56 protein-coding genes, 7 tRNA genes and 1 riboswitch (2 of these 64 cut by a window edge) are annotated in these 55,742 nt (G+C 65.1%); of the genes, 40 read left to right on the top strand and 23 right to left on the bottom strand.

All coding sequences use genetic code 11. The features are described from left to right. Positions 1-119, bottom strand: the beginning of a protein-coding gene (locus ABIB35_RS13060; RefSeq protein WP_354182016.1) for a LysR family transcriptional regulator. It extends 880 nt beyond the left edge of the window; 119 of the gene's 999 nt are visible here — the first part of the coding sequence; the start codon lies at positions 117-119; the stop codon falls past the left edge of the window. A gap of 184 nt (positions 120-303) precedes the next feature. On the opposite strand from ABIB35_RS13060, the gene ABIB35_RS13055 reads away from it, so the two are divergent. The 8 genes from ABIB35_RS13055 (at position 304) to ABIB35_RS13020 (ending at position 9,459) form a co-directional block, all read left to right on the top strand. Further along, the gene (locus tag ABIB35_RS13055) at positions 304-1,200 is read left to right on the top strand and encodes an FAD binding domain-containing protein (protein ID WP_354182014.1); all 897 of its coding nucleotides are present in this window, start codon (positions 304-306) and stop codon (positions 1,198-1,200) included. Positions 1,201-1,205: 5 nt separating this feature from the next. Then, the gene (locus tag ABIB35_RS13050; protein ID WP_354182012.1) at positions 1,206-1,808 is read left to right on the top strand and encodes a (2Fe-2S)-binding protein; all 603 of its coding nucleotides are present in this window, start codon (positions 1,206-1,208) and stop codon (positions 1,806-1,808) included. Next, positions 1,805-4,198: an aerobic carbon-monoxide dehydrogenase large subunit gene (locus tag ABIB35_RS13045; protein ID WP_354182010.1), complete on the top strand. Its 2,394-nt coding sequence runs from the start codon at positions 1,805-1,807 to the stop codon at positions 4,196-4,198. The genes ABIB35_RS13050 and ABIB35_RS13045 overlap by 4 nt, the downstream gene beginning before the upstream one ends. A gap of 104 nt (positions 4,199-4,302) precedes the next feature. Continuing rightward, the gene (locus ABIB35_RS13040; RefSeq protein WP_354182009.1) at positions 4,303-5,241 is read left to right on the top strand and encodes an XdhC family protein; all 939 of its coding nucleotides are present in this window, start codon (positions 4,303-4,305) and stop codon (positions 5,239-5,241) included. Beyond that, the gene (locus tag ABIB35_RS13035; RefSeq protein ID WP_354182007.1) at positions 5,225-6,142 is read left to right on the top strand and encodes an AAA family ATPase; all 918 of its coding nucleotides are present in this window, start codon (positions 5,225-5,227) and stop codon (positions 6,140-6,142) included. Before ABIB35_RS13040 ends, ABIB35_RS13035 begins: the two co-directional genes overlap by 17 nt. 8 nt (positions 6,143-6,150) lie before the next feature. Beyond that, positions 6,151-7,416, top strand: coding sequence for a vWA domain-containing protein (locus ABIB35_RS13030; RefSeq protein WP_354182005.1), 1,266 nt, complete (start codon positions 6,151-6,153; stop codon positions 7,414-7,416). Continuing rightward, positions 7,406-8,281 (top strand): SRPBCC family protein, encoded by an 876-nt coding sequence (locus ABIB35_RS13025; protein WP_354182003.1) that lies wholly within the window; start codon positions 7,406-7,408, stop codon positions 8,279-8,281. The genes ABIB35_RS13030 and ABIB35_RS13025 overlap by 11 nt, the downstream gene beginning before the upstream one ends. Positions 8,282-8,301: 20 nt before the next feature. After that, positions 8,302-9,459 (top strand): XdhC family protein, encoded by a 1,158-nt coding sequence (locus ABIB35_RS13020; protein ID WP_354182001.1) that lies wholly within the window; start codon positions 8,302-8,304, stop codon positions 9,457-9,459. Positions 9,460-9,531: 72 nt separating this feature from the next. Here the strand turns inward: ABIB35_RS13020 and ABIB35_RS13015 are convergent, their stop codons facing one another. The 12 genes from ABIB35_RS13015 to ABIB35_RS12960 all read right to left on the bottom strand — a co-directional run bounded on the left by ABIB35_RS13015 (position 9,532) and on the right by ABIB35_RS12960 (position 20,317). Further along, complete coding sequence (locus tag ABIB35_RS13015; RefSeq protein ID WP_354181999.1) at positions 9,532-10,377, bottom strand: class II glutamine amidotransferase; 846 nt, start codon at positions 10,375-10,377, stop codon at positions 9,532-9,534. A 247-nt stretch (positions 10,378-10,624) separates the two neighbouring features. Further along, on the bottom strand, positions 10,625-11,107 hold the full coding sequence (ribH, locus tag ABIB35_RS13010) for a 6,7-dimethyl-8-ribityllumazine synthase (protein WP_354181998.1): 483 nt from the start codon (positions 11,105-11,107) through the stop codon (positions 10,625-10,627). Positions 11,108-11,193: 86 nt separating this feature from the next. Then, positions 11,194-11,871, bottom strand: coding sequence for a GTP cyclohydrolase II (locus tag ABIB35_RS13005; protein ID WP_354181996.1), 678 nt, complete (start codon positions 11,869-11,871; stop codon positions 11,194-11,196). Then, entirely contained in the window at positions 11,868-12,566 is a 699-nt protein-coding gene (ribB, locus tag ABIB35_RS13000; RefSeq protein WP_354181994.1) for a 3,4-dihydroxy-2-butanone-4-phosphate synthase, read from the bottom strand. The genes ABIB35_RS13005 and ribB overlap by 4 nt, the downstream gene beginning before the upstream one ends. Next, entirely contained in the window at positions 12,563-13,216 is a 654-nt protein-coding gene (locus tag ABIB35_RS12995) for a riboflavin synthase (RefSeq protein WP_354181993.1), read from the bottom strand. The genes ribB and ABIB35_RS12995 overlap by 4 nt, the downstream gene beginning before the upstream one ends. 9 nt (positions 13,217-13,225) lie before the next feature. Further along, complete coding sequence (ribD, locus tag ABIB35_RS12990; protein ID WP_354181991.1) at positions 13,226-14,296, bottom strand: bifunctional diaminohydroxyphosphoribosylaminopyrimidine deaminase/5-amino-6-(5-phosphoribosylamino)uracil reductase RibD; 1,071 nt, start codon at positions 14,294-14,296, stop codon at positions 13,226-13,228. Further along, a complete protein-coding gene (pnuC, locus tag ABIB35_RS12985; protein WP_354181989.1) occupies positions 14,293-14,976 on the bottom strand; it encodes a nicotinamide riboside transporter PnuC in 684 nt (227 codons plus the stop codon). The genes ribD and pnuC overlap by 4 nt, the downstream gene beginning before the upstream one ends. A 106-nt stretch (positions 14,977-15,082) precedes the next feature. Then, positions 15,083-15,228, bottom strand: a riboswitch (FMN riboswitch). Positions 15,229-15,391: 163 nt separating this feature from the next. Beyond that, a complete protein-coding gene (gene rpe / locus ABIB35_RS12980) occupies positions 15,392-16,060 on the bottom strand; it encodes a ribulose-phosphate 3-epimerase (RefSeq protein WP_354181988.1) in 669 nt (222 codons plus the stop codon). Between the two features lie 72 nt (positions 16,061-16,132). Continuing rightward, positions 16,133-17,674, bottom strand: a complete 1,542-nt coding sequence (locus ABIB35_RS12975; protein WP_354181986.1) for an RsmB/NOP family class I SAM-dependent RNA methyltransferase — start codon at positions 17,672-17,674, stop codon at positions 16,133-16,135. Next, positions 17,671-18,600 (bottom strand): methionyl-tRNA formyltransferase, encoded by a 930-nt coding sequence (gene fmt, locus ABIB35_RS12970; RefSeq protein WP_354181984.1) that lies wholly within the window; start codon positions 18,598-18,600, stop codon positions 17,671-17,673. The genes ABIB35_RS12975 and fmt overlap by 4 nt, the downstream gene beginning before the upstream one ends. A gap of 12 nt (positions 18,601-18,612) precedes the next feature. Next, entirely contained in the window at positions 18,613-19,212 is a 600-nt protein-coding gene (def, locus tag ABIB35_RS12965; protein WP_354181982.1) for a peptide deformylase, read from the bottom strand. Positions 19,213-19,435: 223 nt separating this feature from the next. Then, entirely contained in the window at positions 19,436-20,317 is an 882-nt protein-coding gene (locus ABIB35_RS12960; RefSeq protein WP_354181981.1) for a cytochrome, read from the bottom strand. 214 nt (positions 20,318-20,531) lie between these two features. Between ABIB35_RS12960 and ABIB35_RS12955 the strand changes: the two genes are divergently transcribed. Next, on the top strand, positions 20,532-21,620 hold the full coding sequence (locus tag ABIB35_RS12955; protein ID WP_354181979.1) for an alpha/beta fold hydrolase: 1,089 nt from the start codon (positions 20,532-20,534) through the stop codon (positions 21,618-21,620). A 265-nt stretch (positions 21,621-21,885) separates the two neighbouring features. On the opposite strand, the gene ABIB35_RS12950 is transcribed toward ABIB35_RS12955, so the two are convergent. Then, positions 21,886-21,960 (bottom strand) — tRNA-Val (locus tag ABIB35_RS12950). 597 nt (positions 21,961-22,557) lie between these two features. On the opposite strand from ABIB35_RS12950, the gene ABIB35_RS12945 reads away from it, so the two are divergent. From ABIB35_RS12945 to ABIB35_RS12910, 8 genes are all read left to right on the top strand, one after another. Further along, positions 22,558-22,631, top strand: a tRNA-Gly gene (locus ABIB35_RS12945). Between the two features lie 62 nt (positions 22,632-22,693). Continuing rightward, positions 22,694-22,767 (top strand) — tRNA-Cys (locus ABIB35_RS12940). A 23-nt stretch (positions 22,768-22,790) separates the two neighbouring features. Further along, positions 22,791-22,862, top strand: a tRNA-Val gene (locus ABIB35_RS12935). Between the two features lie 36 nt (positions 22,863-22,898). Continuing rightward, positions 22,899-22,972 (top strand) — tRNA-Gly (locus tag ABIB35_RS12930). Positions 22,973-23,016: 44 nt separating this feature from the next. Then, positions 23,017-23,088, top strand: a tRNA-Val gene (locus ABIB35_RS12925). Between the two features lie 27 nt (positions 23,089-23,115). Beyond that, positions 23,116-23,189: transfer RNA gene (locus ABIB35_RS12920), tRNA-Gly, on the top strand. Positions 23,190-23,606: 417 nt separating this feature from the next. After that, the gene (locus tag ABIB35_RS12915) at positions 23,607-25,268 is read left to right on the top strand and encodes an HNH endonuclease signature motif containing protein (RefSeq protein ID WP_354181978.1); all 1,662 of its coding nucleotides are present in this window, start codon (positions 23,607-23,609) and stop codon (positions 25,266-25,268) included. 172 nt (positions 25,269-25,440) lie between these two features. Continuing rightward, positions 25,441-25,698: an antitoxin gene (locus tag ABIB35_RS12910; protein WP_354181976.1), complete on the top strand. Its 258-nt coding sequence runs from the start codon at positions 25,441-25,443 to the stop codon at positions 25,696-25,698. Positions 25,699-25,968: 270 nt separating this feature from the next. Here the strand turns inward: ABIB35_RS12910 and zapE are convergent, their stop codons facing one another. Beyond that, positions 25,969-27,006: a cell division protein ZapE gene (gene zapE, locus ABIB35_RS12905; RefSeq protein WP_354181974.1), complete on the bottom strand. Its 1,038-nt coding sequence runs from the start codon at positions 27,004-27,006 to the stop codon at positions 25,969-25,971. A gap of 294 nt (positions 27,007-27,300) precedes the next feature. On the opposite strand from zapE, the gene ABIB35_RS12900 reads away from it, so the two are divergent. Genes ABIB35_RS12900 through ybaK form a run of 3 tightly spaced genes read left to right on the top strand, consistent with a single transcriptional unit; the run spans position 27,301 to position 29,265 of the window. Continuing rightward, positions 27,301-28,206, top strand: coding sequence for a sulfurtransferase (locus tag ABIB35_RS12900; protein WP_354181972.1), 906 nt, complete (start codon positions 27,301-27,303; stop codon positions 28,204-28,206). Between the two features lie 53 nt (positions 28,207-28,259). Continuing rightward, positions 28,260-28,724, top strand: a complete 465-nt coding sequence (locus tag ABIB35_RS12895; RefSeq protein ID WP_354181970.1) for a SufE family protein — start codon at positions 28,260-28,262, stop codon at positions 28,722-28,724. A 31-nt stretch (positions 28,725-28,755) separates the two neighbouring features. Further along, positions 28,756-29,265 (top strand): Cys-tRNA(Pro) deacylase, encoded by a 510-nt coding sequence (gene ybaK, locus ABIB35_RS12890; RefSeq protein ID WP_354181968.1) that lies wholly within the window; start codon positions 28,756-28,758, stop codon positions 29,263-29,265. A 30-nt stretch (positions 29,266-29,295) separates the two neighbouring features. On the opposite strand, the gene ABIB35_RS12885 is transcribed toward ybaK, so the two are convergent. Further along, the gene (locus ABIB35_RS12885) at positions 29,296-30,585 is read right to left on the bottom strand and encodes an alpha/beta hydrolase family protein (protein WP_354181966.1); all 1,290 of its coding nucleotides are present in this window, start codon (positions 30,583-30,585) and stop codon (positions 29,296-29,298) included. A 130-nt stretch (positions 30,586-30,715) separates the two neighbouring features. Between ABIB35_RS12885 and ABIB35_RS12880 the strand changes: the two genes are divergently transcribed. The 14 genes from ABIB35_RS12880 (at position 30,716) to ABIB35_RS12815 (ending at position 41,731) form a co-directional block, all read left to right on the top strand. Beyond that, complete coding sequence (locus tag ABIB35_RS12880) at positions 30,716-31,207, top strand: hypothetical protein (protein ID WP_354181964.1); 492 nt, start codon at positions 30,716-30,718, stop codon at positions 31,205-31,207. A 14-nt stretch (positions 31,208-31,221) separates the two neighbouring features. Beyond that, a complete protein-coding gene (gene msrB / locus ABIB35_RS12875) occupies positions 31,222-31,668 on the top strand; it encodes a peptide-methionine (R)-S-oxide reductase MsrB (RefSeq protein ID WP_354181962.1) in 447 nt (148 codons plus the stop codon). Positions 31,669-31,676: 8 nt separating this feature from the next. Beyond that, positions 31,677-32,222, top strand: coding sequence for a flavin reductase family protein (locus ABIB35_RS12870; RefSeq protein WP_354181960.1), 546 nt, complete (start codon positions 31,677-31,679; stop codon positions 32,220-32,222). Between the two features lie 282 nt (positions 32,223-32,504). Beyond that, positions 32,505-32,846, top strand: coding sequence for a ferritin family protein (locus tag ABIB35_RS12865; protein WP_354181958.1), 342 nt, complete (start codon positions 32,505-32,507; stop codon positions 32,844-32,846). Between the two features lie 143 nt (positions 32,847-32,989). Then, positions 32,990-33,640, top strand: a complete 651-nt coding sequence (locus tag ABIB35_RS12860; protein WP_354181956.1) for a hypothetical protein — start codon at positions 32,990-32,992, stop codon at positions 33,638-33,640. 114 nt (positions 33,641-33,754) lie between these two features. Beyond that, positions 33,755-34,804 (top strand): hypothetical protein, encoded by a 1,050-nt coding sequence (locus ABIB35_RS12855; RefSeq protein WP_354181954.1) that lies wholly within the window; start codon positions 33,755-33,757, stop codon positions 34,802-34,804. Then, complete coding sequence (locus tag ABIB35_RS12850; RefSeq protein ID WP_354181952.1) at positions 34,791-36,092, top strand: V-type ATPase 116kDa subunit family protein; 1,302 nt, start codon at positions 34,791-34,793, stop codon at positions 36,090-36,092. The genes ABIB35_RS12855 and ABIB35_RS12850 overlap by 14 nt, the downstream gene beginning before the upstream one ends. Then, positions 36,089-36,550, top strand: a complete 462-nt coding sequence (locus ABIB35_RS12845) for an ATP synthase subunit C (RefSeq protein WP_354181950.1) — start codon at positions 36,089-36,091, stop codon at positions 36,548-36,550. Before ABIB35_RS12850 ends, ABIB35_RS12845 begins: the two co-directional genes overlap by 4 nt. Beyond that, positions 36,547-36,774 carry a hypothetical protein gene (locus ABIB35_RS12840; RefSeq protein ID WP_354181949.1) on the top strand — a complete coding sequence of 76 codons (228 nt, stop codon included), beginning with the start codon at positions 36,547-36,549 and terminating at the stop codon, positions 36,772-36,774. The genes ABIB35_RS12845 and ABIB35_RS12840 overlap by 4 nt, the downstream gene beginning before the upstream one ends. Continuing rightward, a complete protein-coding gene (locus tag ABIB35_RS12835) occupies positions 36,774-37,301 on the top strand; it encodes a hypothetical protein (protein WP_354181948.1) in 528 nt (175 codons plus the stop codon). Before ABIB35_RS12840 ends, ABIB35_RS12835 begins: the two co-directional genes overlap by 1 nt. After that, positions 37,286-39,178 carry a V-type ATP synthase subunit A gene (locus ABIB35_RS12830; protein WP_354181947.1) on the top strand — a complete coding sequence of 631 codons (1,893 nt, stop codon included), beginning with the start codon at positions 37,286-37,288 and terminating at the stop codon, positions 39,176-39,178. Before ABIB35_RS12835 ends, ABIB35_RS12830 begins: the two co-directional genes overlap by 16 nt. Then, positions 39,165-40,580, top strand: a complete 1,416-nt coding sequence (locus tag ABIB35_RS12825; protein WP_354181946.1) for a V-type ATP synthase subunit B — start codon at positions 39,165-39,167, stop codon at positions 40,578-40,580. The genes ABIB35_RS12830 and ABIB35_RS12825 overlap by 14 nt, the downstream gene beginning before the upstream one ends. Next, positions 40,577-41,176 carry a V-type ATP synthase subunit D gene (locus tag ABIB35_RS12820; RefSeq protein ID WP_354181944.1) on the top strand — a complete coding sequence of 200 codons (600 nt, stop codon included), beginning with the start codon at positions 40,577-40,579 and terminating at the stop codon, positions 41,174-41,176. Before ABIB35_RS12825 ends, ABIB35_RS12820 begins: the two co-directional genes overlap by 4 nt. Positions 41,177-41,218: 42 nt before the next feature. Further along, on the top strand, positions 41,219-41,731 hold the full coding sequence (locus ABIB35_RS12815) for a DUF2809 domain-containing protein (RefSeq protein ID WP_354181943.1): 513 nt from the start codon (positions 41,219-41,221) through the stop codon (positions 41,729-41,731). Here the strand turns inward: ABIB35_RS12815 and ABIB35_RS12810 are convergent. From ABIB35_RS12810 to ABIB35_RS12790, 5 genes are all read right to left on the bottom strand, one after another. Further along, on the bottom strand, positions 41,699-42,355 hold the full coding sequence (locus ABIB35_RS12810; RefSeq protein WP_354181942.1) for a cyclase family protein: 657 nt from the start codon (positions 42,353-42,355) through the stop codon (positions 41,699-41,701). The two genes, ABIB35_RS12815 and ABIB35_RS12810, sit on opposite strands and share 33 nt — an antisense overlap. Next, the gene (locus ABIB35_RS12805) at positions 42,342-43,811 is read right to left on the bottom strand and encodes a purine-cytosine permease family protein (protein WP_354181941.1); all 1,470 of its coding nucleotides are present in this window, start codon (positions 43,809-43,811) and stop codon (positions 42,342-42,344) included. Before ABIB35_RS12805 ends, ABIB35_RS12810 begins: the two co-directional genes overlap by 14 nt. 13 nt (positions 43,812-43,824) lie before the next feature. Next, on the bottom strand, positions 43,825-44,256 hold the full coding sequence (locus tag ABIB35_RS12800) for a nuclear transport factor 2 family protein (protein WP_354181940.1): 432 nt from the start codon (positions 44,254-44,256) through the stop codon (positions 43,825-43,827). Between the two features lie 842 nt (positions 44,257-45,098). Continuing rightward, complete coding sequence (trpS, locus tag ABIB35_RS12795) at positions 45,099-46,142, bottom strand: tryptophan--tRNA ligase (protein ID WP_354181939.1); 1,044 nt, start codon at positions 46,140-46,142, stop codon at positions 45,099-45,101. Positions 46,143-46,361: 219 nt separating this feature from the next. Then, positions 46,362-47,528, bottom strand: coding sequence for an acetyl-CoA C-acetyltransferase (locus ABIB35_RS12790; RefSeq protein ID WP_354181938.1), 1,167 nt, complete (start codon positions 47,526-47,528; stop codon positions 46,362-46,364). A 320-nt stretch (positions 47,529-47,848) separates the two neighbouring features. Here ABIB35_RS12790 and ABIB35_RS12785 point away from each other — a divergent pair, with 320 nt between their 5' ends. The 5 genes from ABIB35_RS12785 to ABIB35_RS12765 all read left to right on the top strand — a co-directional run bounded on the left by ABIB35_RS12785 (position 47,849) and on the right by ABIB35_RS12765 (position 53,455). Continuing rightward, a complete protein-coding gene (locus ABIB35_RS12785) occupies positions 47,849-49,429 on the top strand; it encodes a peptide chain release factor 3 (protein WP_354182051.1) in 1,581 nt (526 codons plus the stop codon). A gap of 252 nt (positions 49,430-49,681) precedes the next feature. Further along, complete coding sequence (locus ABIB35_RS12780) at positions 49,682-49,993, top strand: hypothetical protein (RefSeq protein WP_354181937.1); 312 nt, start codon at positions 49,682-49,684, stop codon at positions 49,991-49,993. Positions 49,994-50,172: 179 nt separating this feature from the next. Further along, positions 50,173-51,564 carry a DUF6421 family protein gene (locus ABIB35_RS12775; protein ID WP_354181936.1) on the top strand — a complete coding sequence of 464 codons (1,392 nt, stop codon included), beginning with the start codon at positions 50,173-50,175 and terminating at the stop codon, positions 51,562-51,564. Beyond that, positions 51,565-52,338, top strand: a complete 774-nt coding sequence (locus ABIB35_RS12770; RefSeq protein WP_354181934.1) for an SDR family oxidoreductase — start codon at positions 51,565-51,567, stop codon at positions 52,336-52,338. 43 nt (positions 52,339-52,381) lie between these two features. After that, positions 52,382-53,455 carry a threonine aldolase family protein gene (locus tag ABIB35_RS12765; RefSeq protein ID WP_354181933.1) on the top strand — a complete coding sequence of 358 codons (1,074 nt, stop codon included), beginning with the start codon at positions 52,382-52,384 and terminating at the stop codon, positions 53,453-53,455. A 65-nt stretch (positions 53,456-53,520) separates the two neighbouring features. Here ABIB35_RS12765 and ABIB35_RS12760 read toward each other — a convergent pair whose 3' ends face one another. Next, positions 53,521-54,567 (bottom strand): LLM class flavin-dependent oxidoreductase, encoded by a 1,047-nt coding sequence (locus tag ABIB35_RS12760; RefSeq protein WP_354181932.1) that lies wholly within the window; start codon positions 54,565-54,567, stop codon positions 53,521-53,523. Between the two features lie 45 nt (positions 54,568-54,612). Beyond that, on the bottom strand, positions 54,613-55,281 hold the full coding sequence (locus ABIB35_RS12755) for an NADPH-dependent F420 reductase (protein WP_354181931.1): 669 nt from the start codon (positions 55,279-55,281) through the stop codon (positions 54,613-54,615). 92 nt (positions 55,282-55,373) lie between these two features. On the opposite strand from ABIB35_RS12755, the gene ABIB35_RS12750 reads away from it, so the two are divergent. Then, positions 55,374-55,742 carry the 5' portion of a MarR family winged helix-turn-helix transcriptional regulator gene (locus ABIB35_RS12750; RefSeq protein ID WP_354181930.1) on the top strand. 138 nt of this gene lie beyond the right edge of the window, so 369 of the gene's 507 nt are visible here — the first part of the coding sequence; it begins with the start codon at positions 55,374-55,376; the stop codon falls past the right edge of the window.

Genomic DNA, 55,742 nt, shown 5'->3' with positions numbered 1-55,742 from the left:
CGCAGCGCCGCCAGCGCAGCGGAAACCGCCGGTTCGCTGATACCGAGCTCGCGCGCCGCAGCGCGCAGGGAGCCCAGCCGCGCCACCAGCGCAAAGGTGCGCAGCTGGCTCAGCGTCACCGCGGGCTCCCTCTCATAGCGGCTTTGCTGTCAGCCACTGCCGGCCGGGATTCATCGCACCACATCATCGTGGGCATAGGCGTCATAACCTTTCGCTTAGGAGGATATTGACACCTCATCGGGCGGGGAGCAACCTGAGCGCACCAGCGCGGATAACGGTGCGTACGGCACGGGGACCGCAGCGATGGATATCAAAGGGGATATCGTGCAGATACCGGCTCCATTTGACTACGCGCGTGCCGCGGACGTGGCTGACGCCATCACCCTCCTGGACCGTTACGGCCCGGAATCCCGGATTGTAGCCGGCGGCCACAGCCTCCTGCCGATGATGAAACTCCGTCTGGCCCGGCCGGAGTGGCTGATCGACATCAACGACCTGTTTGAGCTGGATTTCATTGTCCGTGAACCGGAACGGCTTCGCGTCGGCGCCCTCACCCGGCACACCACGCTGCTGGAGTCCCCCGAGGCCGGCGGGCTCTACCCGATCATCGCCGAGGCCGAGCGCTTCATCGCCGATCCGGTGGTGCGCAACCGCGGCACCATCGGCGGGTCGCTCTGCCAAGCGGATCCGGCCGAAGACCTCTCCACTGTCTGCACCGTACTGCGCGCCGAAGTGCTGCTCCGCGGCCCCGGCGGCGAGCGCACCCTGAGCATGGACCAGTTCCACCGCGGGGCCTACGAAACTGCGGCCGCACCCAATGAGGTGCTCTGCGAGATCAGCTTTCCGATCGTTCCCGGGCAGGGCAGCTCCTACGAAAAGGTGGAGCGCCGCGTCGGTGACTGGGCGATCGCCGCCGCGGGAGCCGCCGTCGCGCTCTCCGCTGACGGAACCATCGCCGCTGCCTCGATCGGGCTGACAGCGGTGGGACTGAACGGCACAGCCACGGCGGCCGAAGAAGTGCTGCTGGGCGAGGCGCCCGGTACCGCCGTCATCAACGAAGCCGCACGCCTGGCCGCCGCTGCCTGCGACCCGGTGGCAGACCAGCGCGGACCGATCGACTACAAGCGCCACCTCGCAGAAGAACTCACCCGCCGCGTGCTCACCCGCTCCTGTGACCGCGCCGTTCCCCGGAAGGGCTGACCGCAGTGGAAATCCGACTGAACATCAATGATGCCGAGGTGACCGGCGAGGCCGAACCCCGAGTCCTGCTGGTGCATTACCTCCGCGAAAACCTGGGCATGACCGGCACCCACTGGGGCTGTGACACCACTAACTGCGGGGCCTGCGTGGTGCTGATGGACGGAGAACCGGTGAAGTCCTGCACCGTGCTGGCCGCCATGGCCGACGGCCACTCCATCCGCACCGTCGAGGGCCTGGAAACCGAAGGCCGGCTGGATCCGGTCCAGCAGGGTTTCATGGCCGAACACGGCCTGCAGTGCGGTTTCTGCACCCCCGGAATGATGCTCACCGCCCGTGCGCTGCTGGACAAGAATCCGGCGCCCGACGACGGCGAAATCCGCGAAGCCATCTCCGGCCAGATCTGCCGCTGCACCGGCTACACCACCATTGTCCGCTCCATCCAGTGGGCGGCCGACCATCCGGACACCACCGGGTTTGCCGGCAGCTCAGAGTACGACGGCGAATTCGCCAACGACGTCGATATCCGTGACATCCCGGAGACCGCCGCCACCGTCACCGGGACCAGCCCCACCCCCACCATGGGCAGTGAAGAGGAGACGGCACCATGACACTGACTCCGGAACGAGAAGCCAACCACGCTGCCGACAGCCCCGACCGGCCCATCGGCTTCGGCCGGATGCAGCGCAAGGAGGATCCCCGGTTTGTCCGCGGACGCGGACACTACGTAGATGACATTGTGCTTCCGGGCATGCTGCACGGCGCCATTCTCCGCTCCCCCCTGGCGCATGCGCGGCTGATTTCCATCGACACTTCGGAGGCGATGGCCCATCCCAAAGTGGTGGCGGTCATTACCGGCAAGGATCTGGAAGGCCTGAACCTGGCCTGGGCTCCCACACTTTCCGCCGATGTGCAGGCTGTCCTGGCCACGGACAAGGTCCGCTTCCAGGGCCAGGAGGTTGCCTTTGTGGTGGCCGAAGACCGCTACGCGGCCCGCGATGCGCTGGAACTGATCGAAGTGGAATATGAAGCCCTGCCCCCGGTCATCGACGTGCGGCACGCCCTGGATCCGGACGCCCCCGTCATCCGCGATGAGATGCCCGGGCGGACGGATAATCACATCTTCGACTGGGAAGCCGGGAACGCCGCGGAAACGGAGGCCGTGTTCGCAAGGGCCGACGTCGTTGTCGAACAGGAGATCATCTATCCCCGGGTGCATCCGGCGCCCATGGAAACCTGCGGCGCCGTGGCGGACTTCGATCCGGTGGAGGGCAAGCTCACGCTCTATGAAACCTCCCAGGCCCCGCACGCCCACCGCACGCTCTTCGCCATGGTGGCAGGGATTCCGGAACACAAGATCCGGGTCATCTCCCCCGACATCGGCGGCGGCTTCGGGAACAAGGTGGGCATCTATCCGGGCTATATCCTGGCGGTGGTGGGCTCCATCGTGACCGGCCGGCCGGTGAAGTGGGTGGAGGACCGCTCCGAGAACCTGATGTCCACGTCCTTCGCCCGCGACTACGTCATGCAGGGCGAAATTGCGGCCACCCGCGACGGCAAAATTCTCGGCCTGCGCACCAACGTTCTGGCCGACCACGGCGCCTTCAACGCCACAGCACAGCCCACCAAATATCCGGCCGGTTTTTTCCACATCTTCACGGGCAGCTACGACCTGGAAGCTGCCTACTGCAAGGTCACCGGAACCTACACCAACAAGGCCCCCGGCGGGGTGGCCTATGCGTGCTCCTTCCGCGTCACCGAGGCCGTGTACCTGGTGGAGCGTCTGGTGGACATGCTGGCCCGGCGCCTGGATATGGATCCGGCGGTGCTGCGGATGAAAAACTTCATTCAGCCCGAGCAGTTCCCCTACAAAAACAAAACCGGCTGGGAATACGACTCCGGAAACTATGAACCGACCCTGCGCCAGGCCCTGGACATTGCCGGTTATGACGAGCTGCGGGCGGAACAGGCGGAGAAACGCGCCCGCGGGGAGCTGATGGGCATCGGGATATCCTTCTTTACCGAAACCGTGGGCGCCGGACCCCGTAAGCATATGGACATTGTGGGCCTGGGCATGGCCGACGGCGCCGAGCTGCGGATCCATCCCACCGGCAAGGCCGTGGTGCGGCTTTCCGTGCAAAGCCAGGGACAGGGCCATGAAACCACCTTCGCCCAGATCGTGGCCGAGGAGCTGGGCATTCCCCCTGAAGACATTGAGGTGGTCCACGGCGACACGGACCAGACACCGTTTGGGCTGGGCACGTACGGCAGCCGGTCCACTCCGGTCAGCGGCGGGGCGGTGGCGCTGGTCTCGCGCAAGATCCGAGACAAGGCCCGGCTCATCGCTGCCGCCATGCTCGAAACCAGGCCAGAGGACCTGGAATGGGAAAAGGGCCGCTGGTTCGTCAAGGGCGATCCCTCTGCGGCCAAGACCATGGCCGAAATCGCCATGGGCGCCCATGGCACAGTCGCGCTGCCCGACGGCGTGGACGGCAACCTCGATGCCGAAGTCACCTACGACCCGCCCAACCTGACGTTTCCGTTCGGTGCGTACATCTGCGTGGTGGACATCGATCCGGGCACGGCACGGGTGAAAGTCCGCCGGTTCATCGCCGTCGACGACTGCGGCACCCGAATCAACCCCATGATCATCGAGGGGCAGATCCACGGCGGGCTGACCGACGGCGTGGGCATGGCGCTGATGGAATTCATCGAGTTCGACGCCGAGGGCAACTGCCTGGGCGGGTCGCTGATGGACTACCTCATCCCCACCGCCATGGAAGTCCCCACCTGGGAAACCGGTTTTACCGTCACCCCCTCCCCGCACCATCCGATCGGCGCAAAGGGAGTGGGGGAATCCGCAACGGTCGGCTCACCTCCTGCCATTGTCAACGCAGTGGTGGACGCACTGGCCCCGTTCGGCATCGCGCACATGGACATGCCCTGCACTCCGGCCCGGGTCTGGGCCGCGATGCAGGGACATCCGACGCCGCCCATCTGATCACGGGCTGCCCGGCCCACCGGCCCCGTGACCCGCCAAGCACCCGTATCCCGCCTGGCCCGTATCCCACCTAGCCCGTATCCCGCCAACTGAAGGAACCGAGGATGGACAACCTGCCGGCAGATCTTGCGCAGAGGGCGCTGGCGTATGAGGCGCACCATGAACCGTACGTGCGGGCCACCGTGGTGCGGGCGGAGCGGCCAACGAGTGCGCGTGCCGGTGATACCGCACTGCTTGATGCCGACGGCGCCCTGCACGGTTTTGTGGGCGGAAACTGTGTGCAGGACTCGGTGCGGAACTACGGGCTGCAGACTCTGGTCAGCGGCGAGCCGCTGCTGCTCCGGGTCCTGCCCGGCACTGGGTCCCGGACAGCCGGGGAGGGTGCGGTGGAAGTGACCAATCCCTGCCTGAGCGGAGGAGCCATCGAAATTTTCCTGCAGCCCCAGCTGCCCGCGCCACATCTGCTGGTGGTCGGAGACACTCCCGTGGCCCGCTCGCTTAGTGCACTCGGCGCCTGTCTGGACCTCGACGTCGAGCTGGTGGACAGCGGCGGGCTGACCGGCGGAACCGGCATCCAGCCCGTTCCGGGCGATGCAGCGGTGATCGTTGCCTCCCACGGACGGGACGAGGAAGCTGCACTGCTGGCCGCCCTCGCCGCCAACATTCCCTACATTGCCCTGGTGGCCAGTGCCCGCCGGGCGGCTGAGGTGCTCGCGTCATTGGACGTCGACGACGAGGCACGCCGGCTGATCCACAGTCCGGCCGGGCTGGCTCTCGGAGCCCGGACTCCGGCCGAAACCGCACTGGCGATCCTCGCTGAATACACGTTGCTCCGGGCGCAGGGCCGCGACCGGAGACCGGCAGCTGCAACAGTTCCGGCAGCAACGGCTCTGCAGGCCGCGGATCCGGTCTGCGGCATGCAGGTCAGCATCACCGGGACGGCGCTGCAGGCCACTGTGCGCGGAGCTGTCCGCTACTTCTGTTCTCCGGGCTGCCGGAACGCCTACGTCTCGGATCCGGAGCGCTATGCAGCCCTCTCCTGAGACGGCAGCGGGGCGGATTTCCGCGGTGGCGTTCCCGGATCCCGACTCATTGTCCGCAGCCCTGGATGGTATTGACTACCTCGCCGACCCCGGCCTGGCCACCGCCCTGTTCCTCGCCGCCAGGCTCCCGCAGCCGATCCTGCTCGAGGGTGAGCCCGGCGTCGGGAAAACCGAAGCGGCCAAAGCCCTGGCCACTCTGCTGGACACCCCCTTGTACCGGCTGCAGTGCTATGAAGGCATTGATGCCGCGGAAGCGCTCTATGAGTGGAACTATCCCCGACAGCTGCTGGGCATCCGGGTGGCTGAAGCCGACGGCGTCTCGGTCCAGGAATCGGACCTCTACAGCTCCGGCTACCTGCTCCGCCGTCCCCTGCTGCGTGCCCTGGAGCACCCCGGTCCTCGCCCTGCCGTCCTGCTGCTGGATGAGATTGACCGGGCAGATGCCGAGTTTGAGGCCTTTACGTTTGAGCTGCTGGCAGAGTCGGCAGTGACCATTCCCGAGCTGGGAACCGTGCAGGCCGCCTATCCGCCCATTGTGGTCCTGACCTCTAACCGCACCCGCGACCTGCATGACGCGCTAACCCGGCGCTGCCTCTATCACTGGATCGATTACCCGACACCGGAACGGGTTGCCGAGATCATCCGGCGCCGGGTGCCCGCCGCCCGCGGCCCGCTGGCGCTGGAAGCGGCGGCCGCGCTGGACCGGCTGCGCAGCCTGGACCTCGCCAAGCCGCCGGGTATCTCCGAAGCCATCGATTGGGTCTCCGCACTGGCTCTTCTCGATGTTGAACATCTCAGCGCGGCAGCCGTGGACCGCACCTGGGGGACGGTTCTGAAGAACCGCGAAGACCTGGACCTCGCCCTCGGACGCGGTGCAGCCTGGCTGGCCGGCGGACGGTGACTGCGTCGATGACACTGACAGCTGACGGGTCTTTGCAGCCCCGGTTCGAAACCGCCGCTTTTGCCGCCGGCCTGGGCACCGCCCTCCGCCGGGCCGGGATTGGCGTGTCACCGGACCGTTCGGCCCGCCTCGCCCAGGCGCTGGCCCTGGTGCCTCCGGCGGTACGCAGCGACCTGTATTGGACCGCGCGGGTGGTGATGCTCCGTGACGCCGCGCAGATTCCGGTGTTCGACGCCGTGTTCGCGGCCCTGTTTGACGGCCTGCTGGACCCGTCGGACAGCCGCGGCGATCCCAACGCTCCCCCGGCAGCAGGCTCCGAACCCCGGCCGAAGCCGGCAGCCGAACAGGCCCGCCGCCTCCAGCAGCCCGCCTGCACCGAACCGGACCCCGCAGATAAACCGGTCCCGTCGGCGCCGGGAGGCTCCGATGCCTCGGAACCACCGGCCCGGGATGCCGTGCTGATGTACAGCTCGGACCGGGAGCACCTGCACACCAAAAATTTCGCCGACCTCAGCGAAGCCGAGCTGGCCCAGGTACGGCTGCTCGTCCGGCAGATTCACCTCTCCACACCCCTGCGCCGGACCCGCCGGACCCGCCCGGCCGGCCACCGGGGGCGGCTGGATCCGCGGCGAAGCGCACGGGCTGCGCGGCGGACCGGAGGCCTGCCGGTGACGCTGGTCCGGGCCGAACGAATGACCGCCCAGCGGCGGCTGGTCCTGCTGTGCGATGTCTCAGGCTCCATGACTGCCTTCACCCGGGTCTATCTCACTCTGCTGCAGGGTGCGGTCACCGGTTCGCGGGCCGAGGCGTTCGTTTTCTCCACCGGATTGACCAGGCTGACCCGGCAGCTGTCCGTCCAACACCCCGACACTGCACTGGGCCAGGCCGGTGCCGGAACCGACGGGTGGGACAGCGGGACCAGGCTAGCGGCCGGGCTGCGCGTCTTCCTGGACCGCTACGGACGGCGCGGACTCGCGCGCGGCGCCGTCGTCGTCATTTTCTCTGACGGTTGGACGCAGGATGATCCAGCCCAGGTTGACCGTGAGATGGCGCGCCTCCAGCGGCTCGCCCACCGGGTCATCTGGGTCAATCCCCGCAAGGCGGCACCGGGCTTCGCGCCGCTGGCCGGCGGAATGGCCGCTGCCCTGCCCTACTGTTCCGCGTTTGTCAGCGGACACAGCTACACCGCTCTCACCGAATTGGCCGGAGCGCTGGCCCGGTCGGAAACCTCCACCCACCCTTTTGAGAGAACAGGATCCGCTCATGGACATTGACAGCACCTTTACCGTCGAAGCGCTGACCGACGAGGTCTGGGAGACCATCATGGACTTCGGATCGGTGGCCGGATGTATTCCGGGCGCCGAAATCCTGAACAAGCTCAATGACGACGCCTACCAGGTGGGCATGAAGGTCAAGCTAGGCCCGTTCTCGCTGCAGTACCGCGGCCAGCTTAACGTGCTCGAACGGGATGGGCAGTCACGGCGTGCTGTCCTACAGGGCTCAGCCAAGGAGACCCGCGGCCAGGGCACCGTCCAGGCCACCGTGGTCCTCCAACTCGAAGAAGCCGGATCCGGAACCCAGGGACTGGTCAGCGCCAACATTGCGCTCTCCGGCAAGGCCGCGGCCATGGGCAAGGGCGTGATCGGCAGCGTCACCGAGCAGTTGATGAGCGTGTTTGCGGCCAATCTGCAGGAGCTGATAGCCGGCAACGGTGCCGCCGGAGTACCGGCCCAGCTGGCCGCTGAAGCGGAACCGGCCTCCGGCGCAGCCCAGACCCCTCTGCCGGGCGGTCCGCACACCGGAGGTTACGACGAGGGCGCGGTCCCTGCCGCTGCCGGGCCGGGCAGCGCCGGGCCGGTCAGCGCCGAACCTACACCTGCCGGGCAATCACCTGCACCTGCCGGACCTGGCGGTGAGCGGCTGCCGCGGCCGCTTCCGGTGGCCTCCGGTCCCCGCAGAGCGAGCGTACCCCTGGCATCAGCGTCGGCCCGTACCCCGGAGGGGCTTGACGGCCTGGCACTGATGCGCGGCATGGCGGGCGAGCAACTGCGCACGCCGGCCGTCCAGCTCTGGTTATACTCGGCCGTGGCGGTAATCGCCTATCAGCTGGGCCGCCGCGCCGCCCGTCTCAACGGCTGAGGCAAAGGGGGCGGAAAAGCATGCGCGATCTTCTTTCAGTTCTGCTCGCCGAGGGGGAAGCAGGCCGCACCACGGCACTGGCAACCGTAGTGCGGACCTTCGATTCCGCGCCGCGGCCTCCGGGTGCGGGGATGCTCGTAACGGAAGCCGGAACGGTCACCGGTTCAGTCTCCGGCGGGTGCGTGGAAGGCGCGGTCTTTGAGCTGGGAAGCCAGTGCATCCGCGACGGTGTGCCCGTGCTGGCCCGGTACGGCGTGAGCGATGATGACGCCTTTGCTGTGGGACTGACGTGCGGCGGAACCATTGATGTGTTTGTGGAACCGGTGTCGCGGGCAACTTTTCCCGAACTTGCCGCACTAGATACCGCTATCCGGGCCGGGCAGCCAATCGGAGTAGCCACCATCATTGAGCATCCGGATCCCGCCCGGATTGGGGCACATCTGGTGGTGACTGCCGTGAGCAGCTCCGGGAGCCTGGGCAGTACCCGGGCGGATCAGGCGGTGGCCGATGATGCCCTGGGACTTCTGGCCGCCGGACGCAGCACCACGTTGACCTACGGCCCGGAGGGCGAGCGGCTGGATTCCGGCATGAGCGTGTTCTTCGCGGCTTTTGCCCCCGCTCCGCGGCTGCTGGTGTTCGGCGCCATCGATTTTGCCTCCGCCCTGTCCAGGCTGGGGGCGTTCCTGGGCTACCGGGTCACGGTGTGCGACGCGAGACCGGTCTTTGCCACCGCTGCCCGGTTTCCTGACGCCGAGAAAGTGATCGTGGCCTGGCCGCATGACTATTACATGGACCAGATCCGCACCGGAGGGATAGATGCCCGCAGCGTGGTGTGCGTGCTGACCCACGATCCCAAGTTCGATGTTCCGCTGCTGGAGACGGTGCTGCGGGGACCGACGGTGGCCTACATCGGCGCGATGGGATCACGCCGCACACATGATGACCGGGTACGGCGCCTCCGGGACGCAGGGATCAGCGAAGATCACCTGGCAGCCCTGCGCAGTCCGGTCGGCCTCGATTTGGGGGCCCGGACTCCGGAGGAAACGGCGGTGTCCATTGCCGCCGAATTCATTTCCGAAGCCTGGGGCGGTTCCAATCTGCCGCTGCGGCTGCTCCGGGAACGGATCCACCACGACGACGTCCCGCCGTTGGCTCTCGATGCCACCGGCCGGCGGTGATACCCGACAGGATGGTGATCCCAACAGGATAATGTCCAACCCGTGAACGGTTCAGGTGGAGTTTGCGTTGGCTCAGACTGCCGCGGCGACCGGAGTCGACGGCGCAAACGGGTACAAATCCCGCTCGCCTCCCTGAACGACGATGCAGGTGGCCTCCGGCACTTCCGACCAAGCTCCCTGGAGATCTCCCAGCGGTTCGGAGACCACCAACCGGGTGTCGTCCGAGAGGTCCTGGAGCAGCGGGTTGTCCGGGTGCTGGGCGTGAACAACTGCAATGTCGTTGCTGTAGAAGAGTGATCGCGAGTTGCCCTCGCTGGAGTAGCGGAAGGCCCAGGTCGTCTCGCCGTCGGTGGTTGCGACCGTCATCTGAATGGGCTGTTCCACGCCGCGGTGCCGTCCGGCATCCTCGATGAAGCCCACTGCCTCGGCGACCGCCGCGCGGGGGTCCCGCTCCAGCCCGAAGGTCAGTGCGAGATAGAAAAACAGCTCGGAGTCCGTTGATCCTTCGATCTCGGGATAGAGGCTGGGCTCCACCGCCATGGCCAGATCACGTTTCACCTTCGAGAAGTCAGCTAGCGCACCGTTGTGCATCCAGAGCCACTTGCCGTGGCGGAACGGGTGGCAGTTTGTTTGTTGGACGGCGGTTCCCGTGGTGGCGCGGATGTGCGCGAAGACGCGTCCCGCGGAGGCCTGCCCTGAGAGCTCGCGCAGGTTGCGGTCATGCCAGGCGGGCTCCGTGCTGTGGAAGATCCCGGGGACGGGTCCGGTGCCGTACCAGCCAATACCGAATCCGTCTCCGTTGGTGGTCTCCACTCCCAGACGCGAGTTTTTGCTTTGGATAACAAGGGAGTTGTCGGGTTTGTAGAGCAGATCATCCAATCGGACGGGGGAACCTGAATACGCTAGCCAACGACACATGTCGTCTCCTTCGGATCGCGCCGCATTTCCAAACCGTGACGGAGCCAGTCCACCGGCCCTCGTCCACCGCATCCCAGCCAGGCTGAAGACGGAATGTTCCCCACACTTACCGGCGGTCCAACGGGGCGGGCTTTGACGATCGCCGTTAAGCTAGTCGATCACAGAAGGAAGCGGAGTTCTACTGGCACCAGCTATCTTTTTGGTAGGCCGTTCCTGACGCAGGATATGGGTGTGGTGGCGGCCGGGATTAGGCCCCGGCGCCGCGCAGCGCCGCAACAGTGTTCACCGCAGCAGCCACTGCCTCGTATCCCTTGTCCTCGGAGGACCCGGGAAGGCCGGCCCGGTCCAGCCCCTGCTGTTCGGTGTCGCAGGTCAGCACGCCGAACCCGATGGGAGTTCCGGTACGGACGCTGACCTCGGTCAGGCCGGTGGTGGCTGCGGAACAGACGTAGTCAAAGTGCGGAGTTCCGCCGCGGATGACAACGCCGAGGGCCACCACCGCGTCATAGTGCGGTGCCAGCCGGGCGGCGGCAACGGGCAGTTCAAAGCTGCCGGGAACCCTGATCAGCTTCGGCAACAGCCCGGCATCCTCCACGGCACGCAGGGCGCCGTTGACCAGGCCGTCCATAATCTCCGTGTGCCAGCTGGCGGCAACTATGGCCACCCGGATATCCAGGCCTTTCGCCTTGATGCTGCTGACGTCGTTATCCGGTGCGCCGTGTCCGCTCATGAGTTCTTCTCCTGGTTTTGCAGTCTTGATGGTGAGGTCTTGATGGTGAGGTCTTGATGGTGAGGCTCTTGCTTGGTCAGGGGCAGTTAGCCCTGCTGAACCGGTTGGGTGCGCAGCAGAGTCAGCCGGTGGTCCATCCGGTCCCGTTTGGTCTGCAGATAGCGTTCGTTCTCGGCCCGGACGGGAACCTCGGACGGAACCATGGCCGCCACTGTAATTCCGTACTGCTGCAGCCGGTCCCGTTTGGCCGGGTTATTGCTCAGCAGCCGGATCCGGTGAAATCCCAGCGCGTGCAGGATGTCCGCGGCCGCCTCGTAGTCGCGCGCATCCACAGGCAGCCCCAGCTGTTCATTGGCGTCCACGGTGTCCGCTCCGGCCTCCTGCAGGGCGTAAGCCCGCAGCTTGTTGGCCAGGCCGATCCCCCGCCCTTCATGCCCGCGCAGGTACACCACGGTGCCGCCGTGCAGGTTGATCAGTTCCAGTGCCTGCTCCAGCTGTTCCCCGCAGTCACAGCGGTAGGAGCCAAAGACGTCTCCGGTGAGGCACTCCGAATGCAGGCGTACCAGCGGTGCCGCGGGACCGCCGTCGGAATCCGCTCCGGCGCCGTCATTCTGGAGCCCGGTTCCCGGCGCGGAAACAGTCATATGTTCCGCTCCGGTGCGTTGGTCGGTCCAGGCCCGGGCGGTGAAGTCCCCGTAGAGGGTGGGCAGGTGAACAACAGGACCGGGTACGACGCCGGTGGCCGGTTTCTGCGCCGCGCTCACCGCAGCTCCTCCGCATCATCATCAGACTGGGGCCGGTCACGGCTGTCCAGATACGTCACCAAATCGTCGATGGAGATCAGCGGAACTCCGTGCGTGTCGGCAAACGCACGCAGCGCCGGCAGCCGCATCATGGACCCTTCGTCGTGGACGAGTTCGGCAATCACACCCACCGGCGTGCACCTTGCCAGCCGTGCCAGCTCCACCGCTGCTTCAGTGTGCCCGCGGCGGCCGCGGACGCCGTTCCCGTGCGCGCGCAGCGGGAAAATATGGCCGGGCCGGTGCAGATCCGCCGCAGATGCGCCCGGATCCGCCAGCACCCGGGACGTCAGCGCGCGGTCGGCGGCACTGATCCCGGTGCTGACGCCGGCGGCGGCGTCGCAGGAGACGGTGTACGCGGTGCCCTTGGTATCCTCGTTGACCGCCGTCATGGGCGGCAGGTCCAACCGGTCCGCGTACGATCCGGGCAGCGGCACACAGATCACCCCGGAGGTGTAGCGGACGCTCCAGCCCATCAGTTCGGGCGTGGCGTGCTGGGCGGCGAAGATGATGTCGCCTTCGTTTTCGCGGTTCTCATCGTCCACAACCACCACGGGACGTCCCGAAGCGATGGCCTCGATTGCTGCGGGGATGCTGTCCAGCAGGATCAGATTCCCCTGCCGGTCATTGCTGCGAGTGTTCCGGGTTCGGATGCTCATGCTGGCCCTCCTTCGGCGGCGTGCACCGCTTTCTTCGGGTTGGGGAACGCGAGCAGCCGCTCGGCGTACTTGGCCAGCACATCCACTTCCAGGTTCACCTCTCCCCCAATGTCCAGTGCGCCCAGGCCCGTCGCTGCCAGCGTGGTGGGAATCAGGCCCACCTCAAACCACTGCTGCGGTTCTTCTGCGTCGCTGACCGCAGTCACTGTCAGAGAGACGCCGTCCACCGCAATAGAACCCTTTTCCGCGATGTACCGGGCCAGCTGCACCGGCACCGCAAAACGCAGTCGGTCCCAGTTGCCCAGGTTTTCCCGCTCCAGCAGTTCGCCGACCCCGTCCACATGACCCTGGACAACGTGGCCGTCCAGCCGTCCGCCGGCGGGCACGCAGCGTTCCAGATTGACTGTGCTGCCGGGCCGGAGTTTACCGGTGGTGGTGCGGTCCAGGGTTTCGCCCATGACGTCCACGCAGATCCGGTCCCCGTCCAGGGCCGTTGCCGTGAGGCAGACCCCGTTCACTGCGATGGATCCGCCCAGCTCAAGGCCGGCGCCGGTGGCGGGGGCGCTGATGACGAGCACCGCCGAGTCATCTTCGGCGCTCGGGTTCAGGGAAACAACGCTGCCCTGTTCAGCCACAATTCCGGTAAACACGTGGTCTCCTTACGGTTGTTCGGTGCGAAGTGTGGTGGCCGCCGGCATGGGTTCGAGCCGCAGCCGCAGATCAGCGCCCACAAAGCGGGCGGCACCGCCGTCGGTCTCGTCCCAGCGCCACAAAGAGGCATCAGCCAGGGTGTGCACGCCGAGGCTCTCGAACGCGGGAGTGCCCGCGCCAAGCAGCACCGGCGCAAGGTAGGCAACCAATTCGTCTGCCAGTCCGAGGCGCAGGAAGGCACCGGTGAGCGTGGCTCCGCCTTCGATCATGAGGTGGCGGACCCCGTGCGCGTACAGCTGCCGGCAGACGTCCGCGGGGTCATGCTCGGCCAGCTGCAGGAAACGTCCGTCGGTTCCGCGGATGGCCGCGTCTGCGGGCACCGGACGGCGTCCAACGGCCACCCGGAGCGGCTGCCGCGTGGCGGCACCGCCAGCGGTGTCGCGCGCGGTCAGCTGCGGGTTGTCGGCCAGTACGGTGCCGGTTCCAACGAGGACGGCGTCCGCCCGGGAGCGGATGGCGTGCCCGTCGGCGCGGGCAGAGCTGCCGGTGATCCATTGGCTGGTGCCGTCTTGCGCTGCAGTCATGCCGTCCAGGCTCTGCGCGGTTTTTACGGTCACGAAGGGCCGCCTTTGGGCTGCGGCACAAATCCACCGGTGGTTCAGTTCGGCTGACTCAGCAGCCATGAGCCCGCCGTCAACCTCCACACCGGCGGCGGCCAGGGCTTCGGCCCCGCCGGCGGCCTCGGCAGTGGAATCTGCTGCGGCGTAGACAACCCGGGAAACCCCTGCGTTGATGATGGCCTGCGAGCAGGGCCCGGTCCGGCCGGTGTGGTTGCACGGTTCCAGGGTGACCACCATGGTTGCCCCGGTAACGTCCACGCCGTGTGCGGCAGCGTTTGCCAAGGCGTCTGCTTCGGCATGCGGGGTTGTGGCGCCGCGGTGGAAACCGGTGCTCAGGACCTTCTGCGCGGAGTCGAGGATCACCGCTCCCACCAGCGGGTTGGCACCGCGCACGCCCTGCCGGGCCAGGTCCAGCGCATGGAGCATGGCGCTGTGTTCGGCGGTGCTGGTTCCGGTCATAACACCCTCGGATCCGGCATCACGGTTTCCACCTGGGGTTTCTCGTTATTCTTGGCCTTGGCCCAGACAAAGAAGCCAATCAACGTGAAGATGCCGTAAAAGACGTACATGAACGCCGTGGCGTAGTAGCCGGCGCTGAACAGCAGCGGTACGCCCACAATGTCCACGGCAACCCAGATGAGCCAGAATTCCACCCAGCCTTTGGCCATGCCGTAGGTGGCGAGGAGAGAACCCACAAAGGTCCAGGCGTCGGCCCAGACTGGTTCATAGGATCCGAGCCGAGCGAAAATCGGAGTCAGGGCCACGGTTCCCAGCAGCAGGGCTGTCACCAGCCCTATCCGCGCCCTGCCGGAAGCCCACTGCGGGGTCACGGCGGAGCCGCCGTCGTTCTTGCTTTGCTGCCAGCGCCGCCAGCCATAGACCGAGACGGCGATGAACATGATCTGCCGTCCCGCCTGGCCCAGCAAAGTGGCGGAATCAGCGTCGCCAAAAAGGGAACCAAGGAAGACGGTGAGCAGAAGGACGTTGCCGATGATGCCCGCCGGCCAGGCCCAGACTTTACGGCGCATACCGCCGAGGGCGCTCAGGAGCCCAAAGATGTTGCCTACAACCTCACGCACCAGAAGGGATGACGATCCCACCGGTACCTGAGCGTCAAAGAGCCACCGCAAAAAATCCATGTCGTTCCTATCCCGTCAGCGGCGGCTCCGGGGGTACGACAGTACGGTGCATCGACGTTAAACGTCCCCGCCTGCGGAGACGTTTAACCGTCGGTTCAACAAACTGCACGTGCTTCTCCCATCCAGACTTTAACTGTCGGTACTGGAATTTCACCAGTTCAACCGCACCGCTTTTCCCGAGATTCGGGAGCTGCAGTGCGGGTCGCGGACTATAACCGCCGGTTCGGAATTACACCGACCCCGGAGCACGATTGTTAAACCCATTCTTACACAAGCGTGCGGTGAGAGCGCCAGTTTTCCGTGAAGGTTCAAGTAATAATTGTCACTTCGGGACACACGCCGCCCCGCCCGATTGAATGTCACCGCAGGTCATAGGGCGCTATGGGAGCACAGATAGTGCAGCCGGCAGAAAGAGTCAGCGTGAGGAAGCAGCCTCTGCGGCGACGCGCAGCTTACTGATGGCGTCGTTGGGATCACCGCTGCCATAAACCGCTGACCCGGCCACAAACACGTTGGCTCCGGCCTCGGCGGCGCGCTCAATGGTGTCCGCGGAAATTCCACCGTCAACCTGGATGGCCAGCGGCAGGTTGGAGCCGCGGACGGCCTCCGCGGCGCGGCGGATCTTCGGCAGGGTGACGTCCAGGAATTTCTGCCCGCCGAAGCCCGGCTCCACGGTCATGATCAGCAGCATGTCCAGTTCAGAGAGCATGTCCAGATACGGCTCCACCGGGGTGGCCGGACGCAGCGCCATGCCTGCCTTGGCGCCGCGGTCACGGATGTCCCGTGCCAGCTTGATCGGCGCCGCTGCAGCCTCCACATGGAACGTCACCGACGCGAGCCCCAACTCCGCATACAACGGAGCCCAGCGGTCGGCGTCGGAAATCATCAGGTGCGCGTCCAGCGGCAGCTTCGAAACCTGCTGGATCCGTTCCACCACTGGCAGTCCGATGGTCAGGTTCGGCACAAAATGGTTATCCATGACGTCCACGTGGACGGCGTCGGCAGTGCTGATCCGCTCCAGCTCGGCCTGCAGGTTGACGAAGTCGGCCGAGAGGATGCTCGGGTTGATACAGCACGTGCTCATGGTTCTCCTTGTGGACGGTCAGGGGCCCGGCCGATGGGTCGGGCATAGGACGAGAACAGATCTGGACGGGGGTTAGACCTTGCGGCGGATCAGCGCCAGGAACATTGCATCCGTCTGGTGGATGTGCGGCCACAGCTGCGCGGTCAGCTCATGTCCGGCACCCAGGTTGCCGGTCAGGCTTGCGTTATCCAGCGCTGCACCGGCGTCGAGCAGCTCCAAATCGTTGCGTTGGCGCAGCACATCGGCCACGACGGCGGTAGTCTCGGCCGGATGCGGCGAGCACGTCACATAGCCCACCACGCCGCCGGGCTTAACGGCGTCCACCGCGGCGATGAGCAGTTCGCGCTGCAGCGCACCCAACTCCCCCACATCGGTGGGCTTGCGGCGCCAGCGCGACTCGGGCCGGCGGCGCAGGGCACCCAGTCCGGTGCACGGTGCGTCGACAAGGATGCGGTCGAACGTTTCCGGATACTGTTCGGCAATGCTGCGGCCGTCTCCCGTGCGTACGTCCCAGACCTCGCCCGGAACTGCTTCCAGGGCCTGGCGAACCAGCTTGGCGCGGTGCGCGGCGGGTTCGTTGGCCAGCAGAATGGCACCCTTCTCATTGGCCAGGGCAGCCAGCAGTGCCGCCTTGCCGCCGGGTCCGGCGCAGAGGTCCAGCCACTGTTCCCCGTCACGGCTGCCGTCGGCGGTCCGGTCGCCAATGTCCACTGCAGCCAGGGCCCGCGCCACGAGCTGGGATCCGGCATCCTGGACGCGGGTGGTGCCGGCCCGGACGGATTCCAGGCGGCCGACGTCGCCCGCCGAGAACAGTGCCGAGTCGAGAACGAGTTCGCCGTTCACAGCCCCTGCCTCGCGTGCTTCATCGAGATTGCCCAGGCCGGGCAGGGCTACGAGGTTCACCACGGGGGCATCGTTGTCCGCCTGCAGCAGGTCAGTGATTTCCTCGACATTGCGGCCGTGGGCCACCAGTGACTGGCGGAGGGCGCGGACAATCCATTCCGGGTGGCTATGTTCGATGGCTGCACGCTTGGTCGCGTCGGTCTCTCCGCGGGTCAGCTCTTCGAGCCAGGCGTCCAGGTCACGTGCTGCGACTTTGCGCAGCACCGCGTTGATCAGTGCCGACGGACCGGCACCGATGACGGCACGGGCCAGGCCCACGGTCTGATCCAGGGCCGCATGCGCCGGAACGCGCATGGCCAGCAGCTGGTGCGCACCGATCCGCAGGGCGTCCAGGACTGCGGGATCCAGCTTATCCAGGGGGCGGTCCACGCACTTGGCCAGGATTGCGTCATAGGTTCCCTGGCCGCGCAGGGCGCCGTAGGCGAGTTCGGTGGCGAAACCGGCGTCGCGCTTGTCCAGGTGGTGCTTGCGGATGCTCTTGGGCAGCACGAGGTTGGCGTAGGCGTCGTCTTCGGAAACTGCCCGGAGCACCTCGAAGGCCACCAGACGCGCCGGGTCCGCCGCACGGGTGCGCTGGCCCGGTGCCTGCTTGGTGTGGCTGCGCACGGAGGGACGGCTGCGCTCATGTCCCTTTTCGTTGCGGGCTTTATTTCCCTGGACTGAACGGCCGGAGGGCGTGTTGTTGTGCGGGGTACTGTTCTGGGAGGTCATTCGAAGACCACATCCTCACGGTTGGCCAGGCCGCGGGCCCAGTCGGCCCCCGGCATCATTTTCTTGCCGGCGGGCTGAACCTGCGCCAGTTCCAGGCCGGACGAACCGGTGCCGACCACGGCGGCTGCCTGCGCGCCGCCGGTGAAGCGGACCCGGCCCGGGGCCAGATCGGTGATGTCGGGGCGCAGCACAGCGGAGCCGATCTTGAAGCGGGCCCCGTCCCACGTGGTCCAGGCCCCCGGTTCCGGCGTCACGCCGTTGATCCGGCGGCGGATGGCCAGGGCCGGCTGCCGCCAGTCGACCCGCGCGTCGTCAATGGTCAGTTTGGGGGCCAGAGTGATGTTCCCGGTCTGCGGCACAGCGTGCGCCGCTCCGGTCTCGATAGCGCTCAATGTCTGCGCGAGCAGTACGGCGCCGCTGTGCGAGAGGCGCTCGAGCAGTTCCCCGCTGGTGTCTTCCGGGCGCAGCGTCTCGGTCAGCTGCCCGTACACGGGGCCGGTGTCCAGGCCCTTTTCCAGCAGGAAGGTGGAGGCCCCGGTGACGTCGTCGCCGTTGATGACGGCGTGCTGCACCGGCGCGGCACCGCGCCAGGAAGGGAGAAGGGAAAAGTGCAGGTTGATCCAGCCGTGTTCGGGGATGCTCAGCGCCCGCTCGGGAATGAGTCCCCCGTACGCGACGATCGCCGCCGCGTCCGGTTTGGCAGCGCGGATGGCGGCAACGGCGTCGTCGTCAATCTTTGCCGCGCGGATGACGGGCAGCCCCAGCTCGGAGGCGCGGGCGGCAACGGGCGACGGCGTGAGGGTCCGCTTGCGGCCCAGCGGTGCATCGGGGCGGGTCAGCACCGCGACGACGTCGAAACCGGCTTCCAGCAGGGCGTTCAGTGAGGGGACTGCGACGGCCGGGGTGCCGGCGAAAAGTACGCGCATGGCCACGGGCGGTTAGGCCTGTCCGCCGGTGCCGAAGGAGCTGCCGGCGCCGAAGGATGAGCCTGCGCCAAAGGCGGAGCCGACCGTCTGGGCGCGCTCCGCCGTGGTACGTCCGGCAATGGCGTCATAGTCTGCCTGGCGAATGGCGCGCAGTGCTTTCTTGCGGTTTTCGCCTTCGAGCCGGTCGATGTACAGCACACCGTCCAGGTGATCCGTTTCGTGCTGGAAGGCTCGGGCAAGCATCCCTTCGCCCTCAAGCGTGACGGGATTGCCATCCTTATCCACTCCGGTGACGCGGGTCCAGCGGGAGCGCGGCACGGGATAGCCGAGTCCGGGGATGGAAAGGCAGCCCTCCATCTGGTCCTCCTGGCGGTCTTCGCTCAGTTCCAGAACGGGGTTGACCACGTGTCCGGCCTGCCCGTCAATCCGGTAGGTGAAAACCCGGAGGCTGACGCCCACCTGGGGTGCTGCCAGACCGGCGCCTTCAACATCCTCCATGGTTTCTTCCATGTCGGCGACGAGCTTGGCCAGTTCCGGCCCGAAGTCCGTGACCTCCTCAGCGGGGGTCCGCAGGACTGGGTCGCCGATAATCCGGATGTTCAGGATTGCCATCTAGGTTTCGTTCCTTACTGTTACGCACGGTTTCTGCGCTGCTGCTGACTGATTGTTGCTCAGAACCAGTCTAGTTGGGCCGGGCGCGTTGCCGCTCCCCCGCACCTTTGGGTTCCGGGCGCGGGCGGCATCGCACGCCGGCGCGGACGGCATCGCACGCCGGGCGCGGGCGGCATCGCACGCCGGCGATCCGCTGCAGCCTCATCAGCCTTCCCCGTTTCGCTCAGGTGGACGACGCCTGGGGTGCACGGACAGCATGTGCCCCGGCGGGCGGCGGAGCGATGGGCAGGAGCGCACTGCCGGCAGCAGCGACGTCGTACGAGGTTTGCCAGAGCCGGCGCAGTGCGCAGAACTTGAACCAGTGCTGCGGAAGAACTGCGGGGTTGGCGCGCATTGGACGGACTTCGGTCTGCCCCACGGCAACGCCAAGCAGCAGCGGATCCTCGCCGTAGGCCCACGGCTCCCAGATGCCCTTGCCGGCATCCACAAGCGACTCCTTGGCCTTCATGCCCGCTACCAGCTGCATGACCACCTTGTCATCCAGCGGCTTGACCTGCCCGTCGCGGTCAGTGTTCTTGGTCTTGTAATCGATCAGGCAAAGCCGTCCGTTGATGCGGGCCACGAGGTCCAGGGTTCCGGCGTATCCCAGTTCGTCATTCCAGACGGTGATTTCCGGTGCCAGCGGCTCCACCTCATAAAGGTCCCACCACTCATCAAAGCGGTCTGCGAACTGATGCTCTCCATGTTCCAGGAGCGCGGTGCGGGCTGCTTCAAGCTCATGCGGAAGATCCAGGGCACGGAGAGAAACCTGCTCGCAGTAATAGTGGACCCGTGTACCGCGTTCGGCGGCCTGGTCGCGGTAGCGTTCTGAGGCGCGCGAGGCTTCCTTGACCAGGCTGCGCAGCGCTCCCGGGTTGCCCAGGCTTGCCGGGAGCTTGGGATCCTTGACTATGGCAGTGGCAGCCATGTAGCTGTGCCAGCCGTCCAGCGAGGTGGAACCCTGCGCAATCACCGTGGTGATGGACGGTACCGTAGGCGGCTCAGAAAGGGACCGGGAGTACATCCGCCCGAATTCTGTTGCATGTGCAAGAGCTGGTTCAGTCATATCTTCAGTTTGCCACCCCGCACCGACATCGGTTCGCAGGCCGGCCAGCGGGGCACAAACCATGAACCGGGATAGTGGCGAAATCTGCCTTCACTTCTTGAAGAGGCAATAAGGGGGTTCGCTGGCAGCTTGGATGGGTCAATGCCCTCTCTGGATTGTTTTCAGATGGACGCGTAATCTGACCGCGCCAGGTGTCCTCCCATAAGGAGTTGCGATGAACAATTTTCCTCAGGACTACGAGACGTTCGACCTTGGCGAGTTCCAGACACAGCACGGCGCAACGTTGCGCGGTGCTCAACTCGCCTACAAAACTTTCGGAGAGCTCAACTCAGATAAGAGCAATGTGATTGTGTGCCCAACGTGGTATTCCGGGCGGCATTGGGACAACGAGTGGATGATCGGCGAGGGCATGGCTCTGGACCCCGCGAAATACTTCATTGTCATTCCGAACATGCTCGGCAACGGGGTTTCGACTTCGCCGAGCAACATGGCACCACCCTATGACCGAGCACGGTTTCCCAAGGTGACCTTTTACGACCAAGTCCAGGCTCAGCACAAACTGCTCACCGAACGGTACGGCATCGAACGGATAGCCCTGGTGACAGGTTGGTCGATGGGAGCCGGGCAAACTTACCAGTGGGCAGTCAGTCACCCTGACATGGTTGAGCGGGCCGCTCCATTCTGCGGCTCCTCCAAGACGAGCGTTCACAACTTTGTATTTCTTGAAGGGGTCAAAGCAGCGCTCACTACCGATGACGCATTCAAAGGGGGGTGGTATGAAAGGCAGCCCGAAAAGGGACTACGCGCTGCGGCGCGCGTTTACGCCGGTTGGGGCTTCTCACAGGCCTTCTACTGGGAGGAGACCTATCGTGAAGAGTGGAAGTCTCTTCGACTTCGCACGTCCCTCCGCTTCTCATCCCTGGAGGACTTCCTCGTGACCTACTGGGAAGGGCACTTCCTAGGTGGCGGACCTATTCTCCACGAGCGCGATACGAACGACCTGCTCGCCATGCTATGGACCTGGCAGTACGGCGACATTGGGGCAACACCGGGCTTTGACGGGGACCACATCAAGGCGCTGCGGTCCATACGTGCCCGACTGATCGCGATGCCGGGAGAAAAAGACCTCTACTTCCCACCGGAAGATGAGGAATTTGCATCTCAGTACATCGAGAAAGGCGAGGTGCGTCGGATCCCCGGCGTGTGGGGGCACTTCGCCGGTATTGGCGACAATCCGGTCGATTCCGCATTCATTGACGCTGTCCTCAAGGAGCTTCTGGCCGGTGAGAGCGGGCTGGCTTAGGCCGAGGTTCCACCTGTCGCTGCTGTCTATTCTCGGCCTTCCGGACGGGGCGCCGCGGGTTCTTTATGTGGGTGGCGCTCCGTACCGGAACACTGGCGATGTTGGTCGGCGGGCTCCTGGGAGGCAAAATCCGATAACTTGTTGGGCGCCGTCTGGCCTGCCCACCTCTCTTAGGACCAGCCTCTCTTAGGAGGACCCACCATGCGTGCCAAATAGAAACAGCCCCTGATCCAGTGTTTCCACTAGCCAGAGGCTGTTTTCATGTTGGTGGGCGATACTGGGTTCGAACCAGTGACCTCTTCGGTGTGAACGAAGCGCGCTACCACTGCGCCAATCGCCCCCTGTGCCGCTGTCATTTCCATAACTGCAACGTGTAAAGATGCTAGCCCAGATCGCCGCTGGCTCCAAACCGGTCAACGACGGCCGGTGCCGCCGTCGTCCCGCCGTCGTCCATGCACCCAGACTTTCTTCCCCGCGCTGGGGCCCGGGGTCGCCCGGGGTCGCCCGGGCGACTGCCATAACGGAGCGGCCATTTAGCCGGCAGCCTGCAATCAGGAGTAAGCACGGACGTAACGCGCAGATCAACCAGCGGCAGGAAGTGCAGGCCGGCCCAGTATCTTGGGCAGCGTCTGACCACGCTGCCAACTGATCCGACCTCTCCCCCTCCCGCCTGCTGGGCCGTTGAGCGCACTACGGAAGGTAATACGCACCGATAAGGGCCTCGACGACGGGACGCCCGGGTACCGGATGATCCGCAGCACCAGGCGTTCACCTGCTGCTTTACCACGGAACGCCCCATGATCGGACCACTTCCGGACCCCAGGCCCGATTGGACGAAATACGAATAGTCCTATAGAGTTTTTCTTCGTTGGAAAGCGGGAGTTCGCCGCGAAAAGCGAAAGCGATTCGGGACGGAATACCTCAACTTTTACAGCATGCGGACGTAGCTCAGCTGGCTAGAGCACCACCTTGCCAAGGTGGATGTCGCGGGTTCGAATCCCGTCGTCCGCTCGCAAGTCACTGTACAAGCCGGTTGATCCTAACCGGTCGGCCTATGCTTATGCTGCGGTCACGGTGGGGTGGCCGAGAGGCGAGGCAGCGGCCTGCAAAGCCGTATACGCGGGTTCGAATCCCGTCCCCACCTCCACAGAGGATTTGCAAGCCCTTTGGGCGCGATTGGCGCAGCGGTAGCGCGCTTCCCTGACACGGAAGAGGTCACTGGTTCGATCCCAGTATCGCGCACTACAGTTTGGCGCCTTGGTGCACAACTGTGTTTTTGCGGACGTAGCTCAGCTGGCTAGAGCACCACCTTGCCAAGGTGGATGTCGCGGGTTCGAATCCCGTCGTCCGCTCTCTTGACCGCATCGGGTCACCTCCGGGAGATCTGATGTTTCAAGCGCGATTGGCGCAGCGGTAGCGCGCTTCCCTGACACGGAAGAGGTCACTGGTTCGATCCCAGTATCGCGCACGGACAACTTCCGGTTGTCTTGTTTTTGCGGACGTAGCTCAGCTGGCTAGAGCACCACCTTGCCAAGGTGGATGTCGCGGGTTCGAATCCCGTCGTCCGCTCGCACAGTTGCTCTTCGGAGCAGCATTCAGATGGAGCAGGCCATTTATCTGGCCTGCTCCTTCTGCGTTTAAGTCGGTCGCCGCTACGTGAGGTATTGGCCACATCGCGGGCTTTGGCGGCAGCGGGGGCTGGCAACTGTTGGTCGATGATGAACGACGGCGAGGGTGATCTCGCTAACGACTGCGGCGCCGGTAGCGGTCTCGCTAGCGACGCTGGCGATGACGGTAGCGGTCTCGCTAGCGGCGGCGACGGCGGCGGTGATCTCGCCAACAACGGCGACTGTAGCTCCGCCCTCCCCTGGCCGGTTGCCCGCGTTCCTCCTCCACAGACATGGATGAGCGCCCGAAGGCCGAATGTTCTCCACAAAATTCGAAACTACTTTCGAATATGACGGCCGTTACTGAGATTCTTGGGTTATGGAAGATGATCTGCAAGACCGGACCCTTGGCCGGGCGCATACCGTTCCGGCGGACGATCCATCGCTCCGTTCAACTGGCCTTGAGTCTGATTTCTCTCCTTCCACCGGCCGTTCCGACTCGCCGAATGCGGCACTGCGCACCCTCGTTTCCAGCGTGCAAGTCATTGTGCACGACCTCAATGAACAAATTCCCCTCCTTTCTTCAGCGGAACTGATCTCCCTCGCAGCGGATGTCGAGGCACTTTCCCGTATTGTCGATCACCTGCAGATAGCCGCGGCCGCTGGCGTCGACCGGGCACGGATATGCTCCGCCATCACCGATTCCTGGACCATTTCCTCCGGAGAGGTCCAGCAGGAATATAAGAACACCGCCGAATATCTGCGCCACCGGCTTCGGATCAGCAGCAGGGAAGCGTGGAGACGGGTTCGTCTTGGTTCTTCACTTACATCCTCAACAGGCATTTCCGGCCAAAAAATCGTACCGGAGTTTGCGGTAGTGGCAGCGTCCGCGGCGCAAGGCCAGCTGTCGGGCGAAGCAGCGCAACTGATCAGTATGGCATTGAAGCGTGTCCAGGGATGCGGTACCCGGGAGGACCGCGCTGCCATGGAAACCGCGTTGACTGAAGTGGCTGTCAGTCAGGATCTGGATGCACTCAATGTGGTTGCCCATGCCTGGATCAACCACCTCGATCCGGACGGAACTGAACCGTCTGAGCAGCAAAAGGCCGAGCTGCAGGGCCTGTTTATCCGCCGGAAGTACCGTGGGCTGCATCGGCTGGACATTTTTGCCTCCGAAGACCAATTCGAGACCCTTATGACGGCGCTGTCGCCTGAGGCTAACCCGCGGACCGGCGGAACAGCGTCTGCAGAGGGCACCTGCGCAGACGTTGAGGGCAAGGAACGTGCTGTTCCCGCTGATCCCCGCAGCTATCCGCAGAAGTGCTTGGACGGCTTGGTGGCCTCCTGCCGGATGGCCCTCGCCGCCGGCCAGCTCCCTGCCAGCGGCGGGTCCAAACCGCAAGTCCTTGCTGTCATTCCCTATGACCAGCTAAGCGACCGCCTCAAGAGGACAACCAGAATGCGCCCGACTAGTTTCCCCGGCACAAACGGGATGCACGGCACAACCGGTTCACCACCAGACGAGTCCTGGATGTCCGCCTCGGCTCGGGATGAGAGTGAGGCAGGTGCGGGAAGGACACCTGCGGACAGGACTCCGGAAGGCGGAATACTGGCTTTCTCCGGGCCCGTTCCGGCTCGCCAGATCCGCCGCATCGCCTGTGACGCGGACATTATCCCGGTAGTCCTCAGCGGGGAGGGCCGCATTCTCGACGTTGGAACTGCCGCCCGCTATTTTCCGCCGTATCTGAGGAGGGCACTTGTTGCCAGGGATCGGGGGTGCGCTTTCCCCGGCTGCACCGCGCCTGCCCCTTGGTGCGAAGCCCACCACATCGAGTATCACTCCCATGGAGGGACCACCAGCACGGACAACGGCGTGCTCCTGTGCGGATTCCATCATCATCTGATCCATCGGGAGAAGTGGCGGATCACAGTTCGGCGCGGGTCCCCTTGGTTCACACCACCCACCTATGTGGATCCCTTCCAAGCGCCACTAAAAAACACCTACTTTCATCCCCTCCGCCCACATCGGCAAAGGGCATAGAACCGGCACAGGCACGGAACAGCCGCCGGCGCTGGCGACGCTGTGCCCACACCGACCCGAGCGAACGATCAAGAAATCCGATAGCTCCGGTTCTTGGCCCTTATACTCAGGGGGCTTACCATTGACGGTGAACGGGAAACGTTTGGTTTCCCCTGCGTAAAGGAGGTGGTCCATGTCTTTATTTGACGGGCTCAAGGGCAAGGCCGGAGAGCTGAAGGACAAGGCGACCGAGCTTGTGGGCGAGAATGCCGACAAGATCAAGGGCGGCATCGATCAAGCAGGGAAATTCGCCGATGAGAAGACCGGCGGAAAGTACTCTGACAAGATCGACGGCTTCCAGAACAAGGCCTCGGAAGCGGTAGACAAGGTCGACCGCAAGCAGGGGCCCGACACGGGAACCGAACCCGGAACGACTCCTCCGGCCGTATAAGCTTCAGAGCACGACAGAAGGGTCCCGGTACCGCCTCGCGGCAGTACCGGGACCCTTCGTCATCGAGTGCCGTGTCGTCAAGAGCCGTGTCGTTGTTAGGTGCCGTGTCGTTGTTAGGTGCCGTGTCGTTGTTAGGTGCCGCGCGGTCGTTAAGTGCCATGCCGGCGAAGACCCCGGTGGTCCTACAGCCGCTGGTCGAAGCTCGCCTAACTAGCAGCCGCTCCCGGGAGGCACCAATGGCCCACCTCCGCGGTGAAGTCCGGTGACAGACTATGCAGCTTCTCCGGTCTGGCCTTCGCGTGCCAGAGCAGTGAGGCGGGACACGGCCCGGAAGTACTTCTTCATGTATCCGCCGTTCATCATTTCCTCGGTGAAGAGCTGATCAAACGGAACGCCGCTGGCAAGGATGGGAACGTCCTTGTCGTAGAGCCGGTCGGCAAGGACCACAAAACGCAAGGCAACCGACTGCTCGGTGATGGTGTCCACGTTATGCCAGGACACGGCGTCGATCCCGTCAATGAGCTGACGGTACCGGCTCGGATGAACGCTGGAGAGATGATTGATGAGGGTGCTGAAATCGTCGTCGGCAACCACCTTGCCGGTGAACTCCGCGGCCACGCGGCTCTCAAGTTCCTCCTCACTGACGGGATCCGGAGACTGCGGCAGACCGCGATGGCGGTAGTCCTCCCCATCGATGCGCACAACATCGAACTGGTCGGCCAGGACCTGGATCTCGCGCTGGAAATCAACGGCAGCAAACCGTCCTTCGCCCAAAGAACCCGGCAGGGTGTTGGAAGTGGCAGCAAGCTTGACGCCGGCGTCGGCCAGTTCCCGCATCAGGCGGGACATCAGGACAGTGTCCCCGGGATCGTCGAGTTCAAACTCGTCAATGCATACAAGCTTGTACGTGCTCAGAGCATCCACGGTCTTGCGGAAGGACAGGGCGCCCACAAGGTTCGTGTACTCCACGAACGTGCCAAAGGCCTTGGGCCCCTCGACTGAATGCCACAAGGAGGCAAGGAGGTGGGTCTTGCCAACACCGAACCCGCCGTCCAGATAGAACCCTGCTTTGGACTCGGGCTTCTTCGCACCAAAGAGCTTCCTCAGACCCGTGGGCTCAGGCACATCGACGGCAACGGCAAAGTTCCGCATGGCGCTAACTGCCTGCGCCTGTGACGGTTGCGAGGGATCCGGACGGTAGCTGTCAAAGGAAACTTCGCCGAAGCGGGGTGAGGGGTAGAAGCCCTTCAGCAGTTCGTCGGTCGAGACCCGGGGAGTCCGCTCTGCAAGGTGCTCCGCTTGTGCCACTGTGCGCAATCCGTCCATCCGATGTAAGAGGTATGTAAACAACAATAAAAGGTGCCAGAGGGTCCCACGGGAATGCGGTCAGTGGTACCGGTCTGCCGCCGACAAAATGCCGCCGTTGCAACGATACGCCAACAGAACGCAACCACTGGTCCGGGGACGCCTTGCTCCAACCGGGAAAGACCTGTAAGCCCGCAGGAAGTTTTCACCGGCGCACATCGTTAGGCTAGAGGTAAGCACGTGCCGCCGCTTTTGCGTTCGGCAACAGACAATCCGACACCGAAAGAGGCCGCGTACATGTCGATTGCCCCTGACACCGCATCCAAGTTCACCGAATATGCCCATCCCGAACGACTCGTTTCCACACAGTGGCTGGCCGACAACCTCGGAACCGACGGTCTGGTGGTCTTGGAGTCCAACGAGGACATCCTGCTGTATGACACGGGACATATCCCGGGCGCCCGGAAAATTGACTGGCACACAGACCTGAACGACGCCGATACCCGCGACTTTGTGGACGGCGAAGCTTTCGCTGATCTCATGTCCCGCAAGGGCATCACCCGCGATTCCACCGTGGTGATCTACGGGGACAAGTCCAACTGGTGGGCCGCCTACGCCCTGTGGGTCTTCACCCTGTTCGGCCACGAGGACGTCCGCCTGCTCGACGGCGGCCGGGATAAGTGGATCGCCGAAGGCCGCGAACTGACCGAGGCAAAGCCCGAGGTGTCGCGCACCGATTACCCCGTCGTCGAACGCAACGACGCACCCATCCGCGCCTATCTGCCCGATGTCCTGGCCCATCTCGGCAAGGGACCACTGATCGATGTCCGCTCCCCCGCGGAATACACCGGCGACCGGACGCACATGCCCGATTACATGGACGAAGGCGCTATGAAGGGCGGACACATTCCCACCGCTGCCTCCGTGCCGTGGAGCAAGGCCGCTGCAGACGACGGAACCTTCCGCACCCGCTCCGAACTCGAGGCCCTGTATCAGGATCAGGCAGGCCTTCGGGAGGGCGACGACGTCGTTGCCTACTGTCGGATCGGTGAGCGTTCCAGCCATACTTGGTTTGTACTCAAGCACCTGCTCGGATTTGACTCCGTCCGCAACTACGACGGTTCCTGGACCGAATGGGGCAACGCCGTGCGCGTTCCGATCGTCAAGGGCGAAGCCCCCGGGGACGCCCCGGCTGCACGTTAGGCAGCGCAGCAATTAACAAAATTCACCAGCACCACAGCGGAAAGCCGAAGCACATGAGCACCTCAGCACCCACCACCGTCCCGGCACAGCTTGCCGAAATCATCGAGGACTTTCAGGCCCTCGAAGAAGCTGAGCGGCTGGAGCTGCTTTTGGAGTTCTCGCGGACTCTTCCGGACCTGCCGGAGCGGCTCGCAGACCGGCCGGAACTGCTCGAGCAGGTAGTGGAATGCCAGTCGCCGCTGTTCCTGACCATCGAAGTGGACGACTCCCCCGAACGGCGCGTTCAGCTTTTCTTCTCGGCACCGCGCGAAGCGCCGACAACACGCGGGTTCGCCAGCGTCCTGCACGAGGGCCTCAACGGCCTCTCCACAGCAGAAATCCTCGCCGTTCCGGCTGACGTTCCTGACCGGCTGGGCCTGACCCGGGCCATCACTCCGCTGCGGATGCGGGGAATGTCCGCCATGCTGGGACGCATCAAACGTCGGCTCGCCGAAAATGAGAAGCTGATACAGGCGTAAGCACGGCTAGTAGCTAAGGAAGGCCGCACTCATGGCAGGGAATCGGGAGAAACACTCGGGCAAGGGCGCCACACCGGCCACGCAGCTGTTGGACGAACAGAAGATTCCCTACACGGTGCACCACTATGAGCACGAGGCCGGTGCGCCCTCGTACGGACTGGAAGCAGCCGAGAAGCTGGGTCTGCCACCCGAGTCCGTGTACAAAACACTGATGGTGGATCTGGGCGGGCGCCTGGGTGTGGCCATGGTGCCCGTAGCGCTGAACCTTGACCTGAAGAAGTTTGCTTCCCTCATGGGTGCGCGCAAGGCGGTGATGGCGGACCGGCATGAAGCGGAGAAGCGAACCGGATACGTGGTAGGCGGCATCTCACCGCTCGGGCAGAAGCGCTCCTCCCCCGCCGGGATCGATAGCCGCGTGGAGCTGCTGGACACTGTTTATGTGTCAGGCGGTCGGCGGGGTTTGCAGATAGGCCTGTCCCCCTTTGACCTGATCCGGCTCACTCACGCCCTGACGGCGCCGATCGCCGCCCAGCCTTCCTAAGCTGGGGCCCAAGCTGTACCTAGCCAGCCGTCAGTTCCCGGGGCTCTCAAAACGCCGAACTGCCGGGTGCCTCGTACGCCCCAGGGTGTTGTTGAGCCACACCAGGACCGTGGTCTCCCACCGTTCGGGATCCACGTTGTACTCCTTGGTGTGACCGGCCTTAAAGAACCGCTCGAACGTCACCACACCGGGGTTTTTCTCGGCCAGCTCCGCGGACGGGCCACAGGGAACAAACTCATCGTCCTCGCTGTGCAGGATCAGGGTGGGAATCCGAATCTCATCGGCCCGAGAAACCCAGTCCATGCTCTTGAGGTCCAGCGGCGCAGCGAGGCCGGTGAGGGCACGGCCTGCCGGATTCGAAATGAGCCACTGGCCCAGCCGGCCGGACTGCACGGGAATCCGGTTCAGGCGGGCGTGGTGGCTGAGCACGTCGATCCAGTTAATCACAGGACCGTCCAGGACCAGCGCCCGAATGTGCCGGCGCAGAGGAGAGCGGTCGGCAGCCTGCAGGCTGACTGCGCCTCCCATCGACCAACCAAAGAGGACAACATCCTTGGCGCCGTGGTTCAGGGCATAGCGGATGGCAGCCTCGACGTCGTGCCATTCCGTCAACCCCAGGCCGTACCGGCCGTCGGACGCGTAGGGGGCTTCGCCGTCGTTCCGGTAGGAAATTAGCAGGCTCGTCAGCCCTGCCTCGCGGGCCGTGCGCACCGCGCGCAGGCATTCGGTGCGCTGCGCTCCCCTGCCGTGGACCATGATGGCCCACGTTGTGGCATCCGGATCCGCCCGCACCAGCCAGGCAGGTGCAAGACCCCCGTCAACCGGGACATTAACTTCCTCTTCAGCGAGGCCGACGGCGGATGGAGAGGGATAGATGGCACCGCTCCACCAGCCTCGCACGGCTTTGGCGAGATCCCCGCTGTAGATTTCTTCGACGTCGCGCTGCACCGTGCCTTCGCGTGGAACATAAGACCGGATGGCGCCGATCCGTGCGTGGCCCTTGCCGCCGTCAAAATACAGGCTGTAGGTGCCGTCCACCGTGGTGTCTTCATTGGCGGGCAGAATGATCTGCTTGCCGTGCTCCGAATCGAAGACGGCGAGGATCTCCAGATTGGCATCCCTCACCCGGCGCGGGGTAACCACCTGTCGGGCAAAGTAGATGCCCAGCCCCGATGTCGCGGCGAAAAGCGCAGCGGTAGCCGCCGCGCCCACCCCTGCTCCGAAAGCCGTCCATTTGATCCACGGAGCCGAAAGTCCGGTTGCAGGTTCAGGAGCGTCGGAAACAGCCGGGAACGGAAGCAGGGGGATGGAGATAGGCATACCTCCATTCTGACCGACGGATCGATGTGGCGCAGCCAGGCCATGCCGCCGAACGGCCAAGTGTCACTGGCGCCACACCGATCGCGGGGCCGGAGGCGGGTGCCTGCGTGGAACCGACTAAGCTGGCCGCATGAGAGCAACAATCGTGGTGCTGACCGAAGAGTCCCTCAACGACGTGGACATCTCCAATCTGAGGTATCTGATCCAGGACAATCCGGCGCGGTTTGAGGTGCTGGTGCCCGCGGATACCGGACGCAACCTGCTCGTTGATGTACTGGACAACCTGAGCCTGCTGGAATTCGCCGCAGCATTCCGCGACCTAACGGGCGAAAAGCCCACCAAGGACCAGGAAACCAAGGCTGCCGAAGTGGAGCTGGCCGAATCGCTGAAGCTGCTCGCGTCGTCGGGCCTGGAAGCCACCGGCTCCGTGACGGGCGAGGACCCGGTCCAGGCGGTGGTGGCCGCCGCCAAAGCCTCGGACGCCCAGCAGGTAGTTGTCATCACCACCCCGCACGCCGTAGAGGACACATTCCGCACCGACTGGGCGAACGAAGCTCAGGACCGCCTCGGAGTGCCCGTGCTGCACCTGTACTCCGGCTCGGGATTTATTGGCGACTCTTAAGCGTTGACGCGAATATGACTGAAGACACCACCGGAACTGTGCCCGTACAAAAGACCGAAGATCAGTGGCGTGAGGAACTGACCCCCGAGGAGTATCAGGTCCTTCGCAAGGCCGGAACCGAACGTCCCTACACCGGCGAATACTGGGATACCAAGACAGCCGGCGTGTACCAGTGCCGGGCCTGCGGCAGCGACCTGTTTACCTCAAGCGAGAAGTTCGACTCGCATTGCGGCTGGCCGTCCTTTTTTGCCCCGTTGGCCGAGGGCAAAGTCCGTTACCTCCACGACCGCAGCATGGGTATGGACCGCGTCGAGGTCCGCTGCGCCAACTGCGATTCGCACATGGGCCACCTGTTTGAGGGCGAAGGCTTTGATACGCCCACCGATCAGCGCTTTTGCATCAACTCCGTCTCCGTGAAACTGGTCCCGTCGGATCAGGCCTCCGGCGACGCCGCCAAGTAGCGCCCGCCGTGGACCACGGCGTCTTCCGGGGAGAGCTGGTGCCCTCTCCGGAAGTCCCCGACGAGGCGATCGACAGTTACCGGCTGCTCAGCGCCGACATTGCTTCGGGCGTAGCGGTTGTCTCCACCCGACTGCGCGGCCGGGACTATGCAGCAACCGTGAGCGGATTCCTCTCGGTTTCCTACGATCCGCCCACGCTGCTGGTAAGCCTGTACGCCGAATCACGGATCGCTGAGGCCGTGTTGGACAGCGGAACCTGGGCCGTGAGCCTGCTCTCCGCCCGCCAGCGCGGCACTGCGAACTGGCTGGCGAGTCCCGGGTCTCCGCTGGAAGGACTGCTCAGCCAGGTGGACTACGGCCGCGGCCCCGTCACCGGAGCCGCAGTGATCGAGGGCTGCATCGCCTGGTTCGAAGTCCGCACCACGCAGGTGACGACGGCGGCCACCCACCAGTTGGTGGTGGGTGAAGTGACGGCTATGGGCCGGCGTGCCTCGGCCGACGACGAGGCTGATCCACTGGTGCATTTCGCCTCCGCATACGGGCGGCTCGCTTAGCTGAAACCGGTCCTGCCCGGCTTCCCTCTCCGGGAGGCGACCTTTTGACCAGCCCCAAATCCGCGACTCGAAAAGGCCCGGACGCACTGAACTTCATCAGCGCATCCGGGCCTTTTCGCGTGCCCCTGCAACGCCGTGAGTGCGCGCCATTGTTTCCCCGGGGGGCCAACCGTAACCTCGGATAACAGGGAACATCACGGGCATCCATCGGAAGATTTCCCGCCAGGGGACTCTTCCACAGCCCGGATACGGCCTGAAACCGGGCCCCACCAGGAGATCACCATGGGCACAGAGCAGTATCACGAGCCACCGTCAGAGCTTCCTGCAGAAACCAGAACCTTCGCCAGGATGTGCGCGAGCCTGGCTGAAGAGGCCGAGGCCATCGGCTGGTACGTCCAGCGCATTGCCGTTGAACCCGATGCCCAGTCCCGGGCCATCATGCATGATTCCCTGGGCGAAGAGTTTAAGCACTTCAGCATGGAGCTTGAGTTCCTGCTGCGCCGGACGCCGCTGTGGCGGGAAATAGCCCGGGGCATCCTCTTCACGGACGGCGATATTGTGCAGCACGGCGAGGCCTCCGAAGCCGAAGCAACGGAAGACGACGGCGGGGCTTCCGGCGGGTAGGACAGGTCTTCCCAACAGGTAGCACCGGGTCAACAACCGGGAGAGGACAAGGCTGGACGTCCTGATGGGTGAGAGCAGATCAAGTTCCGCACCAGGTCCAGTTCCGCAGGTCGGCACACAACTGCTTCATGGGAGGTGCTTCGATGGCACGCAATAGTTTGCTGGACCGTTTTCGGCCGGTGGGAGCCCCGGGGCCCGCCGGGCCAGCAGGGGTTCCTGCCACGGATGACCAGGGCCCCGAGGCGGAACTGCTCCCGGTCTTTGAGGCCCTGGACCCCACCATCCGCGAGGCCGGGGACTTGACAACGGATGCGTCGGCGCGGGCCGCGGATACGGTTGCTCGGGCGCGGGCCCAGGCTGCTGCTCTGGTGGAGCAAGCCCGTTTGGACAGCGGGGCGGTGCGCGCCGATGCCGCAGCAGCTGTCTCCCGGGAAGCCGAGCAGGCTGATGAAGAGATGCTGCACCTTGCAACTGAAGAGGCGGCGGAACTGAAGCGAAGGGGCGAATCGCGCGTGCCTGAATTGGCGGCCGTGATTGTTGCGGACTTGGTGCGGGATCTGCTCGGCTCCGGCTCCGACTCTGACTCCGGATCCGGGTCCAACTCTGCCTCCGGCTCCGACTCTGACTCCGGCTCTGACTCCGGCTCCGGCTCCGGCTCCAACTCTGCCTCCGGCTCCGACTCCGACTCTGACTCTGACTCTGACCAAGATGAGCGGCAGGACGGGACTCCCCCCGCCGGCGATCAGGACGGCGGATCAGGAAAGCACCGGCATCTGAAAGACCCCGGCACATGAGCAACGGCAGATGAGAGAGACCCGCGCTTGTTGAAAACCGGAGCTAGGAACCCGCAGGAAGAACACCGGATGAAGGACACCGCATGAAGGACACCGCATGAGAGTCACAGGGCGATGAGAGCAGATTGGGTGGCCGCGTCCGTCCGTGCCCGCTCCATGGCTGCGCGTCGGGTTGGTGCGGGAACGTGCCGCGAGATCGCAGCGGCCCCGGGTCTGCAAACGGCGCTCGATCGACTGGCGGACACCGGATACAGCGCAGAAGTGGGTTCTGTCAGCACGCTGCCGGAGGCCCACATGGCCACCCGCAGAACCGTCCTGTGGCAGCTGCGGGTTCTTGCGGGATGGCTTCCTGCCGGAGGTGCCCGGCTGGTCCGCGCCGCTGCGGCAGCATTCGAAGCAGACAACATCCTGGCCCTGGATCTTCAGCTGCGTCGGGAGCAGCCGGCGCCGGACGGGGGCACCGGCGGCGGGGACACAGGCGGCGGGGACACAGCCGGCGACGCCGCGGCGGACGGGAATACCGCCAATAGGAACACCGTTATCAGGAACACCGGCGGCGGGCATGCCCCCGGAGATCTCCGGTTCTTTGACCTGGGCGGCCTGGCAACAGCATGGCCAAGGATCAGAACCGCAACCACTGTTCAGGGGCTGCGGTCAACGCTGGCTTCTTCTCCCTGGGGCGATCCGGGGACGGAGGCAGAGCTTTCGGATGTCCTCACGGTGGTGTGGCTGCGCCGGCTGACCGCTGAAGCAGCTGCGGTCAGGCCGTGGGCGGCATCGGCCGGAGCACTGATCTGCGCCCGGCTGACACTGGTCCACAGGTCAGCTCCGGCGGACCGCCTGCTGACCCTCTTGCGGCCCCTTGTCGGAACCGGCTGGCCGGGCGCCGAAAACCCTGAGGCCCTGCGCGCGGTCCTTCCGCCAGGGACGGCAAAAGCATTGGACGGTGTGCAGCTCTCCACGGATCTGTGGCGTGCCGAAGCTGCATTGGCTGCCCGGGTGGAAGCAGATGGATTCAGCCTGCTCCGTGCAGGACTGCCCGGCCCGGACGTCATTCTGGGAGCAATGGCCGTGCTGGCGGTGGACGCCTGGCGGGTCCGGGCAGCACTAGCTGCAGCTGCCGTAGGCGCCGGAAACAGTGAGGTGCTCGATGCCGTGGCGTGAAACCCTGAGTCCGGTGCGGATGGAGCGCGTCGCCCTGGTGGCACCGCTGGACGCCCGGCACGACATGCTGTCCGAGGTGGCCCGGAGCGACGCGGTGGAACTCGATCTGCCTTACGAGCCCGGAACCGGACCCGAAGAAATCGATCGGGCGGCGGATGCAGCCGTCGTCCATGGTCCGGTGGCGGCTTTGGTGGGCTGGTCGCCGTCGCGGCAGGTACCCGATCTGCAGGCGGCGCTGGAACCGCACGGTGCCTCCGCCGTCGTACTCCGTCGCCCGCGCGGCGTCCAGCCGCCCACCCTGCTCACCGGAGATGACAGGCGCCGCAAGCAGGTGCCGGTTCTGTCGCGTCTGCTCGTGGACACGTACACCACCGTTCCCTACGCGGACCTGGACCCGGCCCGGATCGCGGGTGTGGCCTACGTGGTCATGTTCGGGATGATGTTCGGCGACGCCGGGCAGGGAGCGCTGCTGGTCATCGCCGGGCTGCTGATCCGGTTCCTGAAGGTTCCGCTGCTGGAACGCTACCGCCGGACCTGGCTCTTCATCACGGGCGCAGGAGTTGCCGCTGTTTTCTTCGGCTTCCTGTATGGAGAGTTTTTTGGACCAACGGGCGTGATTCCGGTGCTGTGGCTGGAACCGCTGGAGGAACCGATTCCGCTGATGATCGCTGCCGTAGTCCTGGGCGCGGTCCTCCTGGCCGGGTCGTACGCGCTGGGCACCATCAACCGGGTCCGCGAAGGAGGCTGGAGGTACGCCCTGTACGCCCGGTCCGGGCTCGCCGGAGCCTTGCTGTTCGCGGCGATCGGACTGGTGGCGTGGGGGGTGCTGGCCTCGAACACCCTCGTCCTGGTGATCGCCGGAATCGCTGCGCTGCTTGCCCTGGTGCTTATTTTTATTGGACTCTTTGCCGAGTCAGGCGGCGGAGCGACGGGCGGGCTGCAGGCCAGCGTGGAACTCGTGGACACCGTGGTGCAGCTGGGGTCCAATCTGGTGTCCTTCGCCCGCCTGGCAGCGTTCGGCCTTACCCATGCTGCCCTCATGATGGTGGTGTGGCAGGCCACCACCGCACTGTGGGCTCCGGACTGGCGGGCTATTGCCGCCATTTTGGTCTTCATTGTCGGCAATCTCCTCACCTTCGCCCTCGAAGGACTGGTAGCCGGAATCCAGGCCCTGAGGCTGGAGTACTACGAGCTCTTTTCCCGCGTCTTCCAAGAGGAAGGCAGACGGTTCCGACCGTGGAATCCGGACACATCCTCTGCACCCGCAGCTGAAAGGCATCTCCCATGAACGCCTGGCTCGCCAGCCTTCCGCTGGTCCTCATTCTTGTTGTCCTCCTCACGCTGGGAGCAGTGACGCTGATGCGCCGCAGCAGGCGCACCGGCATCAAAGCGCTGCTCGGCCTCAACGCCCTGCTGATGGCCGGCGCCCTGGCACTGTTTGCTGCGGCACTGAACGCCGCGCCCGCAAGTGCCGGAGCGGGCGACGGCGGCGCAGCCTCCACGGCTGTTTCCCTGGCCACGGAGGGAAACGACAGCAGCAGTGCAGCTTTGATCGGTGCCGCGATCGCCGTCGCCGGTTCCTCCATCGGCGCCGCCATCGCCGTGGCCTACACCGGCTCTGCCGCACTCGCGGCCATGAGCGAACGGCCTGAGATCTTTGGCCGGGCCATGGTGGTGGTGGGTCTGGCGGAAGGCATCGCCATTTACGGGCTGATCATTTCCATCATCCTGATTGGGCAGGCATGAGCAGCCCGGGCATCGTAGCCGCGCTGGGTGAACCCGCACTTCTGGCGGGCTTCGGGCTCGCCGGTGCCCTCCTGTACCCGGCGGCCGGAGATGCCCAGGTGCGTGCCGCCTGGGCGGGCCTGCCGAAGACGGTGTCAGTGGTGGTGCTGACGCCGTCGGCTGCCCGCGCCCTCTCCGACGAACTCGACGATCCGGCAGCGCCACTGACCGCGGTGCTGCCCTGATGAGCCGGCTGCCGTCCGGCTCCGACACCGCCCTTGAACCAGTTCGCTACGCGCTGCGGCGCGGAGCGGAGACGGAGGCCCGACGATTGGCGGACGAAGCCCGGCGGCAGAGCGACGAGATCCTGGCAACGGCCCGGGCGGAAGCGGAGGAAATCCGCAACACCGCTGCACGTCAGGGCAGGGAGTTAACGCGCACTGAGGCGGTTGGACGCTCTGCACGGATCCGCCGGGAGGCACGGCGCACCGTCCTGGCACAGCAGGAAGCGCTGCGGACTGAACTCATCCGCAGGGTCATGGAGCAGGCCCAGGAGCTGCGCCGCGATCCTCGGTATCCCCGGATCCTGCGCCGGCTCACCGCCCGCGCGGATGCACTTCTGGGTCCCATGGCCTCCGTTACGGAGAGCTACAAGGGCGGGGTGACGGCGAGCGCCGGTTCCCGGCATCTGGACCTCTCACTTCCCACTCTGGCCGAACAGGCTCTGGACAACCGTTCCGGGGAGGTGTCCCGGTTATGGGCAGAAGGATAAGGCCGGCCGGCAGCAGTACCGGCCTGGAAACGGGAACCATCACACGGATCAGCGGGCCCCTGGTGGAAGCTACGGGGCTGCAGGGGTTGTCCATGCTGGAGGTGGTCAGCGTTGGGCCTGCACGCATAGCCGCGCAGGCGGTGGCTATCAACGGCGCCGATGCCACCTTGCAGGCCTACGAATACACCGGCGGACTGAAGGCAGGCGACCGCGTGCAGCGTACCGGCAGCCAGCTCTCCGGACTGCTGGGACCGGGTCTCCTGGGCACAGTCTTCGACGGACTGCTGCGCCCGCTGTCCTCCGCTCCCCTGTGGCTAACCCAGGACCGGCAGGCCTCAGCGGAAGATCCCACCGTACTGAACACCGAATGGGCCTTTGCGCCGTCGGTGGCCCCGGGCGATACCGTGCGGCCCGGGCAGGTCATCGGCACCGTGCCGGACGCCGGCGCGGTGGAGTTCCGGGTCATGGTGCCGCCGAACGTTCGCGGCGAGGTGCAGTGGCTTGCCGCCGGCCCGGTCCATCCGCTGGATGCCGTGGCCCGCGTGGGCGGGGTGGAGATCCCGCTCGCGCAGCAGTGGCCGGTGCACCGCGCACGCCCCTTCAGCGAGCGCCTGAGCGATGCGGTGCCCCTGCAGACGGGCCAGCGGGTTCTTGATCTGCTCTTCCCGCTTCCCCGGGGCTCAGCCGCCGCTGTTCCCGGCGGATTCGGAACGGGCAAGACCCTCACCCTGCAGCAGATTGCCAAGTGGTCCGACGCCGACGTCATTGTGTACGTGGGCTGCGGCGAGCGCGGCAACGAGATGGCGGACGTCCTGGACGGGCTCTCCGGGCTGGAAGACCCGCGGACCGGCGGGAAGCTGATCGACCGGACGGTCATCATCGCGAACACCTCCAACATGCCCATGATGGCCCGCGAAGCCTCCATTGCCAGCGGGGTTACCGTGGCGGAATTCTTCCGCGACATGGGCTACGACGCCGTGGTGATCGCCGATTCCACCTCCCGATGGGCCGAGGCCCTGAGGGAGTTCGCCAACCGCAACGGCGACCTTCCGGCGGAGGAAGGCTACCCGGCGTCGCTGGCCAGCGAACTCGCGGCCTTTTATGAGCGGGCGGCGCGGGTGCGCACCCTCGGCGGAGCGACGGCGTCGGTCACTGTCATTGGCGCCGTCTCTCCTCCCGGGGGCGACATGAGCGAACCCGTCACCACGGACACCCAGCGCTTTGTGCGGTCGCTCTGGGTACTGGACCGCGAGCTGGCGTATTCCCGGCATTATCCGGCGGTCAGCTGGCGCGGCTCCTTCTCCCGCGACGCCGATGCCCTGGCCCGGTGGCATGCCTCGAACGGTGATCCCCTCTGGGCCCAGCGGAGGGCTTCCGCCTCGCTGCTGCTCTCCGAGGCGGACCGGCTCAGCGCCCTGGCGGACATCATCGGAGCCGCTTCCCTGCCCGGACATGAGCAGATGGTGCTCCTGGGCGGGCGGCTGGTGCGCGACGGCGTCCTGCTGCAGAACGCGCTCAGCCCCAACGACGGCTATTCCTCCGCCGAGAAAGGATCTGCCCTCCTGCAGATCGTGCTGGACGTGGTGGATGCCTGCCAGACCCTGGTGGCGCGCGGAGTGCCGCCCGCCGACGTCGAGCGCCTGGACTTCACCCCGGTGCTGCGGCTGCGTGAGGACACCGGGCCCACCGATGCCGACGGCGTCCTCACGCGGGGGAACGCCTTTGTGCGGCAGCTCCAGCAGCTGGGCAACCCCAGCCAGAGTGACAGGGACTCCGGCGCCGAAAAACGAAACTCCGGACCACCGGGCGTGAACCCACCGGAGAGTGTTGGCGAGCCAGTGAAGGAAGTACCGGGAGGCGCAGATGGGGGAACCTGACAGCAGTGCGGTGCCCCGCGTGGGCCACACCGGAGTGCGTGAGCTGCGCGGTCCCCTGCTGGTCCTGGGCGACGCGGCCGGCGTGGGCTGGGATGAGTTCGCCACCGTTGCCGTTGCCGGGCAGCCGGACCGGCACGGCCTGGTGCTGGAGGTGGACGGGGATGAGACCACCCTGCAGATCCTCGAAGGCACCGAAGGCATGTCGCTCGGCGGTATTGAGGTCCGTTTCCAGGGCAGGCCGCTGGCGGTTCCCACCGGCCTGGACTGGCTGGGCCGGGTCTGCAACGGACGCGGGGAACCGCTCGACGGCGGCCCGCCCGTTACCGCGGAGACGTCGATGCCGGTGGGCGGCTGGCCCCTGAATCCCGTCTACCGCGAGCCGCCAAAGGATCCGGTGATCACGGGTATCTCCGCGATCGACGCCCTGACCACGCTGGTGCGCGGACAAAAGTTGCCCATCTTCTCCGTGCCCGGCCTCCCGCACCTGACACTGGCCACCCAGATCGCGGCGCAGGCCACCACCTCCGCCGGACGGGCCTTTCGGGTGGTGTTTGCCGCCATGGGCATGACGCACGCAGACATCGCCTACATCAGGGACCGGCTGGAGGAACGCTCCGCTGCCGGAGAACTGGTGCTGTTGCTGAACGCCGCTGATGATCCGGTGATTGAACGCATCCTCACACCCCGGATAGCGCTCACCGTGGCCGAGTCTCTGGCCTACGACCACGATTCCGACGTGCTGGTGGTGATGTCGGATATGACCAGCTACGCCGAGGCCGTCCGCGAGGTCTCCGCCGCCCGACGCGAGATTCCTGCCCGCCGCGGTTATCCCGGCTATCTGTACAGCGACCTGGCGCAGCTTTATGAGCGCTGCGGCCGGGTCCAGGGCAGGGAGGGGTCGGTGACCATTGTGCCGGTCCTGACCATGCCGGCCGGGGACATCACGCACCCCGTGCCTGACCTGACCGGGTATATCACCGAGGGACAGGTGGTCCTGGATCCCGAGGTGGACGCGCGGGGAATCTATCCTCCGGTGGATGAACTCTCGTCCCTGTCCCGTCTGATGCGCAGCGGCGCGGGAAAAGGCCGGACCCGTGAGGACCATCTGGACGTGGCCGCCCAGATCCTCTCCGCCATGGCCCGGGCCAGATCCGCTGCGGAACTGGCCGAACTGGTGGGTGCCGGAGCACTCAGCGAGACGGACAATGCCTACATCGAGTTCCGCACCGTGGTGGAGCGGGATCTGCTCAATCAGGGCCGCGATGAGCTCCGGACCTTTGACGAAACGATGGACCGGGCCTGGCGCGCCCTGTCGCTGCTGCCGCGCCGGGAGCTGAGCATGCTCTCGTCGGCGTTCCTGGACAAATACCTTCCCGGGCCGATAGGCGGTGCCCGGCTGTGAGCGGGTTCCGCGGCGGCGGCAGCCGTGCGGAGAAGGCCGATGTCCAGCGTCGCCTGGCCACGGCCACGCGCGGTGCGCAGCTGCTGGACCGCAAGGAGCGGATCCTGCAGATCGCTATCAAGGGCATGCAGGAGAAAGCCGACGCCGCCCGGAGCACCTGGCAGGAGCAGGCCGCCCGGGCTGCGCTCTGGCTGCAGCGGGCTGCCGGTTTGGACGGTCAGGACCGCATCAGGGAAGCGGCACCGGATGAGACCGCCACCGTGCGGCTGGAGTGGGGCGGGGCCATGGGCATTTCCTTCCCTCAGGGCGCAGAGTGCATCCTGCCCGAGCCGGCACCAATCGGCGGCAGCTCAGCCTTGGCCTATGCCCTCGCCACGCACCGGGAGGCACTGCAGGCGGCAGTTGAAGCTGCGAGCGCCAGCCGGGCCCTGCTGCTGGTTTCCCGGGAACTGGCTGCCACCCGCACCCGGCAGCGTGCGGTCGAAAACCGGTGGATTCCGTCGCTGCAGGAGCAGCTTGCGGAGATTGAACGCAAGGTCGCCGAGCAGGAGCTGGAGGAGAGCCTGCGGCTGCGCTGGTCCGCCGGGCTGCTCTGACGGGCTAACACTTCTCCTGCGGCCCTGAGGTAGCCTGCGGTCATGCCCTCTCTCCGCCGAGTGTTGTCCCCGCGCCCAACACAGCGCCCAACACCCCCACGCGGAGTAACCGTCCGCCGGATGCTGCTGGCCGGAGCGGCCGTGGCTGTGGTGGCTGCCGGACTATGGGCACGCACGGGGCTGGCCGGTGCGGCCGGTGACGCAGCAGGCGGAATCCTGTACGCGGTGCTGATCTACCTGCTGCTGGCCTTTACGGCACCCCGGGCACGCGGTGCTGCGGTGGCTGCTGCCGCCGTGGTTCTCTGCGTGGTCATTGAACTCTTTCAGCTCACACCGTGGCCGGCGCAGTGGGGAATGCAGTGGGCGCCGCTGCGGCTGGTCTTCGGCACCACCTTCAATCCCTGGGACCTACCCGCGTACGCGGCGGGCGGCGGTGTTGCCGCGCTGACGGATTGGCTGCTGCGCCCGGGCACCGGAGCATTGCATGACAAAAGGGAGCCTGCCGGCCCCTGGTGTCCCGAATCAGAGCCGGAAGGCCGCGGCCCGCACCGGTGAACCGTCAACTCCGGCCAGCCGCAGCGGAAGCGCCGAGAACAGCGGATCCGGCCACGGAACTGCCGCCAGATTGGTGAGGTTCTCAATGATGGCGCCGCCTGCTCCCAGGAACACGTCATGGAAGGGAAGCACGGCCGGCCCGGTGGAACCTGCAGGTGGCGTGGGGTCGGGATTCAGGGTGTCCACGCCCACCAGGCGCACGCCCGCTTCGAGGAGCCGGACGGCAATCCCGGCCTCGAACGATGGATGCCGAAGATAGCGCTGCGTACCGAAGTCAGCGGACCAACCGGTGTGGAAGAGGACGATCGTGCCCGGCGACATTCCTTCCAGGCCCCCGGCCACGTCCTGCCACCGGATGCGGCCATGCTCGGCTGCGCCCGGTACCGCTACAATCCTCGCGCGGCCCATCAGCATGTCCAGGGGAAGCTGATCCACGCTGGCACCGTCCGGAACGGTATGCAGCGGCGCGTCCAGATGCGTGCCGCTGTGGCTGCCGAGGTGCAGCTCCGCTACCTGGAAGCCGTCCTCCGCCACGGTGGCGGCATTCTTCAGGCGGACATCGGGGTCCCCGGGAAAGACCTGCATTCCGGTGACCACGGGGTGGCTGAGGTCAACTACCTGCATGCTCAGCCTCAATTCCGGCCCCGCTCAGATGCCGGGATACCGGCGACCCGGAGACGAGCCTTCCGGACGCGGCACACCAGCCCCAGTAAAGGGCAAAGCTGAACAGGAAGGTGGGAATGGTGGCCCCTATCGGGCTGGCGACGGCGTAGGTCAGCAGCACCGAGACGGCGGCGCCCAGCAGCCAGGTAACGAGAGCCGGCACATTGAATCCGGCCCGGAACCAGTAGCGGCCGCCGCGGGCGCGGAGGATATCGGCCGTGTAGGAGGACTTGTTGACGAGGTAGTAGTCGGCGATCATTACCGCGAAGACGGGAATGAACAGCGAACCAATCACCGTGAGGAAGGAGGTGAAACTGTCCAGCAGCCCCAGCCAGGTAGACCCCAGGATGGACACCGCACCCAGTACCAGCGCGGTGGGAAGAAAGCGGATTTTCCGCGACGGAACCATGTTCACCACGGAGGAGACCATCCCGTAGACCACCATCGTGTTCGTGGCCATGACGGAGAGGAAGATGACCACGGCAAGAGGTGCACCGAAGACCCCCACGATGACTGCCGGCTCGAAGCCCACGGCCTCCCCGCCGTCGAGCACCACATAGCCGATGGCCGTAGCGCCCAGCACCATTGCCAGGACAGTGGAGAGCAGGTAGCCGACGGCGGACCCCGCCACACCGGCCGTCTGCGTCCGGGCCAGGCGGTTGAACTCAGCGGACAGTACGGTCCAGGAGACCGCGGTGGCAATGACGACGTCGAGCACCGTGATCGCCGACCAGCCGGCTGCGGGATCCGCGGGGATGGCGGCGAACTCGGCCAGCGGGAACGTGGTGAAGGAAACCGTGAAGATGTAGCCCATGATGGCCAGGATCACCAGCGCCAGCCACGGCTCCACCCGGGCAATGCCCTTGTGTCCAAAGATGGCCAGCGCCACGACCAGCAGCTGGCAGAGGACGGAGAACAGAACCGGCGAGGAGAATCCGGTGGCGCGTTCCACCAGGAAGTTCACGGTGACGCCGGCCAGCATGGCCTGTACCCAGCTCCACCCCATCAGGATCACCACGTTTGCGGCCACGGCCACGAACGAGCCGCGGAGCCCAAAAGCACCCTTGGACAGGGACATAGTGGGGAGGCCGGTGCGGGTACCCATATTGCCGATCAGCACCAGGACGGTGCCACCGATGACGGTTCCCAGCACGATCATGCCCACTGCCGTTGGCCAGGTAACACCGGGCACAAAAAGGGTGCCGGTAAGCAGAGTGGTGACCACGAGGTTGGCAGCGAGCCAGATCATGCCGATCCGGCCCGTACCCAGGGTTCCGCGGATGGGGCCGTAGCCTTCGGAGTCTTCATCCAGCCGGCGGGAGACGCGGGTCCAGGCGGAGGGCCTGGTTCCTGCAGCCGGCCGGCCGGCCGTGGACGTTTCTGTTCCCCGGCCTGAGCCGGCCTCACGTGATGCCATAGCGGTGCCGGCCCTACGCGGCGTCGCCGGCGGGCAGCCGGAGGGAGAGATGCTCATGGACCGCCACTATCCGGCCGCCATCATCCAGCCGGGCAAAGACAATGGTCTCCTGCTCCCGCGTGGTATCGCGGACACCTCCGGTTTGCGTGGTGGTTTCCACTGTGTGGCTGAACACGGCGCTTGTTCCGCACAGCTGCACCCGAGCGTTGGTGCTTTCGCAGCGAACCACGGACCACCCTTCGGCGAGCCAGCCCTTCCAGAGCGCCTCGTAGTCGCCTCGGCTTTCGAGACGCTGCGCCTCTGAGTAGAAGACGAAGGTGGCGTCGGGTGCGAAAGCCGCAAAGTAGGCGTCCGTATCCGTCCGGGAAAAAGCGGTGACGAGCTCCTCCGCTGCGGCGAGGACCTCCCCTTCGGTCAGCTGATCGACCTGGTGGTGAGAATTCATAACGGCCCTTCCGGCGCTTCGCTTATTCGCGGGCCGGTACATCAGGCAACGACCAGCGAGTAAACAAATAGTGCTTATTAGAAAACACCAGTGTCAAGTGACTGGAGTCACTTGTCAACCGGGCCCGTCGGCCTGAGCCGGGTCCGGCGGTACGAAGCCGACGGAACTGGGCCGGCACGGGCCGGAGTATTCCCAGCGCCGGAACCCTCATCGAGGCGTTCAATGATGGTGAAGTCCCACCCCGGATATGAGCCCCTGTGCTCAGCCGGATTTTCCGTCCTGCGCTTGCAATCACCATCAGCGCAATCACCATCAGCGCCTTTCACCGCCCGCAGCTAACTCATACTGCGCATCGAAACAGTAATACTCAACTGTTCCCGGCGCTACCTTGCAATTGGGAATTACTCCTTTAGTCTCACTATTCTGCATAAGCACACCGGAGTTATGGCAGGTTGAACGCATCGCATGGCGCGGTGCACCCACCGTTTGCGAAGGCGATGGCATGACTCGCAAAGGGGATAATCGTAGGCATTTCAAACGCTCAGCGTTACTCATTTGCTTAACCTCCCGCGGACGAGCTCAAGAAGGCCTTGGATGCAGCACCCACCAGCATTCAGGACACCTCGGTCAAATCAAATGCAGCTAAAGTCCAAGACCTCAGAACGCCGTTCGAGATAAGTAACGGCTCTGCCTGGACGTCGGTGGCAGAAGCCAGGAAGTTCAACCAGCGCCTAGACGACAGCAGCGCACGGATCAAGGTGGAACAGATCGGCCCGTCGGAACACTCCCATATCAGAGACAAATCCGGGAAGGGAGGCGCCGAAGCTTAATGGTTGTGGACTCTACTCGTAGCGCGTACCCATGGCCGTTCGAACCTCGTCGAGGGTTTGGACGGCTACCTGATTGGCCCGTTCGTTGCCCCGTCGCAGGACGTCCCCAATAAAACTCGGGTCTTTGGCCAGCTCAGCCCGACGCTCACGGTGGCCGGCGAGGAAACCGTTGACTGCATCCGTGGTGAGTTTTTTGAGCGCTCCACTGCCAGCGTCCCCGATGCTCTCCGCTATCTCCTCCGGTGTTTTCCCCGTACACAGTGAGGAGGTGGATAGCAGAGCTGACACGCCGGGGCGCGACTCGGGGTCAAAGCTGATGCGGCGTTCTGAATCAGTGGGCGTCCGCCGAATGACCTGCGCTGTTTCGTCCGCGGACATTCCCAGCGCAATTGCGTTGCCATAGCTTTTAGACATCTTGCGCCCATCCAGGCCCGGTACCTCCGGAGTGGAGGTAAGCAAAGCCTCCGGCTCCGGAAAAACCCTGCCGTACCGTTCGTTGAAGCGCCGGGCTATAACGCGTGTCATCTCAATGTGCGGCAGGTTGTCCTTTCCAACGGGAATCAGGTTTCCTTTGCAGAACAGAATGTCCGCTGCCTGATGCACGGGATAGGTGAGCAGCAGTCCGCTTAGCGCCCGCCCGGAGGCAGCCAGCTCCGATTTCACCGTCGGATTGCGGTGCAGCTCTGCTTCCGTGACCAGGCTCAGGAACGGAAGCAGTAATTGGTTAAGTGCGGGGACCGACGAGTGGGTAAAGATCGTTGTCTGATCCGGATCCATGCCGGCGGCAAGATAATCCACAACGGCGCTATAGACGTACTCGCGCACCCGCGGCATGGAATCGCGGTCGGCAATCACCTGATAGTCGGCAAGGACCAGAAAAGCATCCACCCCAGCGCGCTGGAGTCTGATCCGCTCGACTATGCTGCCAAAAAAGTGGCCAAGATGAAGGAGTCCGGTGGGCCGTTCACCGGTAAGTACCCGGTAGTCCCCAGGCGCCTGCAGGACGGCCTGGGCAAGCTCGAGCGAACGCTGTTCCACAGCGTCAAATGAATTCATTGACTGTTCCTCTATCTGAGCGTTTTGAGCTGCCAGCGCTGCGGATGCCGGAGAAGGAACGCGTCGCAGGCTGCCGTGCAGCCCGCGGACATGATTAATGAACCGGCTGCCTAGTGCAGCCGCCACCAACTCATGGGGTATTTGTTCATGCGGCCATCCTAACGCCGGGCGGCTCCCGTCCGCACACGCTGTGGAAGGAGACCGGCCGGGCAAACAGCCCTACAGCCGGAACCCCTCATCGAGGCGTTCAATGATGGTGACGTTGGCCTGCCCGCCGCCTTCGCACATGGTCTGCAGTCCGTACCGTCCACCCGTGCGTTCCAGTTCATGGAGCAGCGTGGTCATGATGCGGGCGCCGGTGGCCCCAATGGGATGGCCCAGGGAAATACCGCCGCCGTTGACGTTCACCTTGTCCATGTCCACATTAAGTTCACGCTGCCAGGCCAACACCACGGAAGCGAAGGCCTCGTTAATTTCCAGCAGGTCAATGTCCGCCAGGCTCATGCCGGTCCGGCCCAGGGCATGCCGCGTGGCTTCAATAGGAGCGCTGAGCATCATAATGGGATCGTCGCCGCGGGCCGAAATCGAATGAATGCGCGCGCGGGGCCTGAGGCCGTACCGGCGCACGGCGTCCTTGGAAGCGAGCAGCAGCACTGCGGCAGCATCGGAAATCTGCGACGACGTGGCAGCAGTGAGCCGGCCACCCTCGGACAGCGGAGCCAGGGACTCGATCTTGGCCCGGTTCGGTTCCCGCGGCCCCTCATCCGCGCTAATGCCGTTTAGCGGCAGGATTTCGCGGTCAAAGCGGCCCTGGGCCTGGGCGGCGAGGGCCCGGACGTGGGACTCGACAGCGAAGTCCTCCATCTCGGCCCGGGTCAGGCCCCACTTGTCCACCATCATTTCCGCACCTAGGAACTGGGAGACCGTCTGGTCCCCGTAGCGCTCGGCCCAGCCAGTGGACCCGGTGAAGGGGTCCGAAAAGCCCAGTTCGCGCGCAGCGGTGTTGGCGTAGCCAAGGGGGATTGAGGACATGCTCTGGACTCCGCCGGCCAGGACCAGATCACTGGTTCCGCTCATGACCGCCTGCGCAGCATAGGACACCGCCTGCTGTCCGGAACCGCACTGCCGTTCCACCGTGGTGCCGGGGACCCGCTCGGAGAGGCCCGCCGCCAGCCAGGCCGTGCGTGCAATGTCCATGGACTGCGGGCCCACCTGGTCAATGGCCCCCAGGATGACTTCATCAAATTCCGCGGAATCGATTCCAGTACGCCGGACTGTCTCGGCAATCACATGGGCGGCCAGATCGGCGGGATGGATCTTGCTCAGCCCGCCGTTTCGTCGGCCCACGGGGGTACGCACTGCGTCAATAATGAATGCTTCAGTCATGGGGACAGGGCCTTTCGTCGTCGTCAGACTGCTGTGTTTCACCCCACAGTAAGGGATGAAAACGACGCCGGCACCAGACCATTGGTATGCATTCGGCCGCGCCATGGCCGCCCTTTGATCGTGCCCTCCCGCTGACCTCCGTCGGGGCCCGCCCCGGCACCGGCTAGAATGGAAAGGCTGTCATTGCTGGCAGCGCAGCCGCGAGTGTCCAACCCTGCGGCCACACACCCACCACACGTGAAAGCAGCGGAGTGTCCTTACAGGTTCAGCCCACCGTCAGCGCCACCACCAGCCCGGCCGGCAAGTCGGCGAATCAGGCCATCGCCCGGGAATCTTCCCGGCGACGCACCTTTGCGGTGATCTCCCACCCCGACGCCGGTAAGTCCACGCTCACCGAAGCTCTGGCACTGCATGCCCGCGTCATCGGCACGGCCGGTGCCACCAACGGTAAGGAAAACCGCCGCGAGACGGTCTCCGACTGGATGCAGATGGAAAAGGACCGCGGCATCTCGATCAGCTCCACGGCCCTGCAGTTCGCGTACCGGGACACGGTCATCAACCTGCTGGACACCCCGGGCCACGCCGACTTCTCCGAAGACACCTACCGCGTCCTCGCCGCCGTTGACTGCGCCGTCATGCTGGTGGATGCGGCCAAGGGCCTGGAAACCCAGACCATGAAGCTCTTCGAGGTCTGCCGCGCCCGGAACCTGCCCATCATCACCGTCATCAACAAGTGGGACCGGCCCGGGCTGGACCCGCTGGCCCTGATGGATGAGATCACCGAACGTACGGGACTCACCCCCATGCCCCTGACCTGGGCCGTGGGCATCGCCGGCGACTTCCGCGGCGTCTGGGACCTGCAGAAGGACGAATACGTCCACTTTGAACGGCAGAACTCCGGTGCCTCCCTGGCCAAGGAAGAGCACCTCAGCCCCGAGGATGCCCTGGCCCGCGAAGGCGACGTGTGGGAGGACTCCCTGGGCGAAGCCGAGCTGGTCATCGACGGCCGCGAGTTTGACCGGGATGCCTTCCTGGCCGCCAAGGCCACTCCCATCCTCTTCTCCTCCGCCGCCCTGAACTTCGGCGTGAAGCAGATCCTGGACGCCTTGGTGGATCTGGCCCCTTCTGCCGGACCCCGCGAAGACAAGGACGGCGGGCTGCGCCCGGTCGAGGCTCCGTTCTCCGGCTTTGTCTTCAAGGTCCAGGCCGGCATGAACAAGGCCCACCGCGACCACGTGGCCTTCATCCGCGTCTGCTCCGGCATCTTTGAACGCGGCATGGTGGTCACGCATTCCAACACCGGCAAAACCTTCGCCACCAAATACGCCCAGCACCTCTTCGGCCGCGAACGCGAGGTGATCGACCAGGCGTACCCGGGCGACGTCGTCGGGCTGGTCAACGCCTCCGCCCTGAGGGTAGGCGACAGCCTGTACGTGGAGGAGGCAGTGGAGTACCCGCCGATTCCGTTCTTCAGCCCCGAGCACTTCCGAGTGGCCCGATCCAAGGATCCCAGCCGCTACAAGCAGTTCCGGCGCGGCATCGACCAGCTCGAGCATGAGGGCATTATCCAGGTGCTGCGCTCGGACCGGCGCGGAGACCAGGCACCCGTGCTGGCCGCCGTCGGGCCCATGCAGTTTGAGGTGGTGGAGGACCGTATGACGCAGGACTTCAACGCCCCGATGCGCTATGAACAGCTCTCCTACTCGCTGGCGAGACTGACCACGCCGGACGCAGCGGAAATCCTGGCCAACGTGCACGGCGCCGAAGTCCTGCAGCGCACTGACGGCGCCTATCTGGCACTGTTCAACGATATTTGGGCCCTGCGGCGCGTCGAAAAGAACCATCCGGAGATTTCACTAACCGTCATCGGCACGGAATCCCCTAACAGCCGCGGCTACTAGGCTCCACGGAAGGCGCAGCAGCGTTATCCGCTTGCCGTCCGGGGTTGCGTGAGTGCTGGATGGCGCCCACATCCCGCCGGATGCGGGCGTCGTGTTGGCCAATTTCATCGTGTCGGCCGCCGTGTGCAGCCCGGGCGCCCGGACCACAGATGCACGCACCGGCCCGGCCGGGACAAAGCCGAAGCCCGGGTATAGGCTCGCTGGCACAAGAGCTGAACGAGGAACGAGCCGGCGGGGGCCACAATGAGACAGGTGAAGCAACTCGGGGGAAGCGTGCTCTTTGTGATGTCTCTGGCCGCAGCCCTCACCGCTTGCACCCCTACCGGCGACCTCGCCTTCAGCAACGAAGGCCCTGACGAGGTGAGGGTCTCCACCGGGAATCAGGATTTCACTGTCGATCCCGACGGCGGGGTCCAGATCCTCGGATACGGCTGCACCGAGGGGGACATCCGTGTCGAATTCGCTTCCGGCCAAGAGGTTGTCATCACCGAACAGGTGTGCCCGGACCAGCAGATCGTGATTCAGGACGGCACAGTCGACCTGGAACCCACCCCGGCCACCTGATCAGCATCTGATCCGCAGGAGATGTAACGGTCGACGCGTCACGCACCCGCGCTGAGCGTAAGAATTTCTAATCAGAAGCCCGAAATCAGGTAAGCGTTAGTTTTTCGTGAGTATGCTCAACGCACTACTTACTGCCGCTCCACTGGTTCGGGGCGGCCTCCCTCCGGAAGGTCGCAGCCATGTCTGTTCATGCGTTCCCCACACTCTCCCATCCCGGTTTTGCCCCGGTTCCCACCGGTGCCGCCGCGGAGGATTCCGAGGCCTGGCAGGCCCTGAAACAGGCGGCGACGGACCTGCAGTTGCTGCAGAACAAGGACGGCTCAGTGGACGCTGAGAACAGGAGTGCGGCCGAGGAGCTCCTGTCAGTGGTTGCCGCCGCCGTCGAAGCCCTGGCTCCCGCTTTTGAGCACGACGCCGAATACCTGTCCCTGGTGGTCAGCGACCTGCAGCGCTGGGTTGCCGATGGACTGGGCGAACCTGATTTCCTGGATTCCCTGCTCGTCTTTTCCCCGCAGCTGGACCGCACTGACGGACTGCAGCACCTGGTCCTGTTCCCCATGTATACGCAGAACGGTTCCACCAACCGTTATGTCGAAGCCGTGCTGATCGAAGTCATCTGGCCGGAATTCATCGGCGAACTGGAGGCAGGCGAGTACTCCAACAAGCTCTTTGTACCGATCCGGTTCAGAGACTTCACCCCCGGCTATGACACCAACTCAGCGGTTCTGTTCCCCGAATCAGTGGCCGTCCGTGAAACCCCCACCTTCACCTGGGGCGCCATCTTTGCCGACCGCGAAGCCGCCCGGTTCCGGCGCGTGCTCCGGGCCGCTGCCGAGATCACCTCACTGGACCTGCCCGAGGACGCGGCTGCACTGCTGGATGATCAAAAGCTGGCGCAGGACACCTTTGTCATGTGGGACCTGATCCACGACCGCACGCACATGCGCGGAGATCTGCCCTTTGACCCGTTCATGATCAAGCAGCGGATGCCGTACTTCCTCTATTCCCTGGAGGAGCTGCGCTGCGATCTCACCGCCTTCCGGGAAGCCGTGAAAATCGAAAAGGACGAGGACGCTTCCCCGGAAGCCCGCAAACATGCCACGCTGGTCCAGTACGCGGTGATCTTTGACCGGATCTTCCGGTTCGCTATTACGGGCAGCCGGGTGCGCAACTATGACGGCCTCGGCGGGCAGCTGCTGTTCGCCTGGATGCACCAGAACCACGTCCTGCACTGGACCGACGGCAAACTGAGCATCGACTGGGAAGACGTGGCCGACGTCGTTGTCCGCCTGGGCGCGAACATCGAGGAACTGTACTGGCGCTCCATCGACCGGCCGAAGACCGCCCACTGGTTTGCCGCCTACGACCTGGTTTCCGCCACGCTGACACCCAACCCGGCCTCTGTTTGGGCCAAGGGCCCGGACGCCCTGCCGCTGGACGGTCCGCCGCGCGGGCTCACCGACCAGGTGCTGGACGACGAATTCCCGCTGTCCATGTTCTACGAAGCGCTGTCCAAGAAAATGGCCCCGGTCATCGAGTCCACCTCGGGAATCACAGGGAGTTCGAACTAAATGAGTACAACGCCGGCCACCGGAACGTCCGCCTCTGACCAGTCCTTGCGGGGCCGTACCGTTTTGGTGGCCGGTGCCGCGTCCGCCTCCGGCGTCGCTGCGTGTAAGGCGCTGGAAGTTGCCGGGGCAAAGGTAGTGGCCGTGGGCCGCGACGCCGCCCGGCTGGAGACCACCCTCTTTGAGCTGTTCGACGCCGATCTGCGCACCTGCGATCTCTCCAACCCCGGCGACGTGGATGCACTGTCGCAGGACCTGCAGGAGATCTATGGCGGGATCGACGGGCTGATCCATCTGGTGGGCGGCTGGCGCGGAGGCGGCGGCATCACCGGGCAGTCCGAAGATGACTGGGACTTCCTGCAGACCAACATCCTGCAGACCCTGCGCAACGTCAGCCGCAGCTTTTATGATCAGCTGGCAGCCTCCGACGACGGCCGGTTGGCGATTGTCTCCTCCACCTCGGTGGACTCCCCCACCGCCGGCGGCGCCGGATACGCAGCGGCCAAGGCCGCCGCCGAGGCCTGGGTCCAGGCCATCGCTCAGGGCTTCCGCCGCGCCCAGTCCGGCGCAAAGGTAAACCCGCAGCCCCAGCACTCGGCCGCCGTCGTCTTTGTGGTGAAGGCCCTGGTGGACGATGCCATGCGCGCCGCCGAGCCGGACCGTAATTTCGGCACGTACACCGATGTGCAGACCCTGGCCGAGGCCGCCGTCGGCCTCTTTAGCCAGGATGCCGCGCAGCTGAACGGGCAACGCATCTCGCTGGTCCCGCACGTCTGAGCCGCGGTTCAAACCGAACACCCCGTAAGAGATACTGGACACTGTGACCAACATTTCCCCCCTGCATGACATATCCATCCGCGCGTTTGCCTCCGATAACTATTCCGGGGTCCATCCCGAAATCCTGGATGCACTCACTGCCGCTAATCAGGGCCACCAGGTGGCCTACGGCGAAGACGTCTACACAGCCAAGCTGCGCGAGGTCCTGACCACGCACTTCGGCAGCCAGATGCGCGCCTTCCCGGTCTTCAACGGCACCGGCGCCAACGTGACCGCTCTGCAGTCACTCCTGCCGCGCTGGGGCGCTGTCATCTGCGCCTCCACCGCCCACATCAACGTGGACGAAAACGGTGCTCCCGAACGCATCGGCGGCATGAAGCTGCTCCAGATCCCCACTGACGACGGCAAACTGACGCCTGAACTGATCGACCAGGAAGCCTGGGGCTGGGGCGATGAGCACCGCGCCCAGCCGCTGGCCGTGTCCATCACGCAGTCCACCGAACTGGGCACGCTCTACACAGTTGCCGAAATCACCGCGATCGCCGAGCACTGCCACAAGCACGGCATGGCCCTGCACATGGACGGCGCCCGGCTGGGCAACGCCGCCGCGGCGCTGGGGGTGGGCCTGGGCGCCATGACCACCGAAGCCGGCGTCGATATTCTTTCGCTTGGCGGCACCAAGAACGGCATGATGTACGGCGAGTGCATCGTCTCGCTGAACCCGGAGGCCTCCCCCGGGCTGGACTTCCTGCGCAAAATGAACATGCAGCTGGCTTCCAAGATGCGTTTCATTTCCGCCCAGTTCGTCGCCTTGTACGGGGAGGACCTGTGGCTGCGTTCGGCCTCGCACGCCAATGCCATGGCGCAGCGGCTGCGCACTGCAGTGGAGAAGATCGACGGCGTCGAGCTGACCCAGCCCACGGAGTCCAATGCGGTGTTCGCCAAGCTGCCCGCGGGTGCGGCTGACCGGCTGCGGTCCTCGTTCCGGTTCTACGACTGGGACCAGGCCACCGGCGAGGTGCGCTGGATGTGCACCTTTGACACCTCCGAGGACGACGTCGACGCGTTTGCCGACGCCATTGCCCGCGAGGTTGCTGCGGATCCTGTGACCTTGTAGATCCCCAGACCCGGTAACGGCGCGCGCACCGGCGGGCACACCCGCCGGTGCGTTTGGCTGTTCAGCTACTTTGCTTTCAACAGCCGTTCGACCCGGGGCTTGACCTCCGTGGCCAGGAGTCGGATGGATTCAAGGAAATGTTCCTGCGGCAGGCCGCCAACATCCATCTGCAGGAAGTGCCGCATATGGCCCATGTGGCGATGCAGATCCACAATCCGCTCCGCGATCTCATCGGGTGCGCCAATGTAATAGGCGCCCGGTGCGTGGGCCTGGGCCACGAAGGCGCGCCGCTGCGGGGCGGGCCAGCCGCGGAGTTTACCCATCTCCATGTTCAGGTTGTACCACCCGGGATAGAAGCGCTCCATAGCTTCCTCCTTAGTGGGGGCGATGAGCCCCAGAGCGGCCACGGACACCCTGATGTTCGCACCGGTGTGCCCGGCAGCTGCGGCGGAGCGGCGGTAGAGCTCGGCGAGCGGAGCAAAGTTCTCCGGGGCGCCGCCAATGATCCCGTAGGAAATCGGCAGGCCGAGTTTCCCGGCCCGCACGGACGACGGAGCACTCCCGCCGGTGGCCAGCCAGAGCGGCAGCTGGCCGTTGACGGGCCGCGGAACAACGGCCAGTCCGTCCACATTCGGGCGGACCGAGCCGGCCCAGGTGATCCGGGCCTTGCTGTCCTGGCTCTGATTGATGGTCATCAGCAGATCCAGCTTTTCCGCGTACAAACGGTCATAGTCCTGGAGGTCGTAGCCGAACAGCGGAAAGGTCTCCACCGAGGATCCCCTGCCGGCGGTGATCTCCACCCGTCCGCCGGAGATCGCATCCGCGGTGGCGAACTGTTGGAACACGCGGACCGGGTCATCGGTGCTGATGATACTGGCGCCGCTCCCCAGCTTGATCTGCCTCGTGGCGCCGGCCGCGGCGGAGATGACCGCTCCGGGAGAGGAGGCCGGCATATCCAGCGTGTGGTGCTCGCCAACGCCGAAATAATCCAGTCCGGCCTCATCTGCCGCAACAATCGCGTCGAAGAGGTTCCGGATGGCCTCCGCCGTGGGGCGGAGACTGCCGTCCGGATTGCGCGGGGTGTCGCCAAAGCTGTAGGCGCCCAGTTCCATGGTTTCTCCTAAGGATGAAGTGAGGATGTGCAGGTGGCCCGCGGCTCAGGCTGCCGTGCTGTAGCCCGCGGAGACGAGGATCGCGTGGAGTGTGGTGGCGGTATGGCTTCCGGCGAAGATCTCGGTGCCCGGCTCAAAGGCACGCCCCGCTGCCAGCAGGCCGGCATCCACGGGGTCATATCCGAGCCGGTCGATGAAGCCGGCCACAAGGGCCTTGGCATCAGCGTGATTGCCGGCAAGACTGAGGGCGCGCCGGCCGGCGGTGCCGGGTTCCCGGCTGTCCGCCTCCAGGTCGTGGTAACCAATATGATTCAGTGACTTGACGACCTTGGCCCCGGCCAGGAATGACTGAATGACCTCGCTGCTGGTCCGGTCGTCCTTTTCGAAGTCATCGATGGCCCCGTCAACCGGTGCCCAGTAGTTCATGGCATCGATGACTGTTTTTCCGGCGAGCAGCTCGGGCTGAAGCGTGGCGTATTTGTGCAGCGGCACAGCGACCACCACCAGGTCCGCCGCTGCTGCGTCCGCCGCCGAGACGGCAGCGGCGCCGGGCACAATGACCTCCACCAGCAGCGCAATTTCCTCCGCCGGCTTGGCGGTGGCAATACTAACCTGGTAGCCGGCCTTCACGGCCTGGCGGGCCACAGCCGTACCGACCCGGCCGGCACCCAGGATTCCGATGGTGCGGGCTGTTTGCTGCTTGCTGACGTTCATGGACCGGTTCCCTAACGAAGATATGTTGTTCCACAGACTATATGTAGAACAGAACATCTGTGCAACCTCAGACTCGAGTGTATGATCTGGTTATGGCCACTGACACACAAAACCCTGTCCCGACCGCCGGGACCAGCGTCCCCGGGGACCTTGGCCGGAATCTGGGTATGGCCCTTCGTGGCTACCAGGGCCGTTTCGAGGCTGCCGTTGACGGCATGCCGGCCGGCATCAGGGGATACCAGGTACTTTCCACTGTGGTCCACCGGGATCCGGCGAACCAGCAGGCACTGGGCGCCCATCTGGCCATCGACCGCACGGTGCTGACGTACCTGCTGGATACCTTGGTGGACGCCGGGGTGGTCCAGCGCATTCCCGATCCCGCCGACCGGAGGGCGCGGAAGATTATTGCCACCGAATCAGGGGTAAAGACCCTTGCCGCCTTCGAAGAACGCGTGGCGGCA

This window comes from Arthrobacter sp. UYP6 (assembly GCF_040547315.1).
GTDB lineage: Bacteria > Actinomycetota > Actinomycetes > Actinomycetales > Micrococcaceae > Arthrobacter_B.
The sequence above is the reverse complement of the archived record's forward strand: the minus strand, read 5'-3'. Positions and strand labels throughout refer to the sequence as shown.

Bases quoted from the DNA above. Each gene is read 5' to 3' on its own strand.
- ABIB35_RS12805 (WP_354181941.1), bottom strand. From the start codon at position 43,811: ATGGCATCACGTGAGGCCGGCTCAGGCCGGGGAACAGAAACGTCCACG.
- ABIB35_RS13035 (WP_354182007.1), top strand. From the start codon at position 5,225: ATGCAGCCCTCTCCTGAGACGGCAGCGGGGCGGATTTCCGCGGTGGCG.
- pnuC (WP_354181989.1), bottom strand. From the start codon at position 14,976: ATGGATTTTTTGCGGTGGCTCTTTGACGCTCAGGTACCGGTGGGATCG.
- ABIB35_RS12840 (WP_354181949.1), top strand. From the start codon at position 36,547: ATGAGCAGCCCGGGCATCGTAGCCGCGCTGGGTGAACCCGCACTTCTG.
- ABIB35_RS12960 (WP_354181981.1), bottom strand. From the start codon at position 20,317: ATGACTGAACCAGCTCTTGCACATGCAACAGAATTCGGGCGGATGTAC.
- ABIB35_RS12815 (WP_354181943.1), top strand. From the start codon at position 41,219: ATGCCCTCTCTCCGCCGAGTGTTGTCCCCGCGCCCAACACAGCGCCCA.
- ABIB35_RS12915 (WP_354181978.1), top strand. From the start codon at position 23,607: ATGGAAGATGATCTGCAAGACCGGACCCTTGGCCGGGCGCATACCGTT.
- fmt (WP_354181984.1), bottom strand. From the start codon at position 18,600: ATGCGCGTACTTTTCGCCGGCACCCCGGCCGTCGCAGTCCCCTCACTG.
- ribD (WP_354181991.1), bottom strand. From the start codon at position 14,296: ATGACCGGAACCAGCACCGCCGAACACAGCGCCATGCTCCATGCGCTG.
- ABIB35_RS12975 (WP_354181986.1), bottom strand. From the start codon at position 17,674: ATGACCTCCCAGAACAGTACCCCGCACAACAACACGCCCTCCGGCCGT.
- def (WP_354181982.1), bottom strand. From the start codon at position 19,212: ATGGCAATCCTGAACATCCGGATTATCGGCGACCCAGTCCTGCGGACC.
- ABIB35_RS13040 (WP_354182009.1), top strand. From the start codon at position 4,303: ATGGACAACCTGCCGGCAGATCTTGCGCAGAGGGCGCTGGCGTATGAG.
- ABIB35_RS12835 (WP_354181948.1), top strand. From the start codon at position 36,774: ATGAGCCGGCTGCCGTCCGGCTCCGACACCGCCCTTGAACCAGTTCGC.
- ABIB35_RS13015 (WP_354181999.1), bottom strand. From the start codon at position 10,377: ATGTGTCGTTGGCTAGCGTATTCAGGTTCCCCCGTCCGATTGGATGAT.
- trpS (WP_354181939.1), bottom strand. From the start codon at position 46,142: ATGAATTCATTTGACGCTGTGGAACAGCGTTCGCTCGAGCTTGCCCAG.
- ABIB35_RS13055 (WP_354182014.1), top strand. From the start codon at position 304: ATGGATATCAAAGGGGATATCGTGCAGATACCGGCTCCATTTGACTAC.
- ABIB35_RS12880 (WP_354181964.1), top strand. From the start codon at position 30,716: ATGAGAGCAACAATCGTGGTGCTGACCGAAGAGTCCCTCAACGACGTG.
- ABIB35_RS12855 (WP_354181954.1), top strand. From the start codon at position 33,755: ATGAGAGCAGATTGGGTGGCCGCGTCCGTCCGTGCCCGCTCCATGGCT.
- ABIB35_RS12850 (WP_354181952.1), top strand. From the start codon at position 34,791: ATGCCGTGGCGTGAAACCCTGAGTCCGGTGCGGATGGAGCGCGTCGCC.
- ABIB35_RS12800 (WP_354181940.1), bottom strand. From the start codon at position 44,256: ATGAATTCTCACCACCAGGTCGATCAGCTGACCGAAGGGGAGGTCCTC.
- ABIB35_RS13020 (WP_354182001.1), top strand. From the start codon at position 8,302: ATGCGCGATCTTCTTTCAGTTCTGCTCGCCGAGGGGGAAGCAGGCCGC.
- ABIB35_RS13045 (WP_354182010.1), top strand. From the start codon at position 1,805: ATGACACTGACTCCGGAACGAGAAGCCAACCACGCTGCCGACAGCCCC.
- ABIB35_RS12825 (WP_354181946.1), top strand. From the start codon at position 39,165: ATGGGGGAACCTGACAGCAGTGCGGTGCCCCGCGTGGGCCACACCGGA.
- ABIB35_RS12955 (WP_354181979.1), top strand. From the start codon at position 20,532: ATGAACAATTTTCCTCAGGACTACGAGACGTTCGACCTTGGCGAGTTC.
- ABIB35_RS12755 (WP_354181931.1), bottom strand. From the start codon at position 55,281: ATGAACGTCAGCAAGCAGCAAACAGCCCGCACCATCGGAATCCTGGGT.
- ABIB35_RS12865 (WP_354181958.1), top strand. From the start codon at position 32,505: ATGGGCACAGAGCAGTATCACGAGCCACCGTCAGAGCTTCCTGCAGAA.
- ABIB35_RS13030 (WP_354182005.1), top strand. From the start codon at position 6,151: ATGACACTGACAGCTGACGGGTCTTTGCAGCCCCGGTTCGAAACCGCC.
- ABIB35_RS12775 (WP_354181936.1), top strand. From the start codon at position 50,173: ATGTCTGTTCATGCGTTCCCCACACTCTCCCATCCCGGTTTTGCCCCG.
- msrB (WP_354181962.1), top strand. From the start codon at position 31,222: ATGACTGAAGACACCACCGGAACTGTGCCCGTACAAAAGACCGAAGAT.
- ABIB35_RS12810 (WP_354181942.1), bottom strand. From the start codon at position 42,355: ATGCAGGTAGTTGACCTCAGCCACCCCGTGGTCACCGGAATGCAGGTC.
- ABIB35_RS12910 (WP_354181976.1), top strand. From the start codon at position 25,441: ATGTCTTTATTTGACGGGCTCAAGGGCAAGGCCGGAGAGCTGAAGGAC.
- ABIB35_RS12830 (WP_354181947.1), top strand. From the start codon at position 37,286: ATGGGCAGAAGGATAAGGCCGGCCGGCAGCAGTACCGGCCTGGAAACG.
- ABIB35_RS12885 (WP_354181966.1), bottom strand. From the start codon at position 30,585: ATGCCTATCTCCATCCCCCTGCTTCCGTTCCCGGCTGTTTCCGACGCT.
- ABIB35_RS12895 (WP_354181970.1), top strand. From the start codon at position 28,260: ATGAGCACCTCAGCACCCACCACCGTCCCGGCACAGCTTGCCGAAATC.
- ABIB35_RS12760 (WP_354181932.1), bottom strand. From the start codon at position 54,567: ATGGAACTGGGCGCCTACAGCTTTGGCGACACCCCGCGCAATCCGGAC.
- rpe (WP_354181988.1), bottom strand. From the start codon at position 16,060: ATGAGCACGTGCTGTATCAACCCGAGCATCCTCTCGGCCGACTTCGTC.
- ybaK (WP_354181968.1), top strand. From the start codon at position 28,756: ATGGCAGGGAATCGGGAGAAACACTCGGGCAAGGGCGCCACACCGGCC.
- ABIB35_RS12770 (WP_354181934.1), top strand. From the start codon at position 51,565: ATGAGTACAACGCCGGCCACCGGAACGTCCGCCTCTGACCAGTCCTTG.
- ABIB35_RS12845 (WP_354181950.1), top strand. From the start codon at position 36,089: ATGAACGCCTGGCTCGCCAGCCTTCCGCTGGTCCTCATTCTTGTTGTC.
- ABIB35_RS12900 (WP_354181972.1), top strand. From the start codon at position 27,301: ATGTCGATTGCCCCTGACACCGCATCCAAGTTCACCGAATATGCCCAT.
- ABIB35_RS12860 (WP_354181956.1), top strand. From the start codon at position 32,990: ATGGCACGCAATAGTTTGCTGGACCGTTTTCGGCCGGTGGGAGCCCCG.
- ABIB35_RS13025 (WP_354182003.1), top strand. From the start codon at position 7,406: ATGGACATTGACAGCACCTTTACCGTCGAAGCGCTGACCGACGAGGTC.
- ABIB35_RS12790 (WP_354181938.1), bottom strand. From the start codon at position 47,528: ATGACTGAAGCATTCATTATTGACGCAGTGCGTACCCCCGTGGGCCGA.
- ribB (WP_354181994.1), bottom strand. From the start codon at position 12,566: ATGAGCATCCGAACCCGGAACACTCGCAGCAATGACCGGCAGGGGAAT.
- ribH (WP_354181998.1), bottom strand. From the start codon at position 11,107: ATGAGCGGACACGGCGCACCGGATAACGACGTCAGCAGCATCAAGGCG.